Here is a 56410-nt window from a genome sequence, read left to right as displayed (position 1 = left end):
CTTCGGGGCACTACACCCTCTAGTAAGCGTATAGTAAGCGCGCGAGGGTGAAACAGGTCGCATAAACGTGACCAGACGGTGGGTTTCGTCGAGCTTCCACGACCTCTTCGGGTCGGCCTAGGGCGGTTCGTGACCGGCTTCGCGACTCGATTGCCCAGGCAGACGTAGGGCTTGGCGCGGCGCGTTGGATACGCCAAGCGCACAGGCCCGCTGAGGAAGGAGGCGGAATGGTCGCCGGCGTCAGGCACGGGCGATGTCGGGACGGGTTCGCTAACCGCCGATCTTGGGCCCTAGGAAGGACCAGACGTGTCCGAAGTGATCGGTCATCTTACCATGGCGGCCCTAGAAATCGTCGGCGGCCGTCCGGATCGTGACAGCCCCCTTCGGCGCTGCCGCGCGCCATCCAGGCATCAACGTCATCGACAGCCAGGGCGATATTGACGCTGCTGCCGCTCAGGCTGTGGGGTGAGCGCGTGCCGATCCCGTCCCGACGCTCCGGGAACTGTCGGCTAGATAGATCGTGCCAGCGTTGATCGCAAGCGTTCCATGGCCCAAGCGCCCATCGGTCTCGTCGTGACGCAGGAAGACCGTCGCGGCCAGAGCGCGGACATACCAGTCCAGCGCGTCCGGCCCATCGTGGACCCACACGATTGGGCACGACCGGAGGGTCGGGTGGAATAAAGGGGTCCGCCATCGTCGTCCGCCCAGAATCCGGCACCCCGATAGGCCCACCTTGGTCGAAGGGGGCCTCGCCGGTCAGCGACTGGGGAGCTCTCATCTGTCGCACCAGACAAGCCACGTTGGCTTCGAAGCCCAGCGGGAAAATCACCGATCTGTTAACCTTGCCAAATCGACCTGTTCGAAGCCTCCTGTATCCATCCCTCCCCTAGGCGCCGAAGAGGGGCAACGCGGAAGGACCCGCTCCGCCCCAGTGGACCAAGGGGTCGGATAGGAACGTCTGTTGGCCCCGGGCTGACCGGCCGGGGGGATCGCCCGGCCTGCACACGCCCGACGATCCCGACTGTTGTTTAACCCCTCGCCGGCACGGAAGGCCGGGGAGACCGGCTGGTCCGGCGGCGGAGCCGCTTCACGTTGGCCTGCGCTAGGGCGGAGCCCTTAGCGCTTTGTCGATCTAAGGAGGAAATGTCGCGCAGCGCTTCTGACGATTGTCACTCTCCAGCCAAAGTCGCCGCAAACGGGTGCCGCTATGGAAGCACTCAATCGAAAATCACGCCTCTAGCGCGGCATAGTCATCGTGTGGTGACCTACCAACGAGGGCCGGAACACCTTCGCGTAACTCAGCTTCAAAGGCGCGGCAGCCTCAGTCGGAGGAAACCTCCGGAAACACCGCCCATGAGGCACGGCAGGCTAGTCCCGGCCCCGAAGGCGATTACCACCTGCTACGTAGGCTAAGCGTCAACCGGCGGGGGGGGCCGTACCAGTTGCCTCCAGTAACGTCTCCAACCGACTGGTAGTATGTCTCGTCAAAAATATTCTCAATATTGAGCGCAGCTGACCAGAGATCGTTCAGCCTGTAGTCGACGCGGCCGGACACAATGGTATAAGGCTCGACCGCGAACTCGAAAGGTACCGAATCCACCAGACAGGACGAGAGCCCAGTAAATGCATTAGGTGGCGCTACGTCATCGTCGGGACAAACAGATCCCGACCTAAATCCTTCAGACTGACCGTTAATGCCGATAGACAGCCTCAGGCCGGCAAGCCAACTCGTAAAGCCTCCACTCCTAAAATCGTAGCTTGTCCAGAGCTTGTAAAGATGCTGTGGCTGAATGCTCAGCGACGGCCGGCCCTCTTCTAATCCGTAGAAAGCTCCACTAAGCTCAGTCTCGCTGAACGTGTAACTGGCCGCGACCTGCCATCCGGGCGCAATCTCTCCTGTTAGTTCCGCATCAAGGCCAGAAACTAATACGGTCTGATCATCTCTCTGTACATAGCAACAGCTTCGATATGCATCAACCCGGCCGTATGGCAATGCAGTTCCGTCATTGGCAAGAAAATAGTACGTACCATCCGGATCAAAGTAAACTGATCCATCGGAGTTCAACCTGATTCGATCAAATATATCCGGTTCTGTAACGCCAAAGCCGCTCTTCTCAATCCAATAAACAGAAAGCGCACTATTGATTCTACCGTCCGCGCGGGACCATTTAACGCCAAGTTCTATATTTTCTCCAGTAACCGGCTCTAAAGGCTTCAGATCGCCATCCAGCGTGTCAGACTGATCTTGATATATGTCAGTATACCCCAAATGCAAAGTTACTTCTGGTGTAGCGTCGTAGGAAAGAGCAACGGAGGGTGGCCAAGAGAATTCCTGGCCGCTATATGTCGACCGAAAGGGGCTGTGGGCCGTGCCAACCTGGCCGCCAACGCAAGCCGCTGGTGTCACTGTGTTGGTGCAGAGCTGGACTTCGGAATTGTTGAACTCTTGGCGGCTCCAGCGCAGGCCCGTCTCGACGTGCCATCTGTCAAAGGCAGTTAGGCGAAAATTTGCATAGGCTAAAGTCCGCACCTGTCCGAGCTCTGACCAGCGGCGAGTCGGAAGGGGATTTCGCGGCTCCGTATAAAGTGGGTCAAAGGGGTCGAAGTCGAAGACGTTGATCGGAGGTGTCGCGATTCTTGTATTCGGACATATGGCAGGCGAGGTGCAAAATAGTGGACCCCCGAGGTAGGGCTGATATGGCGCTGTGGAAGAACTGGTGACGAGCGCCGCGAATTCGGTTTGTCCTCCGGCGTCCTGGTCACTTCGGTTGACACCCAACGTTACTTCTTGACGCTGCCCAAAAAGATTAAACTCCCCGACGAGAGACGCCTCAACGGATAGTTGATCGCTGTCGAATTCGCGATATTGGCCGAACAGGCGCGGGCCGCGGCCATCTAGCGGATTGACCGTGAGTAGATTAAAGCCGACTTTGCGCGCGCTAGTTTGTTGATTCGAGGTTACGTTTAGCTTCGCAATCCAGTTGGGGCTGATACTCTGCTCAATGGAACCAAATAGTTCGGTTGTTGTTAAATCCCAGCTATTCCACGGAAAAACCAACCCAATCTCACGGGGCAACCCCAGAGTAGCGCCCGTCTGATAACGGGGGAGACCGTTGTACCAAGGTACACTGTCCTGGTCCGTATAACTCGCACCGAGAGTAACCAGAGTCGTCGGAGCCAGATCGTACTCGACGACTCCGTAGACTAGGGCTTTTTGATCGCTCGCGACGTCATAGAAATGGTCGTTGCTCTGCCACGTCATTACCATCCGGCCACGCAGCCTGCCATCAATGGCAAGCGGCGCTGTTGCATCGATAACGGCGCGATAGTGACTCCAACTACCCATCTCCGCCTCCAAAGTTACCTGTCGGCGATCGAGGGGTCTTTTCCGGACTAGGTTCACGGTACCGGACGGGTCGCCATAGCCGTTGAAAAGACCGGCGGCACCACGAAGAATTTCGACATGATCGTATTGAGATATGTCAATCTGTGGGAAGAAGCCGGCGTTGCCTTCTCTGAAGGCTCCCACCCCGAAACGTGTGGTAATCGGCGCACCACCGTCGATCTGAATACTCGTCACTTCAAAACCGCGAGAATAAAAAGTGGTGTCGAGATTTGTTACACCTTGCGCGAATGAGATCCCCGGTGCTTGCTGCAGCGCCTGATTAAAATCGTTGATGTTCTGCTGCTCCAGCCGCTCGCTAGTGATCACGCTTACCGACTGCGGCGTCTCTAATATGCTACGCGGCGCTTTCGATCCGATCGTCAGCGCCCCGCTCGTAAAGCTACCCGTCCCCTCCGTCGCGGTAATATCACGCGAGCCGTTAACGCCGTTCACCCCTGCCGCCTGACCGGCCCTACCGAACGCTCCGTCACTCTGCGCGCCCTCGATCCGCACCGGGCCGAGCACCCGCTCTCCCTCGACGCTTCCCTCCACCGCCGGCTCGATCGTCACGGTGCGATCATCAACGAAGCGATAGGTCAGACCAGTCCCTGCCAGGAGCCGCGACAGGCCAGTCGCGGCGTCAAGCCGGCCCGAAACAGCCTGGCCGCGACGCCCTTGCGTGACGTCAGCGGAATACACCAATTGGACACCGGTGACTTCGGCGAAACGGACGAGGGAGTTCTCCAGCGGACCCGCCGGAATGGCCAGCTCGTAAGTCGACTGGGCTTGGCTGGACGGGGCTTGGGCGGCGACGGCAGCCGGAGAGAGCAGGAGAGCCGCTGCGGCAGCGGAACAGGCGAGGCGCAGGCGCAAGGTGGTGGTCATCGGTTTCGTCCCCCAGACGGTGATGGTCTGTGAAGGAAGACGGAGCGGCCAGGGACGTCTGAACCGCGGCTGCATGAAACCTTTGTGAAGGCCGGGACCTGTGGCGGGTTTACCGCTCTTACGGTGCTGCGGCCCTCGCAAACGACGCCTTACCCGCCTACCCGCTCCGGCCGCCTCCGCATGACCTGTCCCGACTCGGTAGCGGCGGAAGACTGCCGCTGCGTCGCACGAGTGCGGTCCCCATCCAGCCGAGTCGACAGCCGACAATCAGCGGATGATGACGAGGCCGGGAAGCGGTTGGGTGACTTCGACCGGGAGGGTGTCCTCGAGATGAGCAAAGACCCGGTCGGGAGCGCGGTTATCGAAGACGGCGGTGACCCGCTGGCGTTTGGCCACCGCACCCAGAACCCAGACGCGATCGCCCGAGAGCCGGGCGAGGTCGTCCGCCACAGCCTGAAGCGAGGCGTTGCGATAGATCAGGCGGCCGCGCCGCCAAGCCGTGGCTTCTTCGATCCGAACAGGGACGACGCGGGACCCCCGACGGCCTGCCCAGGCGCGACCTTGGCCGGGTCGTAGGGCGGCGGTATCGGCATCGCCCGCTCCCGCCAGCACAAGACCTTCGAGAACCTCCAACGACACCCGGTCGCCGGCGCGCGAGACCTGAAAGACGGTGCCGACCACGCGGACGCGGGTGTCGGCCGCGGCGACCGTGAAGGGGCGGCTCGCGTCGTGCGCCACGGCGAACACTGCCTCGCCGCTGAGCAAGGTCACGGAGCGACGACCGCCCTCAAACCGATAGTCCAGCGCGGTGGCCCCGTTCAGATGCACAACGGTGCCGTCGCCCAGCATAATCGAGCGTTGTTCCCCTGGCGCAGTGCGGACGTCGGCAAAGGCCACGCCCCAACCCCCGGCGGGCTGAAACGACAGGCCCAAACCGAGAACAGCCGCGAGGCCGGCGGCGCAGGCCGCCAGTGTGGCTCGCCGAGGCGCGCGACGACGAGCGGGCGGGGTGACAGGGGCGGCCGGTGCGTCGGCGGCGGCGCGCACAGCCCCCAGATCCAACCATAAACGTTCCGCGGCCTGGAAGGCGGCCTCATGAGCGGGATCCTCGGCGCGCCAGCTGAGGATGGCGGTCCGCTCACGTAGGGTGGGTTCGCCGGCATGGAGGCGCACCACGCGCTCTCGGGCGGCGTCATCAAGGGCAGCGGACGGGTCGTCAGAGGACATGGATTAGGACGAAGGCGGCATGGGCCAGAACAGGACGCATGCGCAGAAGACGTGAACACCGGCTCATTCTGAACCGTCGAGGCGATCCTGGCAGGTTTTCAGGGCCTGGTTGAGATAGCGGCAGGCCATGGATTCCGACACTCCCAGCCGCTCGCCGATGATCCGTAGCGGTAGGCCCTCGATCCGGGCCCAAATCAGAGCCTGGCGCTGGACGCCCGGCAGATCGGCCACGGCGCGCCGGAGCTTGGCCAGCCGCTCGGCGTCGATCATTTGCTGGACCGCGCCGGGGGCCTCGCAGGCACGATCGGCGGCGGCGTCGAGTCCTTGAACCTGGGGGGCGGTTCTGCGGGCGCGGCCGCGATCGGCGAGGACGCTGCGGGCGACGCGGAACAGATAGGCGCGCCAGTCAGCGATGCCGGGCGGCTGGCGGGCGACGCGCAGGAAGACCTCCTGGCGCAGATCCTCGGCCGCGTCCGGATCTCGCACCCGGCCGCGCAGCCAGCGGGTGAGCTCGGGCCCGTGGTCGGCGGCGGCGGTCGCTAATGTTGAATGCGCGGTTTGGCTCGGAGCGCATGCGGCGGAGCGGGGGATGACGGGGAAGACGATCAGGTCGGCCGTCGGGCGTGACGTCGCCTCCGCCTCCCCGTCGTCTTCGCCGCGTTCCGCCGGTTCGCCGGTCATCCCGTCGCCCTTTCCGTCCCAAACGGCTTAACGGGTGGCGGTCGACCGGACCGCAACACGCGCAGACCCGATGTCTTCGCCACGGCCAATGTAGCGACAGGGGCCCTCACCGCTCGTGCAATCCGGACTGCCGAGAATACGTGGGCCGTTTGATTCGCGTCACCGCGGATCAGCGTACGACGATGAGACCCGGAAAATGCGAGACCGAGACATTCTCGGAGCGCTCCAGAGCGGCGAGCCACTGCTCGGTGCGGGTTAAATCGATCACGGCGTTGATCCGTTTGGCCCCGGCCCGGCGATTGAGCAGCACGATTTTCTTGTCCGAGAACCGGTCGAGCTCGGCCACCACATCGGCGACGCTCTGGTTCTCGAACACCAGCCGGCCGCGCGTCCAGGCGAGGGCCGTGGACGCATCCACCGCCCGCACCCCCCCCAAAGATGTCACCCCATAAACCACGCTGCGATCGGGGGTAAGAATGCGCGTGCTGGTGCCGGAACGCACCTCGACGCGGCCCCGGATGACGGTGACCTGGGTCATCCCTCCGGTCTTGCGCACACCGAAAGCGGTCCCGAGTACACGCACTTCGCCTGCGCCGGACTGAACCAGAAACGGCCGGGCGGGGTCGTGGATCACGTCAAACAGGGCCTCGCCGCGGTCCAATCGGACCCGCCGGACGCCGTCAGCGCCGATTTCGACGTCCAAGGCGGTATCGGGTCCGAGCGTCACCGTCGAGCCGTCGGCGAGGGTCTCGATTGCGCGCTCCCCTCCGCCCGTGGACAGGTCCGCGAAGGGCGTGAGGTTGCTGACCCCGGCCATGATCGCCAAGGCAAACAGCGAGGCCGCGACGGTGGCACCGCGAGGACCGATTCGATGGGTGATCGCGCGCCCGGCCTGGGCGACAAGCGAACCGCGGAGCCGTACACGCCGCGCTCCATCCGGTCCCGGCGTGAACTGGGCGCGTAGGCCGAGCGGCCTGTCCCTTTGCCCCGCCGCCGCGCGGGGCGTCTGGCCGGGACGGGCCCACGGTTGGGGGGGCTTGTCGAGTTCGGGCCCGATCGCGGTCCAAAGGTCGCGCGCGCGGACCAGCGCGGCGGCATGTCGGGGATCGGCGTCGCGCCAGGCGACGAAGGTCGCGCGCTCGTGAGCATCGGCCTCACCGGAGGTCAATCGCGCGACCCAGGCGAGCGCGACGTCATCGAGGTCCTCGTCAGAAGCGACGGGCGGATCTTGCTCGGTCATGTCGCCCTAACGGTTGAAACAGCTATGGGCCGCAAAGCCGGGATAATGCGATCGAGCCTGGCGCGATTCGGCCGGGGCCGAGCGAACGGTCAGCCCGCGTCCGACGCCGCCTCAGGACGAACGCGGTCCCGAGCGTGACGCAGGGCGGCCGCGATCTCGAGTTCGACCGTCCGCACCGACAGGCCCCAGGCCGCAGCGATCTCGGCATAGCTTTCACCGAGGATGCGGCTACGACGGAGCATGTCTCGACGGCGGGGGGTGAGCTCGGCCAAGGCCGCCTCGACGTGGCGCACCTCCTGACGACGTCCGGTCAGGGTCTCCGGGCTTTCGACGGTCGGCTCGTAAAGCACGGCCAGCCCCTCGAGCAGTCGGGCACGGTTCTGATTGTTTTTGACATCGTCCAGGCCGGCGTTGGCGGCCATGCGGAGCATATAGCGTTTGGCCTCGACCGCATTCGGCAGGCGGTCGGCCAGACGCACCAGCTTGAAGTAGAGATCCTGTGTGAGGTCGGCGGCCCGCTCCGGGCAACGGACGCGATGGCGAATGCGGCGCTGCAGATCCGCGCGGGCCTGGATGAAGACCTGCTCCAGTTCCGCATGCGTGAGCGCGTCCGACATCGGTTCAGCTCGCCAAGCTTCGACGCGGCCGCCCCGCGCGAGACCTAAAGTGCCATCGGTCTCCCAAGGCGGCAACCGTGCGTTTTGTGACGATTGCGCGAAGCCCAGGCCCGCAACCGATCAGATTTGCTCACTTTTTGTCGCCCTGCCGCCCTGTTGAACCCGTTCGCCGAGTCCTCGTTGTGGACCGTAACGCCTGGCTCAACGCCGACGACTAAGGAAGAACTCGACCGGCACGGTCAGGGTGATGCGGTCGCCCTCGATTTCAGCGGGCGGGGCGGGCAAGGGGCTGGCGCGGCGAGCCAGGGCCAGAACCTCGCCGTCCAGGGCGGCATAGCCCCGGCTGCGGCGGACCCGGGCGTCGAGGACGCGCCCCGACCGGTCCAAGGTCAGCCGGACATAGACCACATCCTCTTGACCGGCGCGTTGAGCGGCGGCGGGATAGCGTTTGTTGCGTTCAAGCTGGGCCAGAACGCGCGCCTCCCAGGCCTGTTCGGCGTTCGAGGGCGCGGCCGCCGAGCGGCCGACCGCAGGGGCGGCCACCTGTTCAGACGGCGGCGCGGGCACGGCGGCTGGGGCCGTGGTGGCCTCAGCGCGCTCTTCGTCCTCGGGCCGTTCTTCCTCGGGCCGCTCCTGGCGCGCCGGCAGCACCACCGCCGCCTTGACCGGCAGGCTGATGGTCGGGATCGGCGGCAGTCGGTCGGGCTGGGGTTTGGGCTTGGGCGCGCTCTCCTGCTGCTCGGGCCCCGGTGGAGTCTCGCGATCAGGCAAGGGCGGGGCGGACGGCTCGAGCGAGACCTCGATGACAATGGCGGCCGGCGGCGACGCGGCCGGGGTTTCGAACACCAAGAGTCCCAGCAGGAGGGCCCCGACCACAGCGCCGTGGATCACCACAGATCCGACGCAGGCCCAAGCCCAGCGAAGTCTCTCGCTCGAGGACGGCGGCGGTGGGGGGGATGGCGGCGGCGGCGGCGCGGCGGCCCCGCGGCGCGTTCCGGTCCCGGCCCAGGGCCGCCCGTCGGACGGTGCGGCCTTTCGCGGCGGAGAGGGCGAGACGATGGTCATGCGATCGGTGCCGGCCCGTTCGAGGCCGGATCGTCCTGCAGGGCGACCAGGGCGACCTTGAGATAGCCGGCTTGGCGCAACTCATCCATCAGCTTCATAAGGTCGCCATAGTCCACGCTGTTGTCAGCGCGCAGGAAAACGCGAGCCCCTTTGTCACCCTTGGTCAGGGCGTCGAGATCGCGCGCCAAGGTGGCACGGTCGAGCACGGATTCATTCAGCGACACCGTCAGGTCGGACTGCAGGGTCAGATAAACCGGCTCCTGTTCGCGAGGCTGAACCTCGGCGCTGGAGATGGGCAGGTCCACCGGCACCTCCACCGTTACGAGCGGAGCCGCGATCATGAAGATGATCAACAACACCAGCATGACGTCGATGAAGGGCGTGACGTTGATCTCGTGGGTGACCTCGAGTTCGTCATCGGTGGAGCTGGGGCGGAGCGCCATGGGAGGCCTTCTAAGCTATGCGAACAGAAGCGGAGCCGTTCAACGCGAACCGGCCCCGACCTGGCGGCTGACCAGGACCGCGACGAGGGTCGAAGCGTCGCCGACCAAACGACGGTAGTCGGCCACCGAACGGGCGAAGCCGTTATAGATGACGACCGCCGGGATGGCGGCGACGAGCCCCAGGGCCGTCGCCAGCAGGGCTTCGGCGATGCCGGGCGCCACGACGGCCAGATTTGTGGTCTGGGTCTGGGAGATACCGATGAAGGCGTTCATGATGCCCCAGACGGTACCGAACAGGCCGATGAAGGGGCCTGCCGACGCGATGGTGGCCACGATATTGGTGCCCCGCATCATCTTCTGAACCGCCGCCACCTCAATCCTCTGCAGTCGAGCTTCGATACGGTCCTGGAGGCCCGTCACGTCGGCCCCGGCGGCGAGCTCGGCGCGGGCCACGGCGATCATGTCCCCAACCGGTCCATGGCCCGCCGCCTTCAAGGCGGCCAGGCGATCGGCCTCCGTCAGCGTTGCGAGGTCGGCCTTCAGGGCTCGCTTGGCGCTGGCCAGTTCGCCCGACTTGGCGATCCAAATGGTCCACGTCAGGAGGGAAGCGGCGACGAGCAGCAACATCACGGCCTGCACGATGGGATCGGCCTCGGCGAACATGCGCCAGACGGTCAAGTTCTCTGGCACGACGGGGGCCAGGGCCGAGCCCCCGCCCTCCGCCACAGCTGCAGTGACCAGCGGCGCCGTTGGCGCGGCCGGGAGGGTCGGGACGGCCGAGGTCGAAACGATGAACACGCGTAGGCTCCGGAACATAGGACGAAGGGGACGGACCAGGACGCGCGCCCTTGGCCTCAGGCGATGGATTGCCGGATTAACGGGCGGCCCCGGCGCGACCCGCAAGGCCGGCGTCGCGGGCGGCCACCGCATCGGGCTGGGCAGGCCGAACGCGGACCACGGCGAGACTGGCGTTGTCCTGTTTGGGATGGGCGCGGCGATCCACCAGGTCCAGCAGCTTGGCGGCGGCGGCCGAAGCGGTCGGGGCGTCGCCAACGGTGGCCGCGACCAGCGGCAGACTGAGGACATCCAGCCCGTCCGTGGCGAACAACAGGGTTTCGCCCGGACGCATCAGGTAGAGCTGGCCGGCGCCGTCGATGACGAGCCGTTTTCCGCCAATGCAGCTGGTCAGGCGGCCCTTTTCGTCCTGCTGTACTGTGGTCAGGCGCGCGATCCCGGCCTTGCCGTCGCAGCGATAGAGATGGCTGTCTCCAGCCGAGGCATAGGCGAAAACACCGCTGCGCGGCAGGATGACAGCGGCCGTCAACGTCGTGCACGGCCGTTTGCCGTCGGCCGACCAACCCTTGCCGAAGGCCGTCACGGCCGCGTGCGCCGTCTTGAACACGGCCGCCAACCAATCTCCGGCCTCAAGCGGGGTCGCGAAGTTCTGGACAAGGAAATTCTGATCCAGGGTATCGAGCGCCAATGCGGCCGCTTCCTCGCCGGCCGGATGACCGCCGACCCCGTCGGCCACGGCGACGAGAACAGCGTCGCGCACCCGGCGCACCAGCGCGCCGTCTTCCTGGCGCGGGCGCATGCCCTGGACCTGGTCGGCGTGAATGTCGAGCGCGTAGCGGGCGCGGCGGCTGGCGGTGCGGAGCGGCAGGGGCGAGGCGCTGACGATCATGTCGAAATCCCTTCCGGCGCTTGTGAACGTTGGAAGGAGAACGAACGGGAATCGTCTTGCCCGCAACGCGCTGACGACCCCGATCAAGGCAGAGCATCGCGCAAAAACGAACGTCGCTCGCCCGATACCGTCGAGGGTCGATCGCGGGTCACGTCCGGCCGCGCCGGATCGGCGAGCCGCTGATGCGGGTTTGGGGATTGGCCCGACCTTTGGACAAGGTCGGAGCGCGGGCGGAGCCACCAACTTTTACCTATTGTCGATTGCGGTTTTTCGCCGGTCAGGCGTTTTATGCCTATGTTGGGTTGTGTTGTTTGCATTCCGAGGCCCGATCATCGTGCTGGACTGGGAGCCGAGCGCTGATGGACGCCCGGTCCGACCGGATGGCGTTGGCGGCGGCGCGAGCCGGCAGTTTTCGCAGCGCGGCCAAGGCCTTGGGCTTGGACGCGGCCACCGTCAGCCGCACAGTGCGGTCGCTCGAAGACCAGCTCGGGGTGTCGTTGTTCGAGCGGCTGCCCAACGGGTTGCGCCCCACCGCCGCCGGGACCGCCTATCTGGCCGAGGCGGCGCGGCTGGTCGAGGACCTGGACCGGCTGGCCGACCGGGCCGCTGCCGCCGGGCGTGGGGAGACCGGATCGCTGCGCCTGGGGTTTCTCTGGTCCTTCGCCTCGGGGCCGGCAGCCCGACTGATCGCCGCGTTTCGCGCGGCCCATCCGCAGGTCACCTTGAGCTTGACGGAAGCGGGGGCGACCGGCTTGGCGGCCGCCCTGACGGCCGAGCGCCTGGATCTGATCCTGATCGCGCAAGCGACGGCTCCGACCGACGCGGGCCCGCTGCGGCGCCAGCCCCTGTGGCGTGAACGGCTGATGGTGGTGGCGCCCTTGGATGCCGGCCCAGGACCCACGACGAGCTGGGCCGACCTGGCCGGGCGGCCGCTGCTGTGTCGGTTGGACGATCCGGCGGCCGCCTTTTCCGCCTATGTCGCGGGCCTGGGCGGTCCGGTGCTGGATTTCCGGCCCCAGGACTGCGCCCTGACCAGCTTGCCGGGGCTGGTGGCCGCCGGCTTGGGTTGGGCCGTGCTGCCCGAGAGCGCGACCGAGGGGTTAGGGCCCGGCCTGAAGGCCACGCACCTGGCTGGCGACAGCGCCGTGATGACCGTCACGGCGCTGTGGCGTCCCGAGACCGACAACCCCGTGCTTGTCCGCTTTCTGGCCTTGGCCCGCCGCCTCAGTCGGCCTGGCTCCGACCCCGGGTGAAGCCGCGATCCGAGGCGATGAACCGGGCCAGCATGGGGGCGATCAGCCGCTGGGGCTCGACGGTTTGGCCGGTCTGGGCGGCAAAGGCCTCCGCATAGGCCACCAGGTCGCGGTGGAGCCGAGCCTCTAGCTCGATCGTCACCTTGACCGGCTTGTCGTCGTGCAGGGCGGTCAGCTTTAGCGGAGCGCGGCCAAGTGTCTTGGAGGCGGTCATCGCGTGATCTCCGACCGGGACTGCGGCGGCAAGACGAGGTCTCGGGTGACCAGGACGACCAAAGGGTGCCCGGGTCGAAGCGTCAGGGTCGGGGCGAGGTCCAGCTGACGTCCCACCGCCGCCTGGCCGACGCCGTTCCCCGTCTCTCCGAGCGCGCGACGCAGGGCCCGGGCGACCTCGGACTCCTCGCCGTTCCCGTCGTCTTCGGACAGGGCCGCGCCGAGGCCGAGCACGGTCGACAAGGTGGCGGTGGCAAACAACCTGCGCCAATGGCGGTCGACCCTGTCCTGCAAGCCCACGAATCCCTGGGCGTCCGCCCCCGGCTGGTCTTCCAGGGCGATGGAGCGGCCACCGGGCAGAATCATCCGGTTCCAGACCAGGCCGATCCGGCTCTGGCCGACGCTGGAGGCCTGGGCATAGGCCCCGATCAGCCGCGTCCCCTGGGGGATGAGCGCATGGCGACCGGTCGGGCTGTCATAGACGGTCTGGGTGACCTGGGCGATGACCGGGCCCGGCAGATCGGACCGCACCCCGGTGATCAGGGCGGCAGGGATCAGGGTTCCAGCCTGAAGCACATAGGGGGACGTTGGAGCCGAGAGGCCTCCCTCCCCTGTGAGGCCGTTCCTCGGAGACGGACCCGTCTCAGGAGCGGCCGATGGCGCGCCTCCGGCAGCCGCGAAAAAAAGCCCGCTCGTTCGGGCCGCGATCCGCGCCGTTTCCGCCGGGCTCGGGCCAGCCGAGGCGGCGACCGGGGCGGGCACGGCTGGCGGGACGTCGCCGATCCGGGGCGCGCTGCCTTCGGTTCCGGCCGCGACCATGGCGCCCCCCAGATCCCCAGGCAGGGGTGGACCGAGGTCCGGCACGCCTTGCGGCAAGTCACCATAGGTCCGCGGCAAACGGGTGATGGCTTCGCTCGGAGCGGTCGAGACGGGCTCGGCGTCGGACGGCCCGACGACCTGGTCCGGCTTGTCGGTCAGGGCGAAGGTCAGGGCGGCGGCCAGAGCCAGGCCAGCCGTCCCACCGAGAAGCATCAACGCCTTCTTCGAAAGACGAACGACGCGGGGCGGAGCGACGCGAAGGCGAAGCTGTTCCGTGAGAGCCTTATCTCTTGCGCGATCGCCCTTCGGGCTATTCGACGCCAGGCCTCCGGGGATGGACTCGAACTCACTCATCTCAGCGATCCCCCCGCACGATCTGCACGCGCACTTCGCCGGCGCGGTCGCCGAGACGCAGCTCGGCGCGGTCGAACAGCCGGTCGACGATCATCCAGCGGTCGCGAACCCGGTAGTTGACCAGTTCGGACCGCCCGCGCCGGCCGACCAGGAACAGAGGCGGGAGGTCGCGGGTGACGATATCGGGCGCGAACTCGATCACCGTCCGGACCCCGTCGTCCCAGGCGCGAAGGGGTCGCCAGGCCACGGCCGGTCCCTCGATCCGATAGCCGGCCTCGATCACCGGCGGCGGTGTCCAGGGCGGGACGGGCAGCGCAGCGCTCAAAGCGGCTTGGGCGGCCGCCGCCTCTTCGGCCGGAAAGCGCCAGGCCACGGCCGGCATGGGGTCCTGCGACCGAGACCGCAGCTCCAGCCGATAGGTGCGGCGGTCGGTGTTGAGGATCAAATTGGTGTGCAGGCCCGGCTCGGTCGGCTTGACAAGGACATGAACCTGAACCCCCGCCCCCGCCCCGCTGATGGTGTCGCCCAGGATCCAGCGGGCGGTATCGCCGGCGGCGATGGGCCCGGAGCCCACCAGCCGCTCGCCGGGTTGCAGAGCGAGGTCGGTGACCTGGCCGGGGGCGGTCCAAACCTGGAACAGAGCCCCGGGATCATAATCATAGACCTGAACCGCGCCGCGCCAGCCCGAGGCCGAGGGCTCCACACGGGCGAGCGCTATGGCTTCCGAGGGTGACAGGTCGTCCTCCGGGTGGGGCGACAAGGCCCGATAAGGCACGGCGGTGTCCGGGAGCGGTGGGAGCGGTGTCGGGGCGGACTGCGGGGCGTCGGCGAGCGGCGCGGTGACGATGGCCGGGGTAGGCAGCAACGCCGGAGCGGGCGCGGGTCGCGACAGGGCGCAGGCGGACAGGGCAGGAAGCACAAGAAGTATGGCTAGCCGGGTCATTGGTCGAGCTCCCGAGACCAGTCGAGGGCCGTGACATAGAGGCCCAAGGGATTGGCGCGGATCTGGTCGGGGGTGCGGGGGGGTTGGAGGACGACGGTGAGGATCGCGCTCCAGCGTTCGGTGCTGGCCAGGCCCCCATCAACATAGCGGCGCTCGGTCCAGGCGACGCGGAAGCTGTCGGGCGAGGCCCGGACCACACTGGAGACCTCGACCGAGACCTGGGCCCGCCCGACCTGGGCGAAGGGGTCCGACAACCGGGCCTGAGCGTTCAGGGCTTGGGCACCCTGGCCCGTCGTCAGGGCATAGGCGCGAAGCCATTGATCGCGCAGCACCACAGGATCGGCCGGCAAGGACCGTACCTCGCGAATCCAATCGGCCAGGCGGGCCGCGATCTGGGGGTCGGTGGGGCGGTAGCCCGCCGCCGCCGGCCCCACGGCTTGGACCCGGCCGAGGCGATCGACCTCGACCACCCAAGGGGTGACGCTGCCGCGGGCCGTGGTCCAGACGAGGCCGGCGGCCAGCCCGCCGGACAAGACCAGCGAGCTCAGGGCCGCAAGGCGCCAGTTGCGGGCCTGGACGCGGGCCGAGCCGATCCGGTCGTCCCAGGCTTGGGCCGCGCGCTGATAGGGGGTTTCGGGGGCCGGGGTCTGTCCGTAGCGGACACCGGCCCGTTTGAACGGGACCATCTAGTCGCTCTCCTTGAGGCTGACCTGGGCCGACCCGCCACTGTCGCCGGACCGCAGCGCATGGGCGGCGGCGGCGACCCCGTGGGACACGGCCTGATCTCTCTTCATCTGACGCGCCCAAGTCGGCGCGTCAGCTGAGGTCGTGGGGGTGGACGAGCCGGTGGGCGCATCGGTCGAGGGTCTTGAAGACCCCGTCGGCCCGGGGCTCGGACGGGTCTGGGGTTCGCCTTGTTTGGGGCTGGTGCCCGCCCCGCCGCTCGCGCTGGGCGACGACGGGCGGGGCCCGGAAGGGCCACCTTCGGGCGTGGGCCGGGCGGCGGCTGATGCGGCCGCGCCGCCCGCTGCACCACGCGCGCCGAGCCCGCCGACGGCCCCGGCGGCACCGGATACCCCCGCCGCCCCGGCCATGGCAAGGCCGGCGACGGCCGCCCCGGTGCCGACCGCGGCGCCCGCGCCGAGCTGGGGGGCGCCCGAGACGAGGCCGGTGGCGATGCCGGGGCCGAAGATGCCCAGGCCCAGGAGCGCGAGCGCTCCGAGCGCCAGGGCCAGGACCTCTTCCAGGGTCGGCTGGGCGGCAGAAAAATCTTGGACGAAGCCGTCCATCAGGGTCGAGCCGATGCCGACGATGACGGCCAGGACCAGGACCTTGACCCCGGAGGCCACGACATTGCCGAGCACCCGTTCGGCCAGGAAGGCGGTGTGACCCAAGAGGCCGAAGGGCACCAGGATAAAGCCGGCCAGGGTGGTGAGCTTGAACTCGATTAGGGTGACAAACAGCTGCACCGCCAGGACGAAGAAGGCGACGATAACGACCAGAAAGGCGGCGAGTAGGACGAGGATCTGGACAAGGTTTTCGAACACGCCCGGAAAACCCGACAGCTCCGAGGCCGCTTCCAGCAGGGGCCGCCCCGCCTCGATCCCGGCGCTGGCCAGTTTGCCGGGCCGCAGGAAGTCTTCGGCGGACAGGGTGCCGCCGCCGGCCTGAAGCCCCAGACCGGCAAACGAGCGGAAGACGATGTCGGCAAGCAGCTGAAAGTTGCCGATCAGAAAGGCGAATAGGCCAACGAACAGGGTCTTTTTGATCAGCCGGGCGAGGACGTCCTCGCCGTGGGACAGGCTCCAGAACAGGGCCGCCAGGGTCACGTCGATCGCGACCAGGGTGGTGGCGAGAAAGGCCACCTCCCCGCCCAAAAGCCCGAAGCCGGAATCGATGTATTGGCTGAAGACCTGGAAGAAGCGGTCGATGACGCCGGTATCGTTCACGATCCATCCCCCTTGCCGAAGAAGGCGTCGCGGCGGGCCTTCCAGGCGGCCTGGCAAACCGGGTCGGCGCCGCCGTCCACGCCGAGCGCCCGGCAGCGGTCGAGCTCGGCCGAGACGGTCGCGCGGGGTCGGTCGGAAGCCGCCGGACCGGCGGGCGGGGTTTGCACAGCGGCGGCCAGGGCTGCCAGGACCAGACCCGTGATCAACAGTCCGCCAGCCAGGGCGGCCCAGCCCTTGGCCGAGAGGGCGCGCAAGGCGGTCATGGCTCCGTCCCAGCACGGCCCATGAAGCGGGCGAAGCGTTCACGCGCCTCAGCCCGTTCGGCGGCACGATCGGCCTCGGCCAAGGCGCTGCTGCGCCCCTGCGCCGCCGTCAAGGCGGCGAGGTCGGCCAGCTGGCGCGCTTGGACGGCCAGCAGCTGATTGCCCGCCTGGGCCGCCTGGAGCGCGCCCTGGGCCCCCTGGCTGCGGTCGATCAGGGCCGCCATTTCCGAGCCCGTCACGCCGGTGGCTTGAACCACCTGGGCCTGGAGCTTCAAGGCGTCCTGCAGGGCCGCGACTTGGTCGGCCCAGCGGGCGCGGGCGCGCTCGATCAGGGCGCGATCGGGGGTGGCGGTGGTCGGGCCCGCGTAGTTTCCTTGCAAGAAGGCGGTCTCGATCCGGCCGACGTCATAGGCGAGGCCTTGGGCCTCGCCGAGCAGCTGCTGGGTGCGGGCGACTTGGGCGCGGAGGGTGTCGAGCGAGGAATAGGGCAGGCTCGCGAGATTACGGGCCTGGCCAATCAGCATCTGGGCTTCGTTTTGGAGCGAGGCGATCTGGTGGTTGACGGTCTCCAGGGCACGCGCGGCCTGGAGCACATTCTGGGCGTGGTTGGTGGGGTCATAGACAACCGCCTGGGCCTGCGCCCGGCCCAGGGTCTCGGACAGGGGCAGGACGGCGAGGCCGAGGCCCAGACCAGCGGCGAGGGCGAGGACAGGCAAGGACGGACGGCGGCTCATGGAACAGGCTCCGGGTTGAGGGCGGGCTCGGGGGTGGGGGCGTCGGCCAAGAGATCGGCGGCCCAGACCAGGCCGCGCCGGCGTAGCCAGGCGGCGGCGAACCCCTTCAGTCCCGCTTCGGCCCAGACGGCCGCGATCAGGGCCTGGTCGGATTTGCCGGAGGCTCCGCAGACGGCCAGGGCGACGGGGCCGAGGCCGAGATCGAACAGCCGGTCGCCCAGCCGAGACTGGAGGTAATAGTCCCGCTTGGGGGTGGCCTCGGCCAGCCGCTGGATCTGGCGGGCGTTCAGGCCGAAGCGGGCATAGACGGCCTGCAGGCGGGGCTCGCGGGCTCTGGGATTGGGCAGCAGGATGCGGGTCGGGCAGCTCTCGATCAGGGCGGGGGCCAGCGGGCTGGCGTCGATGTCGGCCAGGGACTGGGTGGCGAAGACCACCGAGGCGTTCTTCTTGCGCAGCGTCTTGAGCCAGACCTTGAGCTGGTCGGCGAAGGCCGGGTCGTCCAGCGCCAGCCAGCCCTCGTCGATCAGGACCAGGGTGGGGCGGCCGTCGAGCCGCGCCTCGATACGGTGGAACAGATAGGCCAGGACCGCCGGGGCAGCGGGCGCGCCGATCAGCCCCTCGGTCTCGAAGGTCTGGACCCCGGCGAGGCGCGCCGGATCGCCCAGCGTCTCCTGGTCGCCGTCCAGCAACCGGCCCCAGGGCCCGGCCAGGGTGTAGGGCTGGAGCGCGGCTTTCAAAGCCGCCGACTGCAGGAGAACGCCAAGGCCGGTCAGAGTGCGTTCTCCGATCGGGGCCGAGGCCAGGCTGGTCAGGGCCGACCACAGCAAGACCTTGAGGTCGGGGGTGACGGGGACGCCCTCGCGCCCGAACAGAGCCGCCAGCCAGTCCGCGGCCCAGGCCCGCTCTTCCGGGTCGCCGATCCGGGCCAGGGGTTGGAGCGAGACGGCGCGGTCGGTGTCCTCGTCACCCCCCTCCCCGCCGATCCCGAGATCGTGCCAGTCGCCGGCCATGCCCAGGGTGGCCGCCCGCAGACTGCCGCCGTAGTCGAAGGCGAAAACCTGGGCTCCCGGATAGCGGCGGAACTGCAGGGCCATGATCGCCAGCAGGACCGACTTGCCCGCGCCCGTCGGGCCAACCACCAGGGTGTGGCCGACGTCGCCGACATGGAGCGACCAGCGGAAGGGGGTCGAGCCGTCGGTAACCGCCTGCAGAAGCGGCGGGCCGGCCAGATGATCGTCCCGCTCTGGCCCGGCCCAGACGGCCGAGACTGGCAGGATGTGGGCCAGGTTCAGGGTCGAGAGCGGATAGGATCGGACATTGGCGTAGACCTGGCCCGGCAGGGTCCCCAGCCAGGCCTCGACCGCATTGACCGTCTCCACCTTGACGGTGAAGTCACGCCCCTGGAGGGTTTTTTCGATCAGCCGTCCTTGGGCGTCGGCCACGGTCGGGTCGGGATCGGACACCACGATCGTCGTGGTCACATAGGCGTAGCCCGCCAGGTCCGCGCCGAGATCCTGCAAGGCCCCGTCGGCGTCGGCCGCCTTGTTCTGCGCGTCGTTGTCGACCAGGGCGCTGGCCTCGTTGGTCATGACCTCCTTGACCAGGGCGAGGATGGATTTTCGCTTGGCGAACCATTGGCGGCGGACCTTGGCCAGAAGCTTGGTGGCCTCCGTCTTGCCCAGGCAGATCGCGCGCGTGGTCCAGCGATAGGGAAAGGCCAGACGGTTGAGCTCGTCCAGCAGACCTGGCCAGGTCGCGCCGGGAAAACCGGTGACGGTGAGGACGCGCAGATGGTGCGATCCCAGGCGCGGCGACAGCCCGCCGACCAGGTCCTGATCGGCCAGCAGGGCGTCCAGATACATGGGGGTTTCGGGCACGCCGACCCGGTGACGACGGTTGGAGATGGAGGCATGCAGCGCGGTCAGGGTCTCGGCGTCGTCGAGCCAGGCGAACTCGGCCAGGACCCCTTCGAGCAACGCCCCGAGCCGGTCGGTCCGGTCGACGAACCCCGCCAGCGCCTCTCGCCAATCAATCCCTCCGCGATCCTTGCCGTCATACAAAAAGGTCTCGACCCGGGCGCTCCGTTCCGCCGGAGGCATCCAGACCAGAGTCAGGGTGTAGTGGCTCTCGTAATGGACGCCGGCGTCCTGGAAGGCGGCACGGCGTTCGGCCTCGACGAGGGCCGAAATGCCATCCGGAAACTCGGACAGCGGATAGGCGGCGACCGGGTCGCGCCGGGCCTCGACGAAGACGGCCCAGCCTGATTCCAGCCGACGGAGCGCGCTGTTCAAGCGGGCGGCGGTGGCGACCCGTTCGGCGTCGGTGGCCGAGTCCAGATCTTGGCCCCGGAACCGGGCCGAGCGCTGGAAAGACCCGTCCTTGTTCAACACCACGCCGGGCGCGACCAAAGCGGCCCAGGGCAGATAGTCGGACAGGCTCTGCGCCTGGCGGCGGTATTCGCGGAGCGCCAGCATGTCAGGCCTCCATCCAGGCGGGATAGCGCAGGTGACGGCGGACCACCTCGACGAAGAGCGGATCCTGCCGCGCGGCCCAGACCGCCGCCGCATGACCCACGAGCCACAGGACCAAGCCGACGAGCCAGAGCCGCAGACCGAGACCGAGGGCCGCGGCCAGGGTGCCGTTGAGGATGGCCAAGGAGCGGGGCGCCCCGGCCAGGAGCACAGGCTCGGTCAGGGCGCGATGCAGCGGCGCGACGAACCCCGCGACAGGACCCACCATCGGTTCGGGGGTGTCCATCAGACCAGGGCCCCGCCGCCGAAGGAGAAGAAGGTCAGAAAGAAGCTGGAGGCGGCGAAGGCGATCGAGAGGCCAAAGACGATCTGGATGAGTTTGCGCATCCCGCCCTGGCTCTCGCCAAAGGCCAGGGCCAGGCCCGTGGTGATGATGACGAGGACGGCGACGATCTTGGCCACCGGCCCCTCGATCGATTCCAGGACCTGCTGCAGCGGGGCCTCCCAGGGCATGCCCGACCCCGCGGCCTCGGCGGCGGGGGACAGGACGAGGGCGGCACCGAGGCCCACGGCGAGCGCGGCGAACGCGCGACGGCGCGGCGAGACGGGAAGGAACGACAAACGAACCATGGGGCAGAACTCCGGGTGTGGGGGTGAGGATCAGAGAGAGGCGAGGCGGTAGGCGCCGGTGGCGTCGAGGCCCTCCACGGCGACCAGTTCGCTCAGGCGGCGGGCCGCGCCCCGACCGGACAGGACGGCCAGGACATCGACGGTGTCGGCGATCAGAGCGCGGGGCACGACGGGGACGGCCTCTTGGACCAGCTGTTCGAGCCGGTGGAGGGCGCCGCGGGCCGAGCCGGCATGGAGGGTGCCGAGGCCCCCGGGGTGGCCGGTGCCCCAGGCCTTGAGCAGATCGAGCGCCTCGGCCCCGCGCACCTCGCCGATGGGGATCCGGTCGGGGCGCAGCCGCAGGGCCGAACGGACCAGGTCGCGCAGACTGGCCGCCCCGTCCTGGGTGCGCAGGGCCACCAGATTGGGGGCGCGGCACTGGAGCTCACGGGTGTCCTCGATCAGCACCACCCGATCGTCGGTCTGGGCGACCACGGCCAGCAGGGCATTGACCAAGGTGGTCTTGCCGGTGGAGGTGCCGCCCGCGACCAGGATGTTCTTCCTGGACCGCACCGCCTGTTCGAGCGCCTCGGCCTGGCCCGTCGTCAGCACAGCCGAGGCGACATAGTCGGCCAAGGTGAAGACGGCGACGGCGGGTTTGCGGATCGCGAAGCTGGGCGCGGCGACCACCGGGGGCAGCAGACCTTCGAAGCGTTCGCCGCCCTCAGGCAATTCGGCGGACAGACGCGGGGCCCCGGCATGGACTTCGACCCCCACATGGTGGGCGACGAGGCGGACGATCCGCTCCCCATCGGCGGCGGACAAGGTCTGGCCGGTCGGCTCCAGACCGCTGGACAGCCGGTCGAGCCAGAGCCGGCCGTCGGGGTTGAGCATGACCTCGACCACATCGGCCTGGTCGAGCCAGGCGGCGATGGCGGGCCCGAGCGCGGTCCGCAGCATGCGCGCACCCCGGGCAGCGGTTTCAATTCGTAGAGGCACGATCGTCACGGCCTGGCTCCGGTTTCAAGCCGCGCCAGCGCGGCTTGGAGAAGAGGACGTCGCGTTTCGGCGTCCGAGGAGCCGAGCAAGAAGGCTGGTTTTTCGGCCTTCGCAACAGAAGTCTGGGCGTAGTCGTGGGGCAGCGTGCGATGACTTGCGGACGGCGGTGGGGTCAGTCGTCGATGGACGGGTCCGAGGGGGCCGAGGCCGCCACGTCCAGGGCCAGGTCGCGGGTGAAGCGACGCGAAGAGGCCAGGCGGCGGCCCAGGGCCTCCAGGAAGTCGGCATAGCGGGCCTGTCCGCGCGCCCGGGCGGCGTCCTGGCCTGATTCGGGTGTGGGCGGGGTGACGGTCAGCCAGTGGCGGATGAACAGCGCCAGGGTTTCCAAGGCGATGCCCAAGTCACGTTCGGTCCGGTCGGCCTGGCGCGACAACCGGTCCAGGCGGCGCACCAGGACGGCCTCTGACCGTTCGGCCGTGTCGGGCGACAGAAAGGCGGCGATGGCGGCTTCGGCGACCAGGGAGCGCGACCGCCCGCGCCGGTCGGCGAAGGCCTCGAGCTGCGCCAACAGGTCCGGCTCGAGATAGATCGACAGCTGGATCTTCTTCACAGACGTTCCTTTCTTCGAGCCTGATCCGGTCCGAAAGCCGGCGCCCACGTTTGAGGATCAGAGCTCCAGCCCATCGTCGGGATCGAGCGACGCCTGACGCGCCGCCGCCCGGAAGCGGATGAGCCGTTCGTCTTCGACGGCCTCTGTCCCGGACCCGTCCGGATCGTCGAAGTCGAACTCGGGCGTGGGCACCGCGTCCGCCCTCCCCTCGCCCGCTTCCGGGTCCAGCTCGGGCGCGCGACCCAGCCCGCCGTCGTCGTCACTGTCGTCAGCAGGCGCACTGCCGGCCGCGCGTCCATTGCCGGGCGGGGTTTCGACATCGGTCCAATCCGGGGCGAACCCACGAGAGCGCGACCCGCCGCTAACGCCGGAGGGCGCGGCCGGCAGGATGCGCGCCGCCAGGTCGGGATCCGCGTAATAGCGGGCCTTGGTGGCGCGGATGGGGGGCTGGCCGGAGACCAGTACCACTTCGTCGGTCGGTGGGAGCTGCATGACCTCACCGGGGGTCAGAAGCGGCCGCGCGGTTTCCTGGCGCGAGACCATCAGATGGCCGAGCCAGGGCGACAGCCGGTGGCCCGCATAGTTCTTCATCGCCCGCATCTCGGTCGCGGTGCCGAGCGCATCGGAGACGCGTTTGGCGGTGCGCTCGTCATTGGTCGAGAAGGCGACCCGGACATGGCAGTTGTCGAGAATGGCGTGGTTCGGGCCATAGGCCTTCTCGATCTGGTTAAGCGACTGGGCGATCAGGAAGGCGCGCAGGCCATAGCCGGCCATGAAGGCCAAGGCCGTCTCGAAGAAATCGAGCCGACCGAGCGCCGGGAATTCGTCCAGCATCAGCAGAAGCCGACGCCTGTGGCCGGGGTCGAGATCCTCGGTCAGCCGCCGGCCGATCTGGTTGAGCAGCAACCGCATCAGGGGCTTGGTGCGGGCGATGTCCGACGGCGGCACCACCAGATAGAGGCTGACCGGCCGGTCGGCCTCGACCAGGTCGGAGATGCGGAAGTCGCAGCGTGCCGTGACCGCCGCCACCACCGGATCGCGATAGAGGCTCAGAAACGACAGGGCGGTGGAGACGACGCCCGACCGCTCGTTGTCGGACTTGTTCAAGAGTTCGCGCGCCGAGGCCGCCACCACCGGATGAGGCCGGTCGCCGAGGTGGTTCGTCCGCATCATGGCCTGGAGCGTCGCCTCGATCGAGCGGGCAGGATCGGACAACAGGCTCGCCACACCGGCCAAGGTCTTGTCCGTCCCGGCATGCAGCACATGGAGGATGGCCCCGACCAGGAGGGCGTGGCTGGTCTTGTCCCAATGAGAGCGGCGCTCCAGGGCCCCTTCGGGATCGACCAGGATGTCGGCGATGTTCTGAACGTCACGGACTTCAGTCGGGCCGCGCCGCACCTCGAGCAGCGGATTGTAGGCGGCTGAGCCGGGATCGGTCGGATCGAAACGCAGCACCCGTCCGAACCGGGCGCGCCAGCCGGACGTCAGGGTCCAGTTCTCGCCCTTGATGTCGTGGACGAGGACGCTGCCTGGCCATGTCAGCAGAGTGGGCACCACCAGCCCCACCCCCTTGCCGCTGCGGGTGGGGGCAAAGCAGAGCACATGTTCGGGCCCGTCGTGGCGCAGATAGGCGCGTTTCCAGCGGCCCAGCACCACGCCGTCGGGGCCCAGCAGGCCGGCGCGCGCGACATCGCGATGATCGGCCCAGCGGGCCGAGCCATAGGTGGTGACCCGCTGGGCCCCGCGGGCCCGCCACAGCGACAGCGCCATGGCCACCGCGACCGCGCCGAGCGAGACCCCGACGGCGATGGCCGCGCCCTCATAGAAGATCGCGGGCGCATAGGCCTCGAAGGCGAACCACCACCAGAAGAAGGCCGGCGGCGGATAGACGGGCATCGACCCCAGCACGACCCAGGGCGGACCGAGCTCGGGCTGGAAGGCGAGTCGCCAGGCCACCCATTGGGTCGCGCCCCAGACGCCCATCAGCGTCAGGGCGGCGACGGCGAGGAGCGAGCCCCACAGAACGCGGGCACCGGTCATGGTCGTCTCCTGGCAAGGAAAGGGATCATCGGCCCGGCCCGCGTCCGCGACCGGCTCTCCAGTCGACTCCGCCGCCGGGACCGACCACGCCGCGCACGGACCGGCCCAGGTCGCGCTCCAAGGTCGAGGCCCAGGGCACGAGCTGGAAGCCCAGTCCGTCGTCGATCATGGCGAACCGGCCGGAGGCCAGGTCGAGCCGGCGGCGCACCACCCCGGACACGGTCTCTCCCTCGGCCGCCGGGCGATGGGGCAGGCCGGTCTCGGCGGCGAGCCGCGTCGCCGTAGACGCCAGCTCGCGGGCGCGCAGGGTGGCGATCAGGTCGGGGGCGACCCGGGTCGCGGCCCCCTGCCCGGTGATCAGACCCTGGGCCCGAAGATGGTCGCGGCGCCGGTCCACGGCCTCGGCGACCTCGCGGCCGAAGCCGGTCGCGGCCAGGCCTCCGGTGTCGCGAGCGACCAGTCGGCGGTCGAGCCAGGTGGCGCCCTCTGCCCCAACCTGGGCGGCCAGGTCCAGGTCCGAGCGCACCGCCAGGATCGGACGCGGCGGACGCCCCTCGACCCCCGGCAGCAACCGGCGCTCGACCACGGCTCCGACGGGCGCGTCGGAAGCGGCGGTCAGGTCCGGTAAGGCGATATGGTGCAGCCGGCCGTCGACCCCATCGACCACGGCATAGGCCGTGCCCTTGAGCTCGTCGTCCAGGCCGCGGGCCAACAGCCGGCCCATGACGGGGGTGTCGCGTTCCCCCGACCCCGGCGCCAGGATCCGGTCGCCGGGCGCGGGCAGGGCCTTGTGGAGTCGCTCAGCGACGACGGCCTCGCGGGCCAAGGCGCGCAAGGTCGGCTCGGCCGCGGGGGCGACGGTCCAGCGGCCGGCGCGGGTCTGGTCGGCCAGGCCAAGGGCGGCCAGGCGGTCGAGCCGGGCCCGCTTGGCCCGGGTCGCGAGGTCTGTCCCCGGGCGGTCGGGATCGGGCCGGAGGTCGATGACCCCGTCGCCCCGGATCTGATCGCGGACCAGGGCCTGGTCGAGCCGGGTCCAGCCGGGAGCCTGGACGTCGCGATCCAGGGCGCTGGCGATCTCGCGCTCGGACCGGGGACCGAGCTCCAGATTCACCAGGCGCTCGCCCCGGTCACGCAGACCCTCGCGGATATAGTCGCGGGCGATGACCAGGTCGGCCCCGTCGTCGGCCCGGCCCCGGACCAGGATATGGACATGGGGATGGGCGGTGTTCCAGTGATCGACCGCGACCCAGTCCAGCCGGGTGCCCAGATCGACCTCAGCCTGGGCCATCAGCTCGCGGGTGAAGACCCGAAGGTCGGCCAGCTCGGCGGCGTCTTCGGGCGCGACGATGAAGCGGAAATGATGGCGATCGTCCGCGCAGCGGTCGGCGAAGGCCACGCCGTCCACGCCCCCGCCCTCCGCGTCGTCCAAGGCATCGAACAGCCGGCCGGGCGCCCCCGAGCGATCCACGCCGTCGCGCTTGAGATAGGCCAGATGGGGGCCGAGGCCTCCGCCCACCCGGGCCATCCGCACGACCCGGGCCTTGACCACCACGCGACGTCCCGACGGCACGCCGGTGCGCAGGGCGGCGACCCGTCCCCGGCCGAACCATCCGCGCCCGTTCGCGGACCGGGCCGGACCGCCGGCCTTGTGGGCCGCCGCCAGGGCCTGGCCCAGGAAGCCTTGAACGCGCGTGTCGCCCTTTTTGGGCGGACCGGGGCGCAGGCGGAGATTCTCGTCCCGGCTCACGGCCGGACCCCGCGCAGGGTGCGCCCGAGCCCGCCGCGACGGGCCGGGGCGGCGGTCCGCAGGGTGGGAGCCGCCGGCGCAGGGTGCGCGGTTACGCCAAAGCGCGTCGCGCCGATGCGAGAGACCGCGCCATGGCGCGCCACCCCCCGACCCCCGCCGACCCTCAGGGTGCGGCTTTTATCTTGCCCTCTCCATCTTTCCCTTCTGATCATCTGCTCTGCCCGGTTCATGGGATCGAGTCCGGCGTCGACCGAGGCGGAAACAGGGGTGAGCGCCGTGCCGCCGTGAGGGGATCGAGCGCAGGGGTGGGCGGCGGATTTGGGGGTGAGAGCGTCGGCGGCGCGAGGTCCGTTCGCGACAGGCCCAGCCGCCGCCTGACCGCGGCGACATAGGCCGTTGTCTCCGGCGGGAGGGGACGGCCGCGCAGGAACTGGTCGTATCGACCGGGGCCCGCGTTATAGGCCGCCAGGCCGCCGTCGAACCCGTAGCGGTCGATCATCCGGCGCAGATAGGCGGCGCCCGCCCACAGATTGTCGCGCGGCTGGAACGGGTCCGGACCGAGGCCGAGCGCCGGGCGAAGGTGGGCATAGGTGGCGGGCATCAGCTGCATCAGGCCCATGGCCCCGGCGCGAGAGACGGCGCAGGGCCGTCCCCCGCTTTCAACCGCCATGACGGCCGCGATCCAGGCGACCGGCAGGCCGGACCGGCGCGCGGCCCGATCGGTCGCCGCGCCGATCTCGGCCACCGTCGCCGCGCGGCAAACGCGCGGCGTTTGCGCCGTCGCAGCGCCGCCCGAAAGCAGACAGACGGTCAAGGCGAGGACCACCGGCCGCATCTCAGCGGGTCCAGACCGGGGTGGCGCGGCCGATGATGCGGTCGGCCGGGATCACTCCGAAATAGCGGCTATCGAGCGAGGCCGGATGGGCGGTGAACAGGACGATTTCGTCCGGCTCGAGGCGGCGACAGCCTGACCAGACCGGCAGAGGACGGCCAAGGTGGTCGCGCGATCGGGCGCGCGCCACGACCCGTCCGTCCAGGCGCACCGTGGTCCCGTGGCGGCAGACCACCGACGGGCCGCGCGCCGCCAGCCGTTTCACCAGAGGCAGACCCGCCGGCAGGTAGTCGGCGGCGTCGAGCCAGGCGGCAAGGTCGGCGGGCGGATCGACCAGGACCCAGTCGCCGACGTCGACGGGGGCGCCGGGCGCGATCCGCCACAGGCCGATGGGGGCGCTGGCGCTGGGATTCCAGACCCACAGGGGCGGACGCTCCGGCGCCGCCAAAGGCGCGAGGACGGCCAAGAGGGCGACGAGGGCTAGGACGATTATGGGCGGGCGGCGGCTCATGGCAGGATGCCGTCGTCGAGGGACCGGCGCAGCCGCCAGGCGCGGTGGCGGTCCAGCGTATAGGCCCGGGGTCGCTCGCCGACCGACAGCCGGTTGTGGACGTGCCGCCACCAATCGGGCGCGGCATCGGCGGGATCGACCCCGGCCGCCTCGACCCCGTCGATAGCAGCCAGGACCGCCTGAACGCGCGGCCAGCCGGTCTGGCTGAGCAGCAGAGCACCGCCCGGCACCACGCCGGGAACCACGGTCCGGGCCGCGCCGCGCGGCAGGGCTTGTAGGATATCGATGCGCGACGGGGCCGGCGAGACGTCCGGGGCGGCCCAGCGGACCACGGCGAAGACCGCGCCGGGGGCAAAGCCGATCAGTCGGGTACGGCGGTCGAGGATGCGGGAGTCGACGGCCTGGCCGAAACGGATCCAGCGCTCGATCCGGTCCTGGACCCAGACCAGTTCGACCCAGGTGATGGCGGTCGGGACGGGCACGGCGGCCGGGCCTAGGCGCGCCGGTCGTCGGCAGAGATCGCGCGCGCCGGATGGACCACGCCGACACCCCGGTCGCTGGTCGAGCCGCGCAGGCCGCGATCGGCCCAGGCCTGGAGATCGGCCTGGGCATAGACGACCCGGCCGCCGATCTTGCGGTAGGTCGGCCCGGTGCCGAAGGTCCGGTGTTTCTCGAGTGTACGGCCCGACAGGCCGAGGAAGCGGGCGGCTTCGGGGGTGCGGAGGAAGCGCGGCGGCAGTGTGGGATCGGCCTGGGCCATGGGGTCAGTCTCCAAGCGCGCCGGCGGAAGGGCGGCGCGATGCAGAGACCTTGGGCGCGCCGGAACGGCGCGAGGGATGGCGGAAACGGCGGCGGCCGTTTGCGCACCCCCGGGCGCTTCAGAGATTAGATGTCGGCGGGCGCGCCCAGCAGGGTCTGGAAGCCGCCGCGCGACAGAGCGCGGCCGGTGCGGACCAGGCGGATGGTCTGGTCGCGCAGGCTCTCGGTTTTCCAGGCGGCCTCGGCGATGCGGTCCGCCCCGAAGAGACCCCGGGCCAGGTCCCGGTAGCTGGCCCCGTCGGCGCGCGCGTCCAGGGCCCGGACGCTGAGCGCCAGACGATGGCGGCGCGGCGCGCGGACGCGGCGCCCATCGGTCCCGGGTCCTCCACCTCGGACCGGCCGGTCGGGCGGCGATCGGCCGGGTGGTCCGCCCGGGTCCGGCCCGAGCGCCTCTATTAGCGCCAGGGTGGCGGCGGCGCGACCGCGCGCCAGCGCATCGGGCGGCAGCCGGGGCACGCTGGGCTCGGTCCAGAGCGGCGCAGCCCGGCCCGGCGTGGCGGGGGCGAACAGCCGATGGCGAACGCCCTGGAGGATCACATCGCCATGCCAGCCGAGCGACGACAGGAGCAAGTCGGTGACGACCGGCCAGCGCGATGACGGCGGCAGGACGGCGGAATCACCGGCCGCGACTGGGCCGAGAATGACGACGCGCGGGTCCCACTCCGGACGCCAGATAACGGTTTGTTCGAGCGCCGATTGCCCGGGATCGGCGGCAAAGACCAGACCCCAGCCGTGCGATGCCGCCGGACCCACGGTGAGATCCACGGGGTCGGGCCCGCCCGTCAAACCCGCGTGAAAGGCGCGGTAGTCGGGGTTGCGCCGCAAGAACTCCCAGGCCAGGTCGGCGCTCGCCAGGGCGTCGATATAGGCATAGGCCTCGGCGCGGCGCCAATCTCCTTCGGTCATCGTCAGGCCCTTCTGAGACCCCCTTACGCGCGATGTAGAGACCGTCCGACGACGGAGGAAGACGCTCACAGTGCAACGGCCGGTGCGGATTCCGCATCGGGGGATGCTTGCTTGGCCGACCGCGCGTTCGCACGATCTGTGCCCTAGATTGCCCGAGCGCGACTATTGGGCGCTAAGGCTCGCGACCCGATCGGTCTCTGCTTGATCGCGTCTTCAGGCCTTGTCCGTCGGCGGCACGGCCCAGAAGGCGTAGCCACGTTCCGATAGCCAGCGGGCGCGGGCCAGGTGACTGTCGAAACAGGCGCGGGCGGCCATGCGGTCGGCGCGGACGTCCAGGTCCAGAATGCCCTCGGCGAGCTGGACCCAGTCGGCCCCCGCCGCCGTGCCGTCCAGCAGACGCAGATAGGCGACGGCCTGGGCGCGGTCATAAGCCGTGGGCTCGGGCTCGGTCGGGGCGGCGGCCGCGATGGGTTCGCGCATCAGTCGCGCCCCAGCAGTCGGGCGTCAGTCACGATCAAAGAACCGCTCGGGGGCCACATCGAGCGCCGCCGCCAGCCGTTCGAGCATGTCCACGGTCGGGCTGCGTTCTTCCCGTTCGAGCATGCCGACATAGTTGCCGCTGACATCCGCGCGCGCTCCCAATTCTTCCTGCGACACACCGTGTGTGCTGCGTAGCCGACGAAGGTTTCGCGCGACAATGCCCCTGAGTCTCATGACGAGACGGGGCCGGGCTCGCGAGATTCCAACCACCAACTATAGTGGGCATAACGACCAAGTCGGGGCGGACCCGCCGATCAATCGGTGGGCGCGAGCGGCTGCAGGCCCTGGAGATAGTCGCAAGCCCGCTGGGCGTGGGCCGCAGCGGTGAAGATCAGCCGTGGATCCTCACCCAGCGCCTTCATCCAGCCTGCGATGTAGGCGGCGTGATCCTCGCGGGGCGTCAGCGCCACGCCGAGGTCGGCGCAGAGGAAGGCGGCCCCGAGTTCGGCCACCAGTTCCTCGCGGGCGTAGCCGGCGTCGCCGAAGCGCCGGCGGCCCAGGTCGCGGTCCAGCCGGCCGGCGTGGCGGGTCCAGTGGGTCAGTTCATGCAGCAGAGTAGCGTAGTAGCCGTGGGCATCGTGGAAGGTGGCGAATGGCGGCAGGGTTATCCGGTCCGCCGCGAGGTCGTAGAAGGCCATGGCCCCGCCGTGGACGATGTCGGCGCGGGTGGCGGCACAGAAGACGTCGGCGCGGGCCAGTCGTCGGGCCTCGCCCAGCGGTTCGGTCGTCACGCCCTGATCGCGATAGGTCTCGGGCAGGCCGTCGATTTGGTCCAGATTGAACACCGTATAGGCCTTGAGGAAGGGGATAGACCGGTCGAAGTCCCGGCCCTGATCATCCGTATCGGGCCGCACGATGCGGTCGGCATAGACCACGGTGGTGCCGGTCTCGCCCTTGCGGACACAGGCCTTGAGCGCCAGGGCCTGGCGAAAGGTCATCCAGACTGGGGCGGTGAAGCCGCGCGCGGCGGCCTGGCTCCACAAGAGGACGACATTGATGCCGGAATAGGGTTCCAGGGAATGACGGAGCGGGCGGCTGACCGGTCCGAAGCGGGAGCCGGTGGCCCAGGGCTGGGTCCAGGGGCGCACGCCTTGAGCCAGCTGGTCAAGGATTTGATCGGTGACCCGACGGTAGAGGTCGGGTCGGGACGAAACGGGTTTCTTCACGGGCTGTCTCCCGTCGCGGCCGCGCCCATCGCGGTCCGTCGACGGCGATCCCACAGCGCGGCGGTCGACGGCGGGGCACGCGCAGCGCCGGAACACCGTGGAGGACCCCGGACCGGGGTTGCGCCGTCGTCGACCGGCGCGCCGATCGCCGCCGACGACGGACCGCAGGGGCCAGGGCGGCAGACAGACTGCGGCCCTCGGCAAGCCGAAGCGTTCAATCAGCGATCCTCAACCGGACTGGATAGCCTTGATCGTTCGGCCCACGCTGCGAGTGTTGCTGGTCGCTGATGACGGACGGGTGCTGCTGGTCTGTGGTCTGGCCCGGCCCCACGCCGAAGGGCGGACGGCCTGGTTCGCGCCGGGGACCATGATCGAGCGCGGGGAGACCACGGCCCAGGCTGGGGCCCGGCTGCTCACTGGGCTCGGTGTGCCAGCCGCGGACGTCGGCCCGCCGGTGTGGCGGCGACAGCTGTTCTATCTGCGGCCCGAAGCCGAGCTGGTGGTCGCCGACGAACACTATCTGGTGGTGCGCCACAATGGCCCCGGCCCGGCCGAAGACGCCCTGGGTCGTCCGTTCCTATGGTGGACCGCCGCCATGCTCAGCCGCCCCCACGAGGCGGTGTTTCCCGAACGCCTCGGGCTGCTGCTCCAGGCCTGGCCCCGGGACGCACGGACGCTGTGTGACGCTGACTGGCTGTCGGCCAAGGCCGTGGCGGTCCCGCCGGACGAATCGGTCTAGGCGGTCGCCGGAGGGTCCGCGAGGGCGGCAAGACGCGCCCTCGCCTCGACCACGCCCGGGTTGCCGGGCTGGCCAGACAGAGTTTCGATGACGACGGTCAAGGCGGCATAGCGTTCCGCGGCCTCGGTCCAGAGGGCCCGGGCTTCGCTACGGATGCCCATGGCTTCGGCATGGACCGCCTGGCTGCGGACGGCGTTGGCCAGGTCGAGGGGATCGGTCGCGGAGTCGGCGCGGTAGAGGGCCATGGCCTCGGCATAAACGGGAGCTGCCTCGGCGTGACGGCCGGCCTCGCTGAGGATGTCGCCCTGGTGGCGCAGCAGATGGGCGCGCTGTCCGGTCGGCCCGTCCGACCGGGCCAGGGCTACCGCCTCGGAATGGAAGGCCAGGGCGGCGGAGAGGTCGCCTTCGTCGCGGGCGACGCGGGCGCGCCGACTGAGCGCATGGGCGCGACGGCCGGGAACCGTGCGCGCGTTCAACCCCGCGACGGCGGCGTCGAAGGCGGCGGCGGCCTCAGCCAGGTGGCCGGCGCGCCGATGCGCCTCGCCCTCGGCGAGGGCGGCTTCGGCGGCGGAGAGGGGCGACTGGGCGCTCATGTCGGGGACCGCAGACCCCTGGCGCGCTGAGCGATCCACGATTCGATCGCGCTGGATTGGCGCGGACCGTCATAGATGGCCTTGAGCCGGCCACGCTGGAACAGCAGGATCTTGGGATAGCTGCCGATGCAGAACCGCGCCGCCGTCGCGGTCGCCTGCTCGCAGTCCAGTTTCAGGACGCGCCGGCCGGCGGCGGCGACCGGCTCCAGGGCGGCGGCCGCCTTGTGGCAGGGGCCGCACCAGGCGGCGAAGAATTGCACCACGACCACGCCGGGATCGCCCGCGACCTGGTCGTCGAAGTCGTCATCGCCGACGGCGACGAGCGACGGCGTCAGGGCGTCAAAGGCGTCGCGCTGGCGCTGGAGGCGGGCTTGCGACGCCGCATGGGTGGGGGTGGGTTCGATCGGCGCGGGCGGGTTCGGCTCCATGGTCCGCTTAACGCACGGCGCTCGCGTGAACCGCAAGGGAGCGGCGCCCCGCCCGTTGGCGGGGCGCAGTCTGTTCGTCAGCTGGCGGGCTTGCCGTTGCCGCGCGACCAGATGAGGTTGAAGCTCTTGTCGTCGCCCAGGACCAGGGAGGCGTAGAGGGCGGTGGCGAAGAGCGGGCTTTCGAGCTTGACCGACATATAGTCGTTGCCGGACTTGGCCGTCTTCTTCCAGGCCGCCCCGACGTCGACGGTATCGTCGATGAAGACGCGGTAGTCGGGGGCCTTGTCGTTGTCGCCGGCGGTTTCCGGCTTGAAGACAACCGTTTCCTTGAGGCCGAGAACGCGGACTCGACCGGTGAAGCCGCCGTCCTTGGTTTGGGTGAAGGTGCCGATGGTGGACATGGTGTTCGCTCCGTTCCTTGGTTTCGAGCCGCGACCATCGCGGCCTCGATGGCGATCGTGAGCCGGAGGCGACCGCCGCCGCAGTCGAAGACCCGCAGCGCAGCGGAGGACGGCGGGGGGCGGCTTTCTTGTCTCGCGAGGAATGGACCAGCTGCGGTCCAGGGGAAGAAAGCCGACCCCCGCCGTTGCGGACCAGGCGGTCGAGGCGATAGCCGTCCTGCGGATAGATCACGCCCCTCGAGGCCGTGTTGGTTGCGGCGACCCCGGGGGCGGGCCGAGACCCTGACCGCTCTTCAGCATCCCCCACAAGCCGTGACGGCGTTCGGTCGAAGGATCGGCGGCTCCCGCGTGCACAAAGGTCGAGTCGTTCTGCGGGGGTATGGACGAGGGCGATCAAGCGGGCCGCCCTGCCCTTTTCATCGGCCGCTACGGCGTCGCCGCGCCCGTTTGAAGATGAGAGCGCCTTGCGCTTGGTCTATCGCGCTTCGCGCTGCTTGAGGCCGGGTTCGCCGCCCCATCCCAGCTGGCTTCGGCGACCTAAGTGCCATGCCCCGATCTGGTCGCGTCACCATTGAGCGTCCTGACCCGCGACAGTGGTCCGCGTCCCGGTGGGGTGCTGCCCAATCAAAGAACCGCCGCGCGCCCGAAAGGCGCGCGGCGGGGTGGGCCGAAGGATGGGCGGACAGCGATGCCGTCCGCCCAAGGGCTCAAGCGGCCCAGGCTTCCGGACTGTGGATGTCGTCCGGGTCCAGCGCCGGGCCTTGATGGGCCTCGGTCGCGGGAGCGGGCGCGGGCGGCAGCGGGGGCCGGAGGGCGGCGGGCAGCCAGCCGGTTCCGGCGACGGCCTCCGCCGCCGCTTCGGCGAGCTCGGGCTTCTTCAAGCCCGACAGCCGCTCCGCCGCGTCGTCGGACACGGCCTCGCGCACCGCCTCCAGCATGGCCCCCTTGCGGACGCGACCGAAATAGGTCGCGACCGTCGGCGACCAGTCGGGGGCCATGTCCAGCGCCGTGGCGACGGCCAGCTGATCGGCGTGGACCGCGCGACCGCGCAAACGCTCGTGGGGCAGGACCAGCGCATTGACCCGCAGGCCGACGCAATGGGCCAACAGGTCGAGCAGGCCTGTCCCATCCATGGCCGAGACATAGGCCCACAGATCATCTGGTCGATTCGGCAGGCGTTGGGACCAAAGATCATGGCGATTGGCGATGCGACGCGCGGCGGGGGTTTCGTCGCCGCCGCCCGGCAGGGCGGCATGCAGGGGCGCGCGCCGAACCTCGATGTCCAGGGCGATATCGACGTGCGGATAGAAGGTCCGCAGGGCGAGGGCGTGGACCACCGCCGTCAGGGCCACGGTCGGCTGGCTGGCGACCGCATCGCGGAGTGACAGGGTGCGGTAGGCGGAGAGTTCCGCCAAGAGCGCGGCGGACACCGGGGGACCGGCCTCGTCGGCCTCGTCGGGCAAAACTGCGTCCGGGATGGTCGGGTCGTCATCCGTCGAAGGACTGGTCCCCTCCCCGTCTCCTTTTTCATCCGTCGTCTCCTCCACAGAGTCGTCCTCGGGCTCGTCCTCGGGCCGGACGAAACCGCGCTCGATGCGCGGGTCGCCGTCATAACCGAGCGAAACGAAGACGCCGGACAGCGCCACATCCTCCGGGGTGAAGGCCTCACGGGTTTGCAACGCGCGAAGCGCCGCGTCGATCTCGGCGATGCGGGCCTCGACGCTCTCTTCACCGCCTTCGGCCAGAAGGCACAGGCCCTCCAGTTCGGCTTCCAGCCCGGCGATGGTCGTGGCCTCGTCCTCGGTCGGCGGCACCGGTTCGGGCCAGACGCGGCGGCAGTCGGCGACCGCGCGGTAGTCGAACTCGGGCGTGACCGTGACCCAGCGCCAGCCTTGACCCTCGATCTCGCGCGCCACCGCCTGAAGACGGTCGCGGACGAGACGGTCCAGAAGATCGGCATCGGCGACGAAGCCGGAGTCCGGGCCTTGGGCGAACAGATCGCGGACCACGACGCCGCCCGCCGCCTCATAGGCGTCCAGACCGACGAAGCGGACCCGCCGGTCGGTCAGGTCGACCGTGCCCTGCACCAGCTGGCGGCGGATGACGTCTCGCGACCTGTTGTAGCCCAGGTCGGCCCAGACCCGCTCCTGACGGGCGTGGTCGTCGGTGACGGTGAAGGCGGTCAACTGTTCCAAGGTCATCCCGCCTTCGCGGTAGAGCTGGACCAGCGTGGGGCTGACGGCGGCGAGGCGGAGCCGCTGGCGCACCACGGTCGGGGTGACGCCGAAGCGGGCGGCGATCTCTTCAGCCCCATAGGCCTTCTCGGTGGCCAGCCGCTGGAAGGCGGCGAACTGGTCGGCAGGATGCATCTCGGCGCGAGTAATGTTTTCGTCGAGGCTGATCTCGTGCGGATCATTGGCCAGATCGAGGACGCAGCGCACGGCATGGGTCTTCTTGATGCGCTTCCTCTTGGCCAGCAGCCGCAGGGCTTGCCGCCGCCCCTCGCCGATGGTGACGCGGAAATATCCGGACGGGGTTCCATCATCCCGCAGCTCCGGCTCGATCACCGGCGGCTGCAGGACGCCCTTGACCGCGATGGAGGCGGCCAAGGTCTCGATGAAGTCGGCAGCGTGGCCCGCCTTCCGCGCGTTCCTGTCAGAGGGTTTCAGCTTGTCGAGCGGCACATAGAGGACAGCGCCATGGGCGTAGTCGGGGCCGGTCTCCGTCGTCCCAGTGTCGTTCGTCTCGATAACAGTAAGGGTCATCCTCGTCTCTCCTTGGGCTTGGGTTTGCAGGCGCAAAGCGCGCCTGAAACCCTGCCCGTCGGCGAGACCGGGGTAGCAAAGGCCAGGGCGGACCGGCCGGAGGGGGATCACCCGGCCTGCACACGCCCGACGATCCTGTCTGTCATTCAACGCCTCGCCGGCACGGAAGGTCGGGGAGACCGGCCGGTCCGGCGGCGGAGCCGCTTCACCCTGGCCTGCGCGAGGGCGGAGCCCTTAGCGGCGAACGGAACTTCCAACGCTTGAACCGTTCGCTAGTCCCAGTGCCGTTGTCAATTAGCATGTCCTTAGAACCAACCGACTTCGGTCTAATCGCATCTCTGCGTCAGCACAAAGCAGCCCAGCCGTTCCGCACCGCTTCGTTTCACGACTCACTCGCAGCTCTCTAGCTTGATTTCCCAGCGTCGGTACTGCCCTTATCGGCCGCATGACGGGTAAGTGGCACCGTCGATTGACCCGGTCACGGCGCTGCCGAACCTCTAGCAGAGGCTAAGGTTGAACTGATCGCAATTTTGTAAAGACAGACCGAGCGCGCCGTTGACGATGTCTGGCCGCCCGGTTCTTTGGCCATCCTCCTGCGCGGCCTTATTGCCGCGCGGGAGAACCGTCTTTCTAAAATCTACCGCGAAGCGATACAGTGATGTTTCTCGGTTCACCGTACCAGTTGCCGCCCGCTACCCCGCCGGTCGTCCGATAGTAATGCTCGTCAAATAGATTATCCACATTGACTGCAAACTCCCAAGCCGGGCCCAGTTTATACTCAGCACCCAGCGACCAAACGGAATAAGCCGGTTGCGTGTAGCTGAAAGGAATTGTCTGGCCAGGAGCACACCGACTAATTCCCAGTGGGTCAGGCGCAAGCAGTTGTGCGCACGCCGTACCAGCCCTGTATGCGTCAGATTGGGCATATACCCCGGCCATAAGGGATAATGCGTTCAGTGGAGAACTGCTAGGAAACTGGTAGCTCGTCCAAACTTTCAAGAGGTGTTTAGGCTGAAACGACGCGATGGGATCGCCTTGAGAACGACTGAAATATCTTAGCGTATCTTCGCCATTATATTCATTCTCATTGAAGGTATATCCCGCTGCGATCTCCCAGCCCTCGGCAACTTGACCGCCAACCTCCGCGCCAAGCCCTTGGCTGATCAGTGTCAAATCGAGGCCACCAATGTAACAGCAGGTCACTCCAGGCGATACGATCGCATCTCGATATCTACGACCTTGATTATCGACAGCATAGAATGATCCATCTGGATCCACGACGCCGCTTGCATCATCAAAAACAGAGAATCCTTCTTTCTCGATTCTATAAGCGGCGACGGATGCATTCAGCCGGCCATTTCGGCCTTGCCACTTTAAGCCGGTTTCGAGATTTGAGCCCGTTATCGGATCAATCGGCTCACTGTTACCATCAAATCTGTTCGCTTGGCTTTCGTCAACGTTGCTGTACCCAACATAGACAGAAAAGTCTGGGCGAAGATCATAGGATACTGACAGAGACGATGGCAATGACACGTCGTCATCCTTTGACGCATCTCGCTGGACCGCAATAGGCTCGCCTATCCGGGCTCCTCCGCAACTGGCTGGCAACGGATTAACGCAGAGAGTCTCCCGGACAGACTCCTGCTCAAATCGACTGTACTGCAAGCCGGTCGACACGTGCAATCGCTCCAGCGGCGTAAACCGAAAAGCCACATACGCTCCGCTTTGAGTACGGCCGCTTACTGGGATGCGGAAAGATGGAAGAGTGTTTGCAGGCTCAGAGTAACGTGGATCGTCGGCATTGAAATCAAACACGTTGATAGGAGGTGCAGATCCATTAGGTGACCCAAAATAGTACGCGGGTCCGCCTGGGAAGGGCCGATAGGGCGATGCCGCGGTTCCAAAGAACAGGCTTCCGTAAGCGAGCTGGCCTCCACCGTCCCAATCAGCGTGATTTATACCAAACGTTATCTCCTGCTCGTGTCCAAGAAGATTGAACCGTCCCGACAGTGTCATTTGTGCCGAGAGCTGTTCGCTGGAAAAATCCTGATAGGTGCCATTAATAGTTGGGCCCAGTCTTGTAATAGGATTAACACTTCCTGAACTATAGCCAACTTTCTGCATGCTGTTCTGTTGAATTGAGGTTATGCTTATATTGGCACTCCATTGATCCCCCAGTTTCTGTTCGACCGCTCCAAAAATTTCTGTGGTATCGAAGTCCCATCGGTTCCAGCTAAAGCACAGACATGACTCGCGGGGCAATCTAAGGTCAGCGCCACTTTGGAATCGAGGTAGACCACCATACCATGGTAGACTGTCTTGCCTCGTGTAGCTAACGCCCCCCCGGATCAGTGTGGAAGACGTAAGATCGTACTCCAACACACCATAGACGAGCGTCTTGTTATCCTTGGCTAACTCATAGAAATGCTCGTTGTCCTGATAAGACAAAACCGCTCTTCCCCGCAGCCTGCCATTCATCGCTAGCGGCGAGGTAGCATCGACGGTCACCCGGTAGGTGTCCCAGGACCCAGCTTGCGCCTCGACTAGGACCTGAGCATGGTCAAGTGGCTTCTTTCGAACAAGGTTCACCGTGCCTGATGGGTCGCCGTAACCATTGAAATAAGTAGCCGCACCTCTAAGTACTTCTACGTGGTCATACTGTGCCAAGTCGATCTGTGGGAAATAATTGAAGTCTAGAGAAAGGGGCGCTCCACCATCAATCTGAAATGTATTCAGTCTAAATCCTCGTGAGTAGAACTCGGTTTGAAGACTTGTTAACCCTTGAGTGAGCGTAATTCCCGGGGCCTGGCCTAGAGCCTCTGTAAAGTCTCTAACGTTCTGCTCCTCCAGCCTCTGGGACGTGATAACGCTGACACTCTGGGGGATGTCTTTCAGGCTGGTGGGCGTCTTCGAAGCTATTGTTAGTGCACCGGAAGTGTAGCTGCCCGTTCCCTCCGTCGCCGTTACATCCCTTGAGCCATTGATTCCGTTTACCGCCGTAGCGCCGGCGAGCGCCGTTCCCTGCGCGCCTTCAATCCGCACCGGACCCAGCACCCGCTCCCCGTCCACACTACCCGTCACCACGACCTCGATCTGTGCCGTGCGTGGATCGACGAACCGGTAGGTCAGCCCGGTGCCCGCCAGCAGCTGGGCCAAGCCCGCCTCGGGCGCGAAGCGGCCGCGGAGGCCGGCCGTGCGGCGGCCATCGGCGAGGTCCGAGGGATAGAGGAGCTGGACGCCCGCCGCATCGGCATAGCGCGCCAGGGCCGGGGCCAGAGGCCCTGCGGGCACATCGAAGGCCACCGTGGCGTCCTGGGCCAAGGCGGCCACCGGCACAGCCGTCGCCAAGGCGAGGAGGGAGACGCCGCCGAGAGCGCGGGCGAGGCGGCGGGCGAGCGTGGCTTGGCGCGTGGTTCGAACGGTCATGATCATCCCCCAGGCGTCGCCCGTCATGGGCGGCGTTTGAAGGGGAGACACGCGGGCGGCGGACGGTCCCAACCGTTGAAATGCACCCAAAGCCTATCCGTTATCGGTGTAACCACACGGCCACACCTATGTCGGTGGTGCTGAGCCCCTGGGTCCGGGCCAGGCTGTCGAGATCGTCCTCGACCCGATCGACGCGAACCACCCCCGACACAATGCGGCGGCCGGCGGCGCGGTCGGTGAGGACGATGGGCTTTCTGCTATAGCGGTTGAGCTGGGCGACCACGGCGGACAGGGGCCGCCGGCTGATGACCAGCCGGCCTTGGCGCCAGGCGGCGGGCAGGACGTCGGGCGCGTGTCGGGCCGGGACGATTCCGGCCTCATAGGTGGCCGCTTGGCCCTCGGCCAAGGCGACGACCCTGCCGCCGCTGACGACATCCACCCGGCCCTCGGTGACGGTGACCTCGACCTGGTCGCCGAGGCGTTCGACGACGAAGGCGGTCCCGACGTCGATGGCCCGGCCTCCGCCGGCCTCGACCGTGAAGGCCGGAGCGCCCGGCGGTGCGTGGGCGGCCTCGACGAAGACGCGGCCGCGGCGGAGGGTGACGGTGCGATCCGTGGCGGTGACGTCGATGTCGACGGCGCTCTTGGCGTCCAGCCACAGGCGCGAGCCGTCGGCGAGGACGACGGCCTCGACCTGGCCCACGCCGGTGCGGCGGTCGGCGCCGAGGGTCGCAGGGTCCGCCCAGAGGGTGATCCCGCCGACCAGGACCAGGGCCGCGGCGACCGAGCCGGCGCCCCCGAGGACCCGACGGCGCGCGGCCTGCGCCTCGCGGGCGCGGGCGTCGACCGCGCGCGCCAGTGGCTCGGCCGATCCGAGGCTTTCGACCGCCGCCGTCATCCGGTCCAGCGCCCCGGCATGGGCCGGGTCGGCGGCGCGCCAGGCGGCAAAGGCGGCCTCGTCCTCGGGCGAGAGGACGCCCAGGGACAGGCGCGCCGCCCAGCGCGAGGCCTCGCGCTCGACGGCGCGCGCGGACCGGCCAGATTTGTGAGGGATCGATGACATATGTCTAGGACACGTGATACCGGGCGTTGCCCAACCTCAAGCGCTCGCTTCAAGCGCGGCGGCGAGACGGCGTATGGCCTTGGCCATGTGGTTCTCCACCGCCGTCTGGGAGATCCGAAGCTGCTGGGCGATGACCGCCTGGGTGAGGCCGTCGAAGCGGTTGAGGATAAAGATCTCGCGGGTGCGCGCCGGCCAAGCGGCCAGTTCGATGGCCAGACGGCGGAGCTGGTCGTTAGCCAGGGCGGCGCGTTCGGGCGAGCGAAGATCGGCCTGATCCTGCAGCGGGGCCCAGGCGTCGTCGCGCAAGGCTTGGCGGCGGCGTTCGTCGCGCAGATGGTTGAGCGCCAGCCGCCCGGCGGTGGTGAACAACAGCGCGCGGACGTGATCGACCTCACCCGCCGCTGAGGCCAGGCGGCAATAGACGTCTTGGACCAGATCCTCAGCCGTGGCGGCGCAGCGAAGACGGCCCGTGAGAAAGCGGACCAGTTCGCCGCGATGGGCGAGATAGGCGACGGTCAAGGCGTTCTGCCTTGCCACGCCAGTCGGTTCCGCGATGGTCACCCTCGCCGCTCCCCTACCACACCGCCCTTATGCAGAACGAGTGTGACAAGGGGATGCCGAAGTTGGGCTGGGAGCCATGTGCGAAGGCCCAGCGGACACGTCGCGTCAAAACATGGCTATCGAGGCTACCATCAAAGTTTTCGATTTGAGGGAGGCCCGCGCCGATGAGGCGATTGGGCTCCGGAATGAACGGCGGCGGAGCCGGAGGTAGACGTCCTGGACGAGGTCCTCGGCCGTGGTCGAACAGCGGGTGCGGCGGGTGAGAAAGCGCAGAATCTTGCCGCGATGGCGCAGAAGGGCGGCCGTCATCGCCCCGCCCGCTCCCGCCTCTACCCTGGCCGTCACGCCCCGCTCTCTCGGCTGGTGTCTGCGTTAGCCTAGAGAACGGGTGTGTCGGGCGGATGCGGCAGGGAAGCTACCAGCGCTTGCGGAGAGTGAGGCTCCAGGATCGCGGCTTGCCATAGGCGTTCCCCGTGCTCGTGTCGCCCACGGTCTGAAAGTAGGTTTCATCCAGAAGGTTGTCCACGTTCAGCTGCACGGTCGCGCCAGGAGCGAATTCCCACTGAGCAACACCATCAACGATCGCGTGCGCGTCCTCGACGAACCGGAAGGGGATGAAGCGGGTCGCGAACCCGGTGACAGGATCATAGTCCGCTCCCGCAGAGCCTTCAACATACTGCTCAGATCTGAAGCGGCCGTTGAGCCCTAGACTAAGCGGTCGCCCTCGCAAGGTTGTCCGGTACTGTGTGGCAAACTTGAAATTGTGCCTCGGCTCGAGGGTCTCAAACCTAACCTGCTCCGCCTCGGTAAAACCACCGTCGCGCCGGTTCTCATTGTAAACGTAAGACAGCGAGATTTCCCAAGCTTCGGTCAAGGCTCCCGACAACTCGATATCGATACCCTGGCTAAGGCTGGACCGCTCGGCTTCTGCACAGGAACTTGTTCCAGTCGGCCGACAGTTCCGAGGCGGAGGCAAGAAGCTAGCCTGATTCTCCAAGTTGATCCTGTATAGAGCCGCGCTCCAAGTAAGGCTTGGCGTCAAGTTTCCTTTCAGTCCCGTCTCGAAATTGTCGCCCTCGACAGGTGGCAAGGGGTTTCCCGACCGATCGAACAAGGTGGATTGGTCGGTGAAGATATCGGTGTAGGAAAGATAGGACGACAAGGTCTCGCTGAGATCCCATTGCAACGCTGCGTAGGGCGTGAAAACTGAGTCTGTTCTTCGGACGTTTGAGAGGCGATCGCTTAGAAGCGTGCCGTCACGACCGAACTGACGATCTCGCCTTACGGTCCGATAATCGCTTACACGGCCGCCGAGAGAAACCTTAAGACCGAAAGGGGACGCCACCCGAGCATAGCCGTATAGACCGGTCTGTCGAACCTCATCGAGCGGAACATCGATGAATAAGGGGCCCTGCTCCTGCGGCTCGGGGATATCATTGGGGTCAAATCTGCGGAAGTTGAGATCTGCTGGCAGCGGACCGCCGGGGAAATATATTGCGTCGGAGTCATAATAAATCGGAGATCGATCGTAGTACGACCTCGAATAGTTCCCTCCGACTGTATACTCAATCTGCCATGTAGAACCCAACAATCCGCTTACAAATAGATCGATAAGATTCTGCGTTTGTTGTTCTGGAGGAGAGAAGGTTGATCCATAGAACTGATATTCGCCGGTAATTGGGTTAACGGGACCGAATAACAAGGAGTTTTTTGAAAGACCTTTATCAACTTCCCGACGACTGAGCCGCGCTTCAACATTGAAGGCACGGCTGTGGCGGAAGCTCGCATTGGCGAAAAATTCCAAACTATCTTGCTCGGCGCTTGACCAGTCCGAGGCGAAGTTTTCATCGCGAGGAAAGGGGAGCTCGGTACCGTCTTCAAAACGGGAGACGAGCAAGGGCGGTTGTTCGGTTGTTGACGCCGAGAAGCTAGCGCCGCCCGTAAACCTAACCGACGGAAGCGGTTCGTACGTCGCAGTCGCGAAGACGCCGGATGTGTCGTAGCTCCCCGGCGAGTTGAAGAAGCCCTCGCGATCTACAAAGGCGACGGTTCGCAAGCCCAGGAAGCTTTCCGTTCTCAGGGGTCGCGAGATATCGATTTCAGCACGATAGCCCCCGTAACGCTCAGCCGAAAAAACGGCTGTTGATCGAGGGTCTCTCGTGGCCAGCTTCCGCACCAGGTTTATCGTACCGCCCGGAGACCCGAAGCCGCGGAAAAGCCCATCGGGACCCCGGATAAGCTCGACTCTGTCGAACGCCGACAAATCGGGAGAGAACACCGACCCACCCTGCGTTCGCGGTAGGGCCGCGCCGCCATCGATGGACACCGCATCGACGACAAAAGCGCGCGATGTGAAGGCCAAGGTGTTTCGCCCCAGGTCTCGCGTAGTCAGCCCAGGCGCTTGTTGCAGCGCTTCGTCCAAGCTGTCGACGCGGCGATCATCCAGCTCGGCCCGGGTAATGACGCTGACCGTCTGCGGGATGTCCGTGCGATCGCGCTCGGACTTTACCCCGATCGAGGCCCTGGGCGCGGCGTAGGTGTCGCGGTCTTCTGTGATGCCTGAATCAGTCTCCGCGAAGGCCACCGGTCCGGAGGTGCGTCCTTGCCTAGACGTTCCCGTCAGCCCCTCAACGCGGACCGGCCCCAACACCCGCTCGCCGTTCACCGATCCCGCCTGTACCGCCGCCTCGATCGTCACGACCCCTTCCCGCAGATAGCGCCACGACAGGCCCGTCCCCGCCAAGAGCTGGTCCATGGCTTGGTCCACGGTGAGCGATCCGCGAACGGCCCCACCGCGCACCCCCGACGATGCTCCGGCGTCGAACACCAGTTGCACGCCGGCCTGGTCGGACAGGGTCAGGGCCGTCTGGGACAACGGCCCGGCCGGGACATTGAAGTCGCGCCGCGCCTGATCCTGAATCACGGTCACGCTGCGAGCCTGGGCCTCCAAGCCTATGGAGAGGGCCGCGAGAGCGACGCCGGCCAGGCAGAGCCGCTTTTTGAAAGTGGTCATGATCTATCCCCCGATAGCGCCGTGTGCGCGATGTTAGGGAAGACGGTCCGTCGCGGCGTCAGCATTAGAGGACAAAGCGTGAAACTTTGGCGACACGTGGTGTCGCGCTACCGCTTGGAACACGCGCACTGCTTGAGCGCGCTGTCTCTGGCGCCATCGGCGCACTCACGGCGCGCGCCCGCTGGAGAGGGGTCGCGGGGCAGCCCCCGCGGGAAGGGGTAGACGGAGACCGGGACGCCTTCACGTGCCGGGCTCCGGCTCAGGGGAAGGCCTTCCCCTCCTCCTCCTTTCAAAGTGGCCAGAAGGTCCGCCGATGGTTGGCCGTCGTCGGCGAGTTTCTGGCGCTTACGTCCGCCGCGTGGCGGCAAACGGCTGGAGCGCGGTCTGGCTTCCGTTAACAGTCTTGTTGCTTGGGCTATCTGTCTTCGTCGGACCCGCGCCGCGACTTCGGCCGCACCACGACGAAGGGCCCGACGCGATCGACGCGGGCGTCGACGCGGGCGAGGACGGCATTGAGCGCCACGCGGGGCTGGGCGGGATCCACGGTGCCGGTGATGCGACGACGTTTGAGTGCGGCGTCGGTCACCAGAATGCGGCCGGCACCGTGGCGCTGCAGATCGGCGAGCACCTCCGACAGGGGGGCGTCGACGAAGCGGAGGCGGGCGGGGCTCGCGCCCTGACCGTCGGTCGGGTCCGGCACCCAGGCGGGCCGGGTCCCGGCGGCGGAGCCCGCAAAGACCGCGCCCCCGCGATCGAAACGGGCGGCCTGGCCGGCGACGAGCGGCAGGGCCGGGCCGTCGGCGAGGGTGAGCTCGACCGACCCTTCGGTGACCGCCACCGTCCCGGCGTCGCCGTAGCGCGACACTTCGAAGGCCGTGCCGATGTCGCGGACGGCGGCGGGGCCGACGTGGACGCGGAACGGCCGCGCCTCATGGGCGGCCTGGACCCAGACCCTCCCCCGCAGCAGACGCACGTCGCGCCGGTCGGCGGCGATGTCCACGGCGATGGCGCTATCGGCGTCGAGCACCGCCAGCGACCCGTCGGCGAGGGTGAGGCTGCGGCTCTGGCCGACGCCGGTCTGGGCGTCGGTGGCCAGATGGGTGGCAAGGCTCGGCAGCGACACGCCGACCGTGAGAACAAGGGCGGCAGCGGCCGCCATGGCGCGGCGGGACAGGAGCGTCCGGCGGCGCAGGCTCTCAAGCCCACCCCCGGCACCCGGTTCCGACACCGCGACGGGAAACGTGGCCCCGTCGAGCCCGGCCCAGAGCGCTTCGACGTCCGCATAGGCGGTACCGTGGGCGCTGTCCGCCTGCAGCCAGGCGTCGAAGGCGGCGCGATCCGAGGGCCCTGCGCCCTGATCGCGGAGACGGACGAACCACGTCGTGGCTTCAACCGCAACGGGATCGGCTGGGTCGTTGAGACGCAGATCGGGGTCGAGGGGAACGGTCATGGGAGGGAAGACGATGGACGGAGGCGCGACCATTAGGCGGGACGCGGAAGATGTCACGGTCTCAGCGGCTCTCCCGGTGGGCGATCAAGGCCGCGCGACAGCGCCCGAGCGCCTGGACCATGTGAACCATGACCGTGTTCTTCGCCATGCCGAGGCGAAGCGCAATGGCTTCGTAGCTCAAGTGTTCGACCTTGTGCAGGCGAAAGACCTCGCCCATGCGCGGCGGCAGGGCGGCAATGGCGCGGTTCAACACCGTCAGCTCTTCGGCCGAGAGCAGCCGGGCCAGAGGGTCCGGCTGGGGGTCGGCGTGATCGACAAGGGCCGTGTCGGCCGGGACGGTGGCGGGAGTCCGGCCCCGGACGCGCCAGTGGTCGACCAGCAGATTGCGGGCGACGCCGAACAGCCAGGCGCGGCGGTCGAGCACGACGATGTCATCAGACACGGCGGCGAGCCGGGCATAGGCGTCCTGAGCAAGGTCGCTCGCCAGCGACGGATCCCCGGTCTGGCGCACGAGCCAGCCATAGAGCTCGTCCCACTGCGCCCGGGTCGCCGGCTCGCTCATGTCGTGACGCCCCGCTTTGCCCCTCTGGAAGCATTAACGGGTGAGGCGATGCAGGGCCGCAAGGGTGGGCAGACAGTCTTGTTTGTTGCGCTATCGCGCCGGACGCGGTCCGGCGCTGCTTGAGCGGGCTGTTCTGGCGCTATTGGCCGACGCGCGGCGTCGGCCTAGTTGAGCGCGGGTTGCGTGGGGGCGGGACGCTGGCCACACTGTGGGCATGAGCGACGTGACGTCAGAGCGGCCCGGGGCCCATCCCATCGACATCGAGGTGGGGGCGCGGGTGCGGGAGCGGCGCAAGGCGCTCGGCTTGAGCCAGTCAGAACTCGGCCGACGCCTGGGGCTGACGTTTCAGCAGGTCCAGAAATACGAGAACGGCATGAACCGGATGTCGGTCAGCCGGCTCTGGATGATCGGCCAGGCGCTGGAGGTGTCGATCGTCGATCTGGTCGAGGGCCTGGCCGAGGATGCCCCGCCGACCGGCGCGGGGGCGGCCGGGGTGGCGGAGGGCGCGCGGCTCGTCACCGCCTGGCGGCGGATCCGTTCGGCGACGCACCGGGCGGCGGTGGTGGGGCTGGTCGAGGGGCTGGCGGACGGGCGGAGAAAACCGGATTGAGCGCGGGCGGCCCGTAATCGTCTATTTGGCGTGCTTGCCCGGCGGAAAGGGATTGGGGGTCAGCAGCCGGGCGCGGAGGTCCACCAGGGTCCGCAAGTCCAAGGTGCCGGCGCGCGCGTCGAGATGCCGTTCGAGTGCGGTCAGAGCGTCTTTCGGCTCGGCGGCGCGAGCGGGCGATGCGGTCGGGCGGGTCGCGGTCATGTCATCCGTCCTGGCGGCGGCGGGAGATGAGCTCGCCCCCGTCCTCCGACTTCTTGAGATACTGGGGCTGAGGAAAGGGGTTGGCGGGGACTGTGGGGGCGGCATCTGAGGCCGGCGGGACCTGAGGCTCGGCGGCGGGCTTGGGCTCATCCGTCATTGGCGTCGACCTTGCCAAGCGTGGGCACGAAGGGAAACTTAATCCCCTGGTCCACCATCCGAAACGGCGGGAAGGGGATCGCGGACCGGCTGGCGCGGATTCGGTCCTGGGGATCCGGGATCGCGGCCGGCGGCGGGGCGGACGCCCGGCGCGGAGCGGTCGGCTTGGACCGCGCCGACTTGGCCCGGCCGCTCTTGACCGGCGGCTCCGACCCCGGCGGTGTGGGACGCGGTGACACGGGTGGCTCCTGGTCCAGACCCGACGATCAGGTCGTGAACGAACATAGTCGCCGCCAAAGCCAAGGCAAGACACAAGGCGGCGATCAGAGCGGCCAGGGCGCGGGCGCGGACCTTGAGTCGGATGAGATTTTGAGCGCGATTGTGTTCGGCGGCCTGGGCGAACTCTTCGGCCAGCCGGGCGCGCAGGTCGTCGGCCACGACGGCTTCGACATCGGCGCGGTCGAACCCGGCCTGCAGATAGGTGTCGCGCTCGGCGCGGGCCCAGACGATCAGGGCGGTCTCGGACGGCGGATAGCGGAAGGTGCGCTGGGCGGTGGCGATGAAGAGGAAGACGACGGTCATGACGACGCCGACGCCGGTCAGGCCGAGAAGGCCGTGAAGGACCAGGACATAGGGATCGAGCCGGAAGGCCGGTAGACGCGCAACCAGCGGGATGAGGATCGCGATCTGGACGCCCAGGGTCGCGGCGAAGAAGGGCAAGGAGCGAAAGACATTCTCGTCCTGGTCGACCTCGCGCTTATAGGCCTCGGCGCAGTGTTTCTCGAGATAGTCGAACATAGGGCCTCCGATTGGCCACTGTGCCCCGTCCCGACGCCCCGCTCCAGCCCGCGCCCAAGCCGATCGCCCGTCAGGCCCGGCGGCGCAGGCGGGGCTGGGCCAGGCCGGAGTCGGGGCCCAGGATCGAGAGGGGCGCGGGCGGGCTGTCGGCCAGGGCGAGCATGGCGAACAGGTCGGGGCTGCGCACGCGGAGCAGGCGGACGGCGGAGCGATCGACCCATGCGGCGGAATGAGACTGGCGGTCGGGGACGCTCTTGAGCGGGGCCCTGGGGTCGGCGGTGCCGGCGAAGACGACCCGGACCCAGGGGCCCCGGCCGCGCCACTGGTGGGTGAGGCCCAGGACGCCGGTCAGGGTGACGGCCACCCCGGCCTCTTCCCAGCATTCGCGCCGCGCGGCGTCGGCCAGGCTTTCTCCATACTCCACGCGGCCGGCCGGCACATACCAGGGGTGACCGGGAATGGATTCGCGGATGAGCAGGACCTGGTCGCCCGCCGTGATCACCGTCGCCACCACCGCGGCCATATCCACCGGCCCCCTGCCCTGTTGCTTCACCGGGAGAACGATCCTGCGGCGGGGGCGCCGCAGCGGCGGGGTTGCGGGGGCGCATGCGTTTGATCGTTTACGTCCCTGACGTAAGCCAGCCGAACGGAGACGCCGATGCGCACGCCGCTGTTCACCCTGACCCTTGCCCTGGCCGGATTGGCGGGGTGCGATGCGGCTCCCAATCCCAATTTCGAGACGGCTTACAAAGAGCAAGAAAAGCAGCGCTCGGGCGATCCGTTCGTGGCCTTGACCGGAGACACCGGGTTCGGGAACTGGATGCAGAGCGAGGGGTCCCAGAAGGCTTCCTACCTCGGGTATTACGGCGGACGCACGAAATCCGCCGTCGAGACCGGACTTGGCACCCTGGACGGCCTTCCGGCTCCGGCTGAGGGGCAGGCGACGGTTACGGCCTGCAAGCAGGCGCTTCGCGATGCTCTGGCCCCCGACGTGGCAACGCAGGCGGCGGCGACGCAGGCCGCGCTGACCACCTGCCGGACCCAAGCCAAGGCGCTGGAGGGCGCGGCTGAGGGGCCAGACAAGGTGTATTTCAACGGGCTGAAGCGGACCGCCTCGAGCGCAATGGCGGTGGTGGCCATGGCGGTGGTCTCTGCTGGAGACACCGACGCCGGGATTGCCCAATGGCGGGCGGCCGACCAGGCCGCGCGTGAGGATCGGCCCGCCTTCCGCATCAGGCCGGAGCAGTTCCGTCGGAACTATTAGGCCTGCCCCCCTCCACCATGCTTCGGCCGGTCTCGCTCCCCTCTTAACCGCCTCCCCCGTTCCCCCTCGCCCATTCGGGTTCTCTGCTGGGGGCGGATTGAGAAGGATGAACGCCTGCCCCGCCTCCCCTATGCGGAGGCGGACAGTCGCACGACGATGACGGAGGCGTTGTCCTGTTTGGGATGGGCCTTGGCGGTGACGCGGGCGAGGATGTCGGCAGCCGCGTCCGGGGCGTCAGACGCTGCGCGGACGGCGGCTTCGACGTCGCGCAGGGTCAGAACATCCACCCCGTCCGTGGCCAGGACCAGGCCCGTGACGCCCTTGAGCGGCAGGACCAGGTCGGTGCCTTCCACCTGGGGTGTCTTCAGGCCCAGGAAGCTGGTGATGGTGTGTTTGCGGGCCCCGGTGTGGAGCGTGTTGATGCGTTTGCCGCCGCGCTGGCCGTTGAGCTTATAGATCCAGCTGTCGCCAGCGGCGGCATAGACCCAGACGTCTTGGCTCGGCACGAGGATGACGGCCGCAAGGGTCGCCCCGGGGGTCTTGGGTCCTGGGTCTTCTTTCGCCGCCTTCATGCCCAGGCCCGAGGCGTCGCCCAGCAGGCGGACGGCGGTGGTGGCCTGAATCACGGCGGCGTGAAGCGCGGCCGACCAGCCCGCGGCGGTCGAGACCTGATCCGAGAGGGCCAGGACGGCCTGGCGCAGGGTGGCGAGGCCGAGGGCGGAGGCCACCTCCCCATCGGGATGTCCGCCCATGCCGTCGGACACGGCGATAAGCAGGGCATCGCCCGGCAGGGGCTGGATCAGCACCGAATCCTCCTGATCGTCGCGCTCGCCCTGGATTTGGGCGGCGGCGACGTCGAGGCGACGGCCGGCCAGGTCGGCGGCGAAGCGGGAGACAGTAAGGGGCGCGGTGGTGTCGAGATCGGTCACGAGAGGTTGTCTTTCTGCGAGGGCGAGGTCGGTGGCGGGGGCACGGCCTGCGGTCAGCGCAACAGGCGCCTCGACCGCGTCCGGCCGTGCCGGGCGCGCCGACGCCAGGGGGGCGATCTCGGTCAGGGGCAGCGATTGGGGATCGACCAGCTCCCAAGCCCCCTGGGGCATGAGCCGCAAGGCGCGTTCGTGGAAGCGCAGGATGGTCTCGCGGTGGCCGACACTGACATAGGCGCAGCCGCTGTCCCCGAGCGCCTGATAGACCGCCGCCTCGGTGGGGATGTCCAACGCGCTTGTGGCCTCGTCGAGGACCACGAAGCTTGGTTTTGAAATCAGCACCCGGGCGAAGGATATCCGCTGCTGCTCGCCCAGGGACAGGACCTTGATCCAGTCGCGCTCGGCGTCCAGTCCGCCGCATTTCTGGATCAGGTCCGGCAGACGCACCTGTTCCAGCACGGCCTGAAGCTCGGCGTCGCTGAGTTTGGGATCACCGTGGGGATAGAGGAGCTGGGCGCGCAGGTCGCCGAGCATCATATAGGGGCGCTGCGGCACGAACATGGTGTCGGCCTCGGGTGGCAGGATGATGGTTCCTGACCCCTGGCGCCACAGGCCGGCCATGACTCGCAGGAGCGAGCTCTTGCCGACCCCGGTCTGGCCAATGACGATCAGGGAGCGGCCCGCCCCCATGTCGAAGGTCAGATCCTTGACCAGCGGCGACTGGCCGCCTGGGGTGGTGAAGGTGACGCCTTCGAGTCGCAGCCCTTCACGGCCTTCACGCAAGGTGATGAGCCCGGGCGTGTTGCCCTTGTTGCGCTCGGCCAACATGTCCCAACGCTCGACCAGCTGGGCCAGGCGCACCGTGACGGGTGCGAGATTGGCAATGAAGGGCAAATATTGATTGAGCTGTGTCAGCGCCCCCATCAAGTTGGAGGCGGCGGCCGTGGCCAAGGTGATGGTGCCATAGGCGATCTGGCCAGAGAAATAGAGGGGATAGACCAGGAACAGGGGAGCCAGCGCCCAGACATAGGAAAGGGCCTGGCTAAGGCCGCCGGTCCAGAGCGTGTAATAGAAGATCTTCATCTGGATGTTGACCAGTCGCCAAAGGCGGCTGACGACCTGTCGGCTCTCGGTCCGTTCCCCCCGGAAGAAGGCGATGGTCTCGGCGTGGTCACGCACGCGCAAGAGGCCGTAGCGGAGGTCGGCGTTGGCGGCGACCTGTTCGAAATTCATCCGGATGAGGGGAATGTAGATGAGCACTTGGATGCCCATGGTGATCATCGAATAGATCACAACGAAGCCGGTCATGGCCGAGCTGACCTGGGTCAGCAGCACCGCATTCGTGGCGACGCCCAGCACGCTGCCGAGGATGCGCCCGGGGACCGAGAGCATGGAATCGATGAACGGTTTGACGTTCGATTCAATCCGCTCGTCGGGGTTGTCGATGTCCTCATTCAGGGTGATGTCGTAGTAGGTCTTGTGCTCCAGATAACGGTTGACCATCCATTCGGTCATCCAGCGGAACCACTGCATGGTCATGAGTTGGGTCAGCAGGCTCAGCAGTTGCTGATAGACCCACTGACCGACGCCCAGCCAGAACAGGAGCCAGAACAGGCTCAAGAAGACAGACTGGTCGGTGGCCACCAGTGCGTTGACTTGATCGGCGTTTTTTTGCGCCGTCCAGTAGCCGACATAGGCCCAGGCCGGGCCGACAGCGATGGTGAAGACCATCAGCACCCAGGACTTCCAATGCCTGGGATCGGTCCAATAGGGTTTGCTCAGCCGCCAGATCCGTTTGGCCAGCCGGCCGTCGAGCCGATAGTCCTTGGGGTCAATGCGGATGGTTTTGGCGTCGGCCATGGGCGATCCCTGAGACAAGTGGGGAGAGCGCGGCGATGGGCCGGCGTGTCAGGGGAGAAACGACTGAAGGCGTCAAGGGCCGTAGTCGTTTCCAGCCCTGGCACCGTGTGTGTCTCCACGGGATGGGCCTGCTGCCAACAAGTCTAAGGGCGGCGCTGTGGTACGAAACGCCACTGCCAAGCAGACGCGCCGCCAAGTGATGGGCACACCACGACCCAAGCTCGCTGAGGGCCACTCACAAATCCCGAGCGAAGAACTCGCCGCCGCCGCCGCAGGACGGCGCGAAAGTAGATCGTGAACGCCCGCAAGCGCCTATAGCACTCAGCCAGCGCCCCCCGCTCTGACAACCCGCACATGCTTACCTTTCGACCCCACTGTGGGATGACGCTCGACGCTTTGCGCCGGACGCTACTGCACGTCCAGATCCACCGGGTCCCCGAGACCGAGCCCCTAGCTAGAGGGGGTCTAACCGTCCCGCAGCGCTTCAAAGGGCAGCAGCCGGATCGTGATCAACTGCTCGTAAGGCGGGGTTGCTGGCCTATTTCATCCTAACTTTCAGAAAGAGACCTCGCGCGCGCCCGCCGACAAACTGGACTGCGTCGTCTATTGCAGCCACATGATCAGACCAACGGATGCGCTCGCCCCCATCATCGAGATCTCCGTCGTGTCCGAACGTAACAATCACCGACGCGCATACTTATGGCGCGCGGAGCCGCTCAGTCTGGATGCCCCGGAGCGGGTCGAGGGTAACCCGGGCGACCCTAGCGGCGGCGATTGTCCACAGCCGCGACTTCATCAAAGCGCCAGTGGCGGCCGAACGCGCATGGCTACCGCCCGAACAAATGAGCAACCCCGACCGAAGCGTCAAAACTTGCCACGAAGCGAGAGTGAGAAGTTTGCGGGTTCGCCGTACCAGTTGCCCCCTGCCGACGTGCCCATAGTGCTATAATACCGTGTATCTGTTAAATTGTCGATGTTGAGCTGAAGTCGCCAGTTGTCATCGATAGTGTACTCCGACTGCAAAGACCAAACGGCATAAGACGGCTGAGTGTAACTATAAGGCGTTACCACGAGACACGATGACGAACCAAGTGCGTTCGGTGTGCCTAACTGCGTGCAGGCCGTGCCCGCAACGAACGCTTCGGACAACCAACTAACTCCACCACCGATATTAATTCGGTTGAGCCAACTGTCATTCGTAAGCGCCGCACTTGCAAAATTGTACGAGGCCCATAATTTGAAGAGTTGATTTGGCTGCCGTGTGATCAACGACGTACCCTGGGCTGGGAAGAAGGCCAATGCAAGATCGTCCCCCTTATACTCGTTATCATTGTACGTATAGCTTGCTGCAATATTGAGACCGTCTATTACTTCACCGGTTATCTCAACATCGATACCTTTACTTATCCTTGATACATCAAAATCAGTTACGTAACAGCATCGGGTCTCGGGGTCTATCTCTCCATTCGCAATACGATTGCCCGCGTTGTCTAACACGTAGAACGCAAACTCATTCTCCGGGTCAAAGAACGTTGACCCGTCCGCATTTCGTACGATGACATTGTCCGGACGGATTGCAAAATTCTGTTGATCAATACGATAGACAGCCACAGAGGCGTTAAGTTTCCCGTCACGTAACGACCATTTCGCACCCGCCTCCAAATTGGAGCCAGTTATTGGATGGACAGGCTTTCGATCGCCATCAACGTTGTTCGCTTGGCTGACATAGATGTCGGTATAATCTGCATACAACCTGACGTCGTCACTGAGATCATAGCTCAGTGAAAACGCTGGCGGCCAGGTAAAATCCGTATCGTCGTAATTGGCGAACTCAGGAGCGTAAGCATCTCCAATCTCGCGACCAACGCAGTTCTCTGCCGTCGGTACCCCAGACGTAGGTATATTCACGCAAAGGCGATCTCGAATAGAGTTTTGCTTATAATAACTATAGCGAAAGCCAACTGCTAGATGAATTCTTTGAAGCGCCGTCAAATCAAGATTGAGGTAGGCACCAAGTTGTTCCTGTCCCCGTTCACGCCACAGAAAACTGGGTAGCGAATCGCTAGGCTCAGAGTAGATAGGATTCTGCGGATTGAAATTAAATACATCAATCTGTGGTGAGGACCCATTGGGGCACGCTATAACCGTACCAGAACAATACGCCGGACCACCTGGAAATGGTCGGTATGGCAAAGCAGGCGTACCCCTTACGATCTCAGATGGAGAATATTGTCTCGTACCGCCGCCATCAGATAGGACTCCATTTATCCCGAATGCCATCTCCTGTCTCTGTCCAAGTATATTGAACGCACCTGTGATCGACAATTCCCCAGAAAACTGACTGCTTGAGAAATCGTTAGCCGCAACGGTGAGTACTGAACCGGTGTTCGTGAGCGGGTTAACTGTACCGGAGCCAAATCCGAGTTTTTGGATGCTTTCCTGAACCTGATTGGTGAAATTCACCTTCACCGTCCAGCTCTCGCCGATTCGTTGCTCCACGGTTGCAAATGTCTCTGACGTCTCGAAGTTCCAACGGCTCCACGGTGCCAGCAGCGATCTGTTTCGGGGAAGCATGAGATCGGAGCCGTCTTGATAACGAGGAAGGCCCGACGACCATGGTACGCTGTCTTGACGTGTATGACTCAGACCCACTGTTAACACAGTGGAAGGATTCAAATCGTAACTGACGATTCCGTATATCAGACTACGAGTGTTTTCAGCTGTGTCGTAAAAGTAGCCGTTATCCTGGTAAGTCAGTACCAACCGACCAGCTAGTTTTCCGTCCATGCCTAGAGGACCAGTGACATCGAGAACTGTTCTATAGTCTTCCCAGCTTCCTACACTGCCATCGACCAAAACTTGGGCGTGATCGAGCGGTTTTTTACGGACAAGGTTCACTGTGCCAGAGGGATCACCATATCCATTAAAGAGGCCCGCCGCGCCCCGGAGAATTTCAATATGATCGTACTGCGCTAAATCTATCTCGGGGAAGTATGCCGTTCTAGAGGATCCAGCAAAACTTGTGGATAATGGCGCACCACCGTCAACCTGAATAGATGTTATCTCGAATCCACGTGAATAGAATAATTCTTCGATACTATTCTGCCCTTGAACAACTGTTACGCCGGGTGCCTGTTGGAGCGCTTGTGTGAAATCGTTGATATTCTGCTGCTCCAGACGTTCGCTCGTGATCACACTCACCGATTGCGGCGTGTCCTGAATGCTACGTGGTGCTTTCGACCCGATCGTCAGCGCCCCGGAAGTGAAGCTGCCGGTGCCCTCGGTCGCCGTGATATCGCGCGACCCGTTGACGCCGTTGACCCCGGCCGCCTGACCGGCCCGACCGAACGATCCGTCGCTCTGCGCGCCCTCCACTCGCACCGGCCCTAGCACCCGCTCCCCGTCGACACTGCCCGTAACGATCGGCTCAAGCGTCACGACCCCCTGGCCTGTGTAGCGATAGCGAAACCCAGTACCGGCCGTCAGGCGAGCCAGGGCTTGGTCCGCAGTCAGCCGTCCCCTGACGGCCGGTGCCTGGACCCCTTGCGGACCCATGTCGGTGTAGAGGACTTGGAGTCCGGTAAGGGCGGAGACGGCGCTGACCGAACGCGCCAGCGATTGGGCGGGGATGTCGAAGTCATAGACCCGGTCGGGCGCGGGAGCGGTGGCCGGGCTCTGGGCCGCCGCCTGACTCGGCAGGGCGGCCAGGCCGGTCAGGGCGGTGAAGGCCAAAAGGGCTGCACGCCCGGTGCTGGAGCGGAACGAAATCATGGCGACCCCCGTCGTGTGATATCGGGCCGCGTCATCGCCGCCCCCTCAGCCTCGACGCGCTCGAGCGTTAACCTCCCTATCGGCGGATCAATAAATCACCGTGACGCCCGGCAGGCGGGCAGCGCGGGTGCCCAATGTGCGTTCGATGCCGCGCACGGCTCCATCCACGTTGGCGGTGTTGAAGGCCCCGGACACGGTCTGGTCGGCAAGATCAGCGTTCAGGACCAGGATGCGGCCGGCGCGGTAGCGGTTGAGCTCGGCCACCACTTCGCGGAGCGGGGTCTGGTTGAAGACCAGCTGGCCGCGGCGCCAGGCGGTCGCCTGCCCGTCCAGCGGGGCCGGCTCCGCCGTGACGGCCTGATCCTGGACGACGGCCTGACGGCCGACGACGACGGTCGCGGGGTTGTCCAGATTCGACGTCGGCGCCACGGCGACGACGCCGTGGTCGACGGTAACCACGACCCGGTCGCGGTCGCGGCGAACGTTGAAGCGGGTGCCGACCACGCGGATCCGGGCGTCGCCTGCGTGGACATAGAAGGGCCGCGCCGGATCCGACGCGATGTCGAAAAAGGCCTCGCCCCGCTCCAGCCGGACGGCGCGGCCCGCGCGGTCGACCTCGGCCTGGATGATGCTGCGGGTATTGAGGGTGACGCGCGAGCCGTCAGCCAGGGTCAGGGTCTCGATTTCGCCGGGAGCGGTGACGCCCTCGGCGCCGATTGTCGCCAGACGATCGCTCTGGCCCGTGACCAGGAGAACGGCGGCGGCGAGGCCGGCGGCCACGGCCAGCGGACGGCGCAGGAGGGGCCGCGCCCAGGATC

At 67.2% G+C, this 56410-nt stretch carries 52 protein-coding genes (1 of these 52 running past the window's edge); 4 read left to right on the top strand and 48 right to left on the bottom strand.

The genetic code is table 11. From position 1 onward, the window contains the following. Positions 1-1390: 1390 nt before the first annotated feature. The 9 genes from BZG35_RS08580 to BZG35_RS08540 all read right to left on the bottom strand — a co-directional run bounded on the left by BZG35_RS08580 (position 1391) and on the right by BZG35_RS08540 (position 11227). Positions 1391-4270 (bottom strand): TonB-dependent receptor, encoded by a 2880-nt coding sequence (locus tag BZG35_RS08580; RefSeq protein ID WP_171981918.1) that lies wholly within the window; start codon positions 4268-4270, stop codon positions 1391-1393. A 267-nt stretch (positions 4271-4537) separates the two neighbouring features. Then, entirely contained in the window at positions 4538-5497 is a 960-nt protein-coding gene (locus BZG35_RS08575) for a FecR domain-containing protein (RefSeq protein ID WP_077355269.1), read from the bottom strand. 63 nt (positions 5498-5560) lie between these two features. Further along, a complete protein-coding gene (locus BZG35_RS08570; protein WP_077355268.1) occupies positions 5561-6178 on the bottom strand; it encodes an RNA polymerase sigma factor in 618 nt (205 codons plus the stop codon). Between the two features lie 169 nt (positions 6179-6347). Continuing rightward, positions 6348-7418 (bottom strand): FecR domain-containing protein, encoded by a 1071-nt coding sequence (locus BZG35_RS08565; RefSeq protein WP_077355267.1) that lies wholly within the window; start codon positions 7416-7418, stop codon positions 6348-6350. A gap of 89 nt (positions 7419-7507) precedes the next feature. Beyond that, entirely contained in the window at positions 7508-8035 is a 528-nt protein-coding gene (locus tag BZG35_RS08560) for an RNA polymerase sigma factor (RefSeq protein ID WP_077355266.1), read from the bottom strand. Between the two features lie 201 nt (positions 8036-8236). Next, on the bottom strand, positions 8237-8926 hold the full coding sequence (locus BZG35_RS08555; RefSeq protein WP_171981917.1) for an energy transducer TonB: 690 nt from the start codon (positions 8924-8926) through the stop codon (positions 8237-8239). A gap of 170 nt (positions 8927-9096) precedes the next feature. After that, a complete protein-coding gene (exbD, locus tag BZG35_RS08550) occupies positions 9097-9543 on the bottom strand; it encodes a TonB system transport protein ExbD (RefSeq protein WP_077355264.1) in 447 nt (148 codons plus the stop codon). A 39-nt stretch (positions 9544-9582) separates the two neighbouring features. After that, a complete protein-coding gene (gene exbB, locus BZG35_RS08545; protein WP_216351897.1) occupies positions 9583-10341 on the bottom strand; it encodes a tonB-system energizer ExbB in 759 nt (252 codons plus the stop codon). Positions 10342-10417: 76 nt separating this feature from the next. Further along, complete coding sequence (locus BZG35_RS08540; RefSeq protein ID WP_077355262.1) at positions 10418-11227, bottom strand: PP2C family serine/threonine-protein phosphatase; 810 nt, start codon at positions 11225-11227, stop codon at positions 10418-10420. A 359-nt stretch (positions 11228-11586) separates the two neighbouring features. Between BZG35_RS08540 and BZG35_RS08535 the strand changes: the two genes are divergently transcribed. Continuing rightward, complete coding sequence (locus BZG35_RS08535) at positions 11587-12480, top strand: LysR family transcriptional regulator (protein ID WP_171981916.1); 894 nt, start codon at positions 11587-11589, stop codon at positions 12478-12480. On the opposite strand, the gene BZG35_RS08530 is transcribed toward BZG35_RS08535, so the two are convergent. From BZG35_RS08530 to BZG35_RS08425, 22 genes are all read right to left on the bottom strand, one after another. After that, complete coding sequence (locus BZG35_RS08530) at positions 12452-12694, bottom strand: DUF2274 domain-containing protein (RefSeq protein ID WP_077355260.1); 243 nt, start codon at positions 12692-12694, stop codon at positions 12452-12454. The two genes, BZG35_RS08535 and BZG35_RS08530, sit on opposite strands and share 29 nt — an antisense overlap. Next, positions 12691-13725 (bottom strand): TrbI/VirB10 family protein, encoded by a 1035-nt coding sequence (locus BZG35_RS08525; RefSeq protein WP_253189318.1) that lies wholly within the window; start codon positions 13723-13725, stop codon positions 12691-12693. Before BZG35_RS08525 ends, BZG35_RS08530 begins: the two co-directional genes overlap by 4 nt. Before the next feature lie 142 nt (positions 13726-13867). Continuing rightward, a complete protein-coding gene (trbG, locus tag BZG35_RS08520; RefSeq protein ID WP_077355258.1) occupies positions 13868-14809 on the bottom strand; it encodes a P-type conjugative transfer protein TrbG in 942 nt (313 codons plus the stop codon). After that, positions 14806-15495, bottom strand: a complete 690-nt coding sequence (trbF, locus tag BZG35_RS08515; RefSeq protein WP_077355257.1) for a conjugal transfer protein TrbF — start codon at positions 15493-15495, stop codon at positions 14806-14808. Before trbF ends, trbG begins: the two co-directional genes overlap by 4 nt. Then, a complete protein-coding gene (gene trbL, locus BZG35_RS08510; RefSeq protein ID WP_077355256.1) occupies positions 15496-16758 on the bottom strand; it encodes a P-type conjugative transfer protein TrbL in 1263 nt (420 codons plus the stop codon). Beyond that, complete coding sequence (trbK-alt, locus tag BZG35_RS08505; RefSeq protein ID WP_077355255.1) at positions 16755-17021, bottom strand: putative entry exclusion protein TrbK-alt; 267 nt, start codon at positions 17019-17021, stop codon at positions 16755-16757. Before trbK-alt ends, trbL begins: the two co-directional genes overlap by 4 nt. Next, complete coding sequence (gene trbJ / locus BZG35_RS08500) at positions 17018-17755, bottom strand: P-type conjugative transfer protein TrbJ (protein ID WP_077355254.1); 738 nt, start codon at positions 17753-17755, stop codon at positions 17018-17020. Before trbJ ends, trbK-alt begins: the two co-directional genes overlap by 4 nt. Then, positions 17752-20229, bottom strand: coding sequence for a conjugal transfer protein TrbE (trbE, locus tag BZG35_RS08495; RefSeq protein WP_077355253.1), 2478 nt, complete (start codon positions 20227-20229; stop codon positions 17752-17754). The genes trbJ and trbE overlap by 4 nt, the downstream gene beginning before the upstream one ends. A gap of 1 nt (position 20230) precedes the next feature. Further along, positions 20231-20512: a VirB3 family type IV secretion system protein gene (locus BZG35_RS08490; protein WP_253189317.1), complete on the bottom strand. Its 282-nt coding sequence runs from the start codon at positions 20510-20512 to the stop codon at positions 20231-20233. Next, positions 20512-20856: a TrbC/VirB2 family protein gene (locus BZG35_RS08485; protein ID WP_077355251.1), complete on the bottom strand. Its 345-nt coding sequence runs from the start codon at positions 20854-20856 to the stop codon at positions 20512-20514. The genes BZG35_RS08490 and BZG35_RS08485 overlap by 1 nt, the downstream gene beginning before the upstream one ends. 30 nt (positions 20857-20886) lie before the next feature. After that, positions 20887-21795: a P-type conjugative transfer ATPase TrbB gene (gene trbB / locus BZG35_RS08480; RefSeq protein ID WP_077355250.1), complete on the bottom strand. Its 909-nt coding sequence runs from the start codon at positions 21793-21795 to the stop codon at positions 20887-20889. A 211-nt stretch (positions 21796-22006) separates the two neighbouring features. After that, positions 22007-22444, bottom strand: a complete 438-nt coding sequence (locus BZG35_RS08475) for a CopG family transcriptional regulator (RefSeq protein WP_077355249.1) — start codon at positions 22442-22444, stop codon at positions 22007-22009. A 57-nt stretch (positions 22445-22501) separates the two neighbouring features. After that, complete coding sequence (locus BZG35_RS08470; RefSeq protein ID WP_077355248.1) at positions 22502-24484, bottom strand: conjugal transfer protein TraG; 1983 nt, start codon at positions 24482-24484, stop codon at positions 22502-22504. A 25-nt stretch (positions 24485-24509) separates the two neighbouring features. Continuing rightward, positions 24510-26231, bottom strand: a complete 1722-nt coding sequence (locus BZG35_RS08465; RefSeq protein WP_077355247.1) for a DUF3363 domain-containing protein — start codon at positions 26229-26231, stop codon at positions 24510-24512. Between the two features lie 226 nt (positions 26232-26457). Continuing rightward, a complete protein-coding gene (locus BZG35_RS08460; protein WP_077355246.1) occupies positions 26458-27066 on the bottom strand; it encodes a lytic transglycosylase domain-containing protein in 609 nt (202 codons plus the stop codon). Position 27067: 1 nt separating this feature from the next. Continuing rightward, complete coding sequence (locus BZG35_RS08455; protein ID WP_077355245.1) at positions 27068-27574, bottom strand: S26 family signal peptidase; 507 nt, start codon at positions 27572-27574, stop codon at positions 27068-27070. After that, a complete protein-coding gene (locus BZG35_RS08450; RefSeq protein ID WP_077355244.1) occupies positions 27571-28056 on the bottom strand; it encodes a DUF2840 domain-containing protein in 486 nt (161 codons plus the stop codon). Before BZG35_RS08450 ends, BZG35_RS08455 begins: the two co-directional genes overlap by 4 nt. Positions 28057-28067: 11 nt before the next feature. Continuing rightward, the gene (locus BZG35_RS08445) at positions 28068-28334 is read right to left on the bottom strand and encodes an AlpA family transcriptional regulator (RefSeq protein WP_077355243.1); all 267 of its coding nucleotides are present in this window, start codon (positions 28332-28334) and stop codon (positions 28068-28070) included. 125 nt (positions 28335-28459) lie between these two features. After that, positions 28460-29299 carry a DNA -binding domain-containing protein gene (locus tag BZG35_RS08440; RefSeq protein ID WP_077355242.1) on the bottom strand — a complete coding sequence of 280 codons (840 nt, stop codon included), beginning with the start codon at positions 29297-29299 and terminating at the stop codon, positions 28460-28462. A gap of 213 nt (positions 29300-29512) precedes the next feature. Continuing rightward, a complete protein-coding gene (locus BZG35_RS08435) occupies positions 29513-29779 on the bottom strand; it encodes a DUF2285 domain-containing protein (RefSeq protein ID WP_077355241.1) in 267 nt (88 codons plus the stop codon). A gap of 24 nt (positions 29780-29803) precedes the next feature. After that, complete coding sequence (locus BZG35_RS08430) at positions 29804-30013, bottom strand: helix-turn-helix domain-containing protein (RefSeq protein WP_077355240.1); 210 nt, start codon at positions 30011-30013, stop codon at positions 29804-29806. An 80-nt stretch (positions 30014-30093) separates the two neighbouring features. Beyond that, positions 30094-31005 (bottom strand): ArdC family protein, encoded by a 912-nt coding sequence (locus BZG35_RS08425; protein WP_077355239.1) that lies wholly within the window; start codon positions 31003-31005, stop codon positions 30094-30096. A 247-nt stretch (positions 31006-31252) separates the two neighbouring features. On the opposite strand from BZG35_RS08425, the gene BZG35_RS08420 reads away from it, so the two are divergent. Further along, positions 31253-31744, top strand: coding sequence for an NUDIX domain-containing protein (locus BZG35_RS08420; protein ID WP_150125980.1), 492 nt, complete (start codon positions 31253-31255; stop codon positions 31742-31744). On the opposite strand, the gene BZG35_RS08415 is transcribed toward BZG35_RS08420, so the two are convergent. From BZG35_RS08415 to BZG35_RS08365, 11 genes are all read right to left on the bottom strand, one after another. After that, positions 31741-32337, bottom strand: coding sequence for a tetratricopeptide repeat protein (locus tag BZG35_RS08415; RefSeq protein WP_077355237.1), 597 nt, complete (start codon positions 32335-32337; stop codon positions 31741-31743). The two genes, BZG35_RS08420 and BZG35_RS08415, sit on opposite strands and share 4 nt — an antisense overlap. Beyond that, on the bottom strand, positions 32334-32765 hold the full coding sequence (locus BZG35_RS08410) for a co-chaperone YbbN (protein WP_077355236.1): 432 nt from the start codon (positions 32763-32765) through the stop codon (positions 32334-32336). Before BZG35_RS08410 ends, BZG35_RS08415 begins: the two co-directional genes overlap by 4 nt. 77 nt (positions 32766-32842) lie before the next feature. After that, positions 32843-33166 (bottom strand): DUF736 domain-containing protein, encoded by a 324-nt coding sequence (locus BZG35_RS08405; RefSeq protein WP_077355235.1) that lies wholly within the window; start codon positions 33164-33166, stop codon positions 32843-32845. Between the two features lie 707 nt (positions 33167-33873). Continuing rightward, complete coding sequence (locus BZG35_RS08400) at positions 33874-35931, bottom strand: ParB/RepB/Spo0J family partition protein (RefSeq protein WP_077355234.1); 2058 nt, start codon at positions 35929-35931, stop codon at positions 33874-33876. 630 nt (positions 35932-36561) lie between these two features. Beyond that, positions 36562-39357, bottom strand: coding sequence for a TonB-dependent receptor (locus BZG35_RS08395; protein ID WP_171981914.1), 2796 nt, complete (start codon positions 39355-39357; stop codon positions 36562-36564). A 100-nt stretch (positions 39358-39457) separates the two neighbouring features. Continuing rightward, positions 39458-40420 carry a FecR family protein gene (locus BZG35_RS08390; RefSeq protein WP_077355232.1) on the bottom strand — a complete coding sequence of 321 codons (963 nt, stop codon included), beginning with the start codon at positions 40418-40420 and terminating at the stop codon, positions 39458-39460. A 36-nt stretch (positions 40421-40456) separates the two neighbouring features. Next, positions 40457-40939 (bottom strand): RNA polymerase sigma factor, encoded by a 483-nt coding sequence (locus BZG35_RS08385; RefSeq protein WP_171981913.1) that lies wholly within the window; start codon positions 40937-40939, stop codon positions 40457-40459. 147 nt (positions 40940-41086) lie between these two features. Next, positions 41087-41290, bottom strand: coding sequence for a sigma factor (locus BZG35_RS18430; RefSeq protein WP_150125979.1), 204 nt, complete (start codon positions 41288-41290; stop codon positions 41087-41089). Between the two features lie 106 nt (positions 41291-41396). Next, positions 41397-43994, bottom strand: coding sequence for a TonB-dependent receptor (locus BZG35_RS08375; RefSeq protein WP_077355229.1), 2598 nt, complete (start codon positions 43992-43994; stop codon positions 41397-41399). Positions 43995-44409: 415 nt separating this feature from the next. Then, positions 44410-45444, bottom strand: coding sequence for a FecR domain-containing protein (locus tag BZG35_RS08370; RefSeq protein WP_171981912.1), 1035 nt, complete (start codon positions 45442-45444; stop codon positions 44410-44412). A gap of 61 nt (positions 45445-45505) precedes the next feature. Further along, a complete protein-coding gene (locus tag BZG35_RS08365; RefSeq protein WP_077355227.1) occupies positions 45506-46006 on the bottom strand; it encodes an RNA polymerase sigma factor in 501 nt (166 codons plus the stop codon). A 214-nt stretch (positions 46007-46220) separates the two neighbouring features. On the opposite strand from BZG35_RS08365, the gene BZG35_RS08360 reads away from it, so the two are divergent. Further along, positions 46221-46616, top strand: a complete 396-nt coding sequence (locus tag BZG35_RS08360; RefSeq protein ID WP_077355226.1) for a helix-turn-helix domain-containing protein — start codon at positions 46221-46223, stop codon at positions 46614-46616. Between the two features lie 21 nt (positions 46617-46637). Here the strand turns inward: BZG35_RS08360 and BZG35_RS08355 are convergent, their stop codons facing one another. From BZG35_RS08355 to BZG35_RS08345, 3 genes are all read right to left on the bottom strand, one after another. Then, complete coding sequence (locus BZG35_RS08355) at positions 46638-46817, bottom strand: hypothetical protein (protein ID WP_077355225.1); 180 nt, start codon at positions 46815-46817, stop codon at positions 46638-46640. A gap of 195 nt (positions 46818-47012) precedes the next feature. After that, positions 47013-47771, bottom strand: a complete 759-nt coding sequence (locus tag BZG35_RS08350) for a hypothetical protein (RefSeq protein WP_077355224.1) — start codon at positions 47769-47771, stop codon at positions 47013-47015. A 70-nt stretch (positions 47772-47841) separates the two neighbouring features. After that, complete coding sequence (locus tag BZG35_RS08345; protein WP_077355223.1) at positions 47842-48294, bottom strand: NUDIX hydrolase; 453 nt, start codon at positions 48292-48294, stop codon at positions 47842-47844. Between the two features lie 135 nt (positions 48295-48429). On the opposite strand from BZG35_RS08345, the gene BZG35_RS08340 reads away from it, so the two are divergent. Then, complete coding sequence (locus tag BZG35_RS08340) at positions 48430-49035, top strand: hypothetical protein (protein ID WP_077355222.1); 606 nt, start codon at positions 48430-48432, stop codon at positions 49033-49035. A gap of 128 nt (positions 49036-49163) precedes the next feature. Here BZG35_RS08340 and BZG35_RS08335 read toward each other — a convergent pair whose 3' ends face one another. The 3 genes from BZG35_RS08335 to BZG35_RS08325 all read right to left on the bottom strand — a co-directional run. Further along, positions 49164-51821 carry an ATP-binding cassette domain-containing protein gene (locus tag BZG35_RS08335; RefSeq protein ID WP_077355221.1) on the bottom strand — a complete coding sequence of 886 codons (2658 nt, stop codon included), beginning with the start codon at positions 51819-51821 and terminating at the stop codon, positions 49164-49166. Between the two features lie 864 nt (positions 51822-52685). Next, entirely contained in the window at positions 52686-55592 is a 2907-nt protein-coding gene (locus tag BZG35_RS08330) for a TonB-dependent receptor (RefSeq protein ID WP_077355220.1), read from the bottom strand. An 87-nt stretch (positions 55593-55679) separates the two neighbouring features. Beyond that, positions 55680-56410, bottom strand: partial view of a FecR domain-containing protein gene (locus tag BZG35_RS08325; RefSeq protein ID WP_077355219.1) — the 3' portion only. It continues 283 nt past the right edge of the window; the window shows 731 of its 1014 coding nt (coding positions 284-1014); the start codon falls outside the window, past its right edge; the stop codon is at positions 55680-55682.

This window comes from Brevundimonas sp. LM2 (assembly GCF_002002865.1).
GTDB lineage: Bacteria > Pseudomonadota > Alphaproteobacteria > Caulobacterales > Caulobacteraceae > Brevundimonas.
The sequence above is the reverse complement of the archived record's forward strand: the minus strand, read 5'-3'. Positions and strand labels throughout refer to the sequence as shown.

Excerpts from the sequence above, each read along its gene's own strand:
- BZG35_RS08470 (WP_077355248.1), bottom strand. The coding sequence starts at position 24,484 with ATGACCGGTGCCCGCGTTCTGTGGGGCTCGCTCCTCGCCGTCGCCGCC.
- BZG35_RS08540 (WP_077355262.1), bottom strand. The coding sequence starts at position 11,227 with ATGATCGTCAGCGCCTCGCCCCTGCCGCTCCGCACCGCCAGCCGCCGC.
- trbE (WP_077355253.1), bottom strand. The coding sequence starts at position 20,229 with ATGCTGGCGCTCCGCGAATACCGCCGCCAGGCGCAGAGCCTGTCCGAC.
- trbK-alt (WP_077355255.1), bottom strand. The coding sequence starts at position 17,021 with ATGACCGCCTTGCGCGCCCTCTCGGCCAAGGGCTGGGCCGCCCTGGCT.
- BZG35_RS08355 (WP_077355225.1), bottom strand. The coding sequence starts at position 46,817 with ATGACCGCGACCCGCCCGACCGCATCGCCCGCTCGCGCCGCCGAGCCG.
- BZG35_RS08390 (WP_077355232.1), bottom strand. The coding sequence starts at position 40,420 with ATGTCATCGATCCCTCACAAATCTGGCCGGTCCGCGCGCGCCGTCGAG.
- BZG35_RS08395 (WP_171981914.1), bottom strand. The coding sequence starts at position 39,357 with ATGACCGTTCGAACCACGCGCCAAGCCACGCTCGCCCGCCGCCTCGCC.
- BZG35_RS08440 (WP_077355242.1), bottom strand. The coding sequence starts at position 29,299 with ATGACCGAAGGAGATTGGCGCCGCGCCGAGGCCTATGCCTATATCGAC.
- BZG35_RS08415 (WP_077355237.1), bottom strand. The coding sequence starts at position 32,337 with ATGAGCGCCCAGTCGCCCCTCTCCGCCGCCGAAGCCGCCCTCGCCGAG.
- BZG35_RS08435 (WP_077355241.1), bottom strand. The coding sequence starts at position 29,779 with ATGCGCGAACCCATCGCGGCCGCCGCCCCGACCGAGCCCGAGCCCACG.
- BZG35_RS08410 (WP_077355236.1), bottom strand. The coding sequence starts at position 32,765 with ATGGAGCCGAACCCGCCCGCGCCGATCGAACCCACCCCCACCCATGCG.
- BZG35_RS08400 (WP_077355234.1), bottom strand. The coding sequence starts at position 35,931 with ATGACCCTTACTGTTATCGAGACGAACGACACTGGGACGACGGAGACC.
- BZG35_RS08560 (WP_077355266.1), bottom strand. The coding sequence starts at position 8,035 with ATGTCGGACGCGCTCACGCATGCGGAACTGGAGCAGGTCTTCATCCAG.
- trbF (WP_077355257.1), bottom strand. The coding sequence starts at position 15,495 with ATGGTCCCGTTCAAACGGGCCGGTGTCCGCTACGGACAGACCCCGGCC.
- BZG35_RS08565 (WP_077355267.1), bottom strand. The coding sequence starts at position 7,418 with ATGACCGAGCAAGATCCGCCCGTCGCTTCTGACGAGGACCTCGATGAC.
- BZG35_RS08370 (WP_171981912.1), bottom strand. The coding sequence starts at position 45,444 with ATGACCGTTCCCCTCGACCCCGATCTGCGTCTCAACGACCCAGCCGAT.
- BZG35_RS18430 (WP_150125979.1), bottom strand. The coding sequence starts at position 41,290 with ATGACGGCCGCCCTTCTGCGCCATCGCGGCAAGATTCTGCGCTTTCTC.
- trbB (WP_077355250.1), bottom strand. The coding sequence starts at position 21,795 with ATGCTGCGGACCGCGCTCGGGCCCGCCATCGCCGCCTGGCTCGACCAG.
- trbJ (WP_077355254.1), bottom strand. The coding sequence starts at position 17,755 with ATGAGCCGCCGTCCGTCCTTGCCTGTCCTCGCCCTCGCCGCTGGTCTG.
- trbG (WP_077355258.1), bottom strand. The coding sequence starts at position 14,809 with ATGACCCGGCTAGCCATACTTCTTGTGCTTCCTGCCCTGTCCGCCTGC.
- BZG35_RS08580 (WP_171981918.1), bottom strand. The coding sequence starts at position 4,270 with ATGACCACCACCTTGCGCCTGCGCCTCGCCTGTTCCGCTGCCGCAGCG.
- BZG35_RS08330 (WP_077355220.1), bottom strand. The coding sequence starts at position 55,592 with ATGATTTCGTTCCGCTCCAGCACCGGGCGTGCAGCCCTTTTGGCCTTC.
- BZG35_RS08445 (WP_077355243.1), bottom strand. The coding sequence starts at position 28,334 with ATGGCCCAGGCCGATCCCACACTGCCGCCGCGCTTCCTCCGCACCCCC.
- BZG35_RS08530 (WP_077355260.1), bottom strand. The coding sequence starts at position 12,694 with ATGACCGCCTCCAAGACACTTGGCCGCGCTCCGCTAAAGCTGACCGCC.
- BZG35_RS08570 (WP_077355268.1), bottom strand. The coding sequence starts at position 6,178 with ATGACCGGCGAACCGGCGGAACGCGGCGAAGACGACGGGGAGGCGGAG.
- BZG35_RS08375 (WP_077355229.1), bottom strand. The coding sequence starts at position 43,994 with ATGACCACTTTCAAAAAGCGGCTCTGCCTGGCCGGCGTCGCTCTCGCG.
- BZG35_RS08350 (WP_077355224.1), bottom strand. The coding sequence starts at position 47,771 with ATGTTCGACTATCTCGAGAAACACTGCGCCGAGGCCTATAAGCGCGAG.
- BZG35_RS08340 (WP_077355222.1), top strand. The coding sequence starts at position 48,430 with ATGCGCACGCCGCTGTTCACCCTGACCCTTGCCCTGGCCGGATTGGCG.
- BZG35_RS08455 (WP_077355245.1), bottom strand. The coding sequence starts at position 27,574 with ATGAGCCGCCGCCCGCCCATAATCGTCCTAGCCCTCGTCGCCCTCTTG.
- BZG35_RS08490 (WP_253189317.1), bottom strand. The coding sequence starts at position 20,512 with ATGGACACCCCCGAACCGATGGTGGGTCCTGTCGCGGGGTTCGTCGCG.
- BZG35_RS08405 (WP_077355235.1), bottom strand. The coding sequence starts at position 33,166 with ATGTCCACCATCGGCACCTTCACCCAAACCAAGGACGGCGGCTTCACC.
- BZG35_RS08535 (WP_171981916.1), top strand. The coding sequence starts at position 11,587 with ATGGACGCCCGGTCCGACCGGATGGCGTTGGCGGCGGCGCGAGCCGGC.
- BZG35_RS08525 (WP_253189318.1), bottom strand. The coding sequence starts at position 13,725 with ATGCTTCTCGGTGGGACGGCTGGCCTGGCTCTGGCCGCCGCCCTGACC.
- BZG35_RS08335 (WP_077355221.1), bottom strand. The coding sequence starts at position 51,821 with ATGGCCGACGCCAAAACCATCCGCATTGACCCCAAGGACTATCGGCTC.
- BZG35_RS08430 (WP_077355240.1), bottom strand. The coding sequence starts at position 30,013 with ATGAGACTCAGGGGCATTGTCGCGCGAAACCTTCGTCGGCTACGCAGC.
- BZG35_RS08460 (WP_077355246.1), bottom strand. The coding sequence starts at position 27,066 with ATGCGGCCGGTGGTCCTCGCCTTGACCGTCTGTCTGCTTTCGGGCGGC.
- BZG35_RS08360 (WP_077355226.1), top strand. The coding sequence starts at position 46,221 with ATGAGCGACGTGACGTCAGAGCGGCCCGGGGCCCATCCCATCGACATC.
- exbD (WP_077355264.1), bottom strand. The coding sequence starts at position 9,543 with ATGGCGCTCCGCCCCAGCTCCACCGATGACGAACTCGAGGTCACCCAC.
- BZG35_RS08345 (WP_077355223.1), bottom strand. The coding sequence starts at position 48,294 with ATGGCCGCGGTGGTGGCGACGGTGATCACGGCGGGCGACCAGGTCCTG.
- BZG35_RS08365 (WP_077355227.1), bottom strand. The coding sequence starts at position 46,006 with ATGAGCGAGCCGGCGACCCGGGCGCAGTGGGACGAGCTCTATGGCTGG.
- BZG35_RS08485 (WP_077355251.1), bottom strand. The coding sequence starts at position 20,856 with ATGGTTCGTTTGTCGTTCCTTCCCGTCTCGCCGCGCCGTCGCGCGTTC.
- BZG35_RS08575 (WP_077355269.1), bottom strand. The coding sequence starts at position 5,497 with ATGTCCTCTGACGACCCGTCCGCTGCCCTTGATGACGCCGCCCGAGAG.